General features: G+C 62.7%; 81 protein-coding genes and 3 tRNA genes (2 of these 84 running past the window's edge). 79 read left to right on the forward strand and 5 right to left on the reverse strand.

Annotated features, from left to right (window positions below; genetic code table 11):
* From DFO65_RS05980 to DFO65_RS06250, 63 genes are all read left to right on the forward strand, one after another.
* On the forward strand, positions 1 to 414 hold the end of the coding sequence (locus DFO65_RS05980; RefSeq protein WP_113903494.1) for a YqaJ viral recombinase family protein. The gene continues 429 nt to the left of window position 1, outside the view; 414 of the gene's 843 nt are visible here — the last part of the coding sequence; its start codon lies off the left edge, out of view; its stop codon occupies positions 412 to 414.
* Positions 414 to 839, forward strand: a complete 426-nt coding sequence (locus tag DFO65_RS17440; protein ID WP_113903495.1) for an HNH endonuclease signature motif containing protein — start codon at positions 414 to 416, stop codon at positions 837 to 839. Before DFO65_RS05980 ends, DFO65_RS17440 begins: the two co-directional genes overlap by 1 nt.
* Positions 840 to 855: 16 nt before the next feature.
* Positions 856 to 1350, forward strand: a complete 495-nt coding sequence (locus tag DFO65_RS05990) for a hypothetical protein (protein ID WP_113903496.1) — start codon at positions 856 to 858, stop codon at positions 1348 to 1350.
* A 1-nt stretch (position 1351) separates the two neighbouring features.
* Positions 1352 to 1702: a hypothetical protein gene (locus DFO65_RS05995; protein ID WP_113903497.1), complete on the forward strand. Its 351-nt coding sequence runs from the start codon at positions 1352 to 1354 to the stop codon at positions 1700 to 1702.
* Positions 1703 to 1759: 57 nt separating this feature from the next.
* Positions 1760 to 2029, forward strand: a complete 270-nt coding sequence (locus DFO65_RS06000; RefSeq protein ID WP_113903498.1) for a hypothetical protein — start codon at positions 1760 to 1762, stop codon at positions 2027 to 2029.
* Positions 2030 to 2544: 515 nt separating this feature from the next.
* Positions 2545 to 2814, forward strand: coding sequence for a hypothetical protein (locus tag DFO65_RS06005; protein ID WP_113903499.1), 270 nt, complete (start codon positions 2545 to 2547; stop codon positions 2812 to 2814).
* Entirely contained in the window at positions 2811 to 3374 is a 564-nt protein-coding gene (locus DFO65_RS06010) for an NUMOD4 motif-containing HNH endonuclease (RefSeq protein WP_113903500.1), read from the forward strand. The genes DFO65_RS06005 and DFO65_RS06010 overlap by 4 nt, the downstream gene beginning before the upstream one ends.
* Before the next feature lie 11 nt (positions 3375 to 3385).
* The gene (locus DFO65_RS06015) at positions 3386 to 4378 is read left to right on the forward strand and encodes a DNA cytosine methyltransferase (protein WP_220151243.1); all 993 of its coding nucleotides are present in this window, start codon (positions 3386 to 3388) and stop codon (positions 4376 to 4378) included.
* Complete coding sequence (locus DFO65_RS06020; protein ID WP_113903502.1) at positions 4375 to 5136, forward strand: DNA-methyltransferase; 762 nt, start codon at positions 4375 to 4377, stop codon at positions 5134 to 5136. Before DFO65_RS06015 ends, DFO65_RS06020 begins: the two co-directional genes overlap by 4 nt.
* Positions 5137 to 5189: 53 nt before the next feature.
* Complete coding sequence (locus tag DFO65_RS06025) at positions 5190 to 5555, forward strand: hypothetical protein (RefSeq protein ID WP_113903503.1); 366 nt, start codon at positions 5190 to 5192, stop codon at positions 5553 to 5555.
* Positions 5552 to 5779, forward strand: coding sequence for a hypothetical protein (locus DFO65_RS17055; protein ID WP_181778633.1), 228 nt, complete (start codon positions 5552 to 5554; stop codon positions 5777 to 5779). The genes DFO65_RS06025 and DFO65_RS17055 overlap by 4 nt, the downstream gene beginning before the upstream one ends.
* Positions 5776 to 6225: a RusA family crossover junction endodeoxyribonuclease gene (locus DFO65_RS06030; protein WP_181778634.1), complete on the forward strand. Its 450-nt coding sequence runs from the start codon at positions 5776 to 5778 to the stop codon at positions 6223 to 6225. Before DFO65_RS17055 ends, DFO65_RS06030 begins: the two co-directional genes overlap by 4 nt.
* Positions 6222 to 6476, forward strand: a complete 255-nt coding sequence (locus DFO65_RS06035; protein WP_113903505.1) for a glutaredoxin family protein — start codon at positions 6222 to 6224, stop codon at positions 6474 to 6476. Before DFO65_RS06030 ends, DFO65_RS06035 begins: the two co-directional genes overlap by 4 nt.
* Entirely contained in the window at positions 6473 to 6631 is a 159-nt protein-coding gene (locus DFO65_RS17060; RefSeq protein WP_181778635.1) for a hypothetical protein, read from the forward strand. The genes DFO65_RS06035 and DFO65_RS17060 overlap by 4 nt, the downstream gene beginning before the upstream one ends.
* A gap of 2 nt (positions 6632 to 6633) precedes the next feature.
* A complete protein-coding gene (locus DFO65_RS17065; protein WP_181778636.1) occupies positions 6634 to 6810 on the forward strand; it encodes a hypothetical protein in 177 nt (58 codons plus the stop codon).
* Between the two features lie 378 nt (positions 6811 to 7188).
* Complete coding sequence (locus DFO65_RS16910) at positions 7189 to 7929, forward strand: hypothetical protein (protein WP_147233266.1); 741 nt, start codon at positions 7189 to 7191, stop codon at positions 7927 to 7929.
* Complete coding sequence (locus DFO65_RS06045) at positions 7893 to 9134, forward strand: replicative DNA helicase (protein WP_113903507.1); 1242 nt, start codon at positions 7893 to 7895, stop codon at positions 9132 to 9134. The genes DFO65_RS16910 and DFO65_RS06045 overlap by 37 nt, the downstream gene beginning before the upstream one ends.
* Before the next feature lie 8 nt (positions 9135 to 9142).
* Positions 9143 to 9364, forward strand: coding sequence for a hypothetical protein (locus DFO65_RS06050; RefSeq protein ID WP_113903508.1), 222 nt, complete (start codon positions 9143 to 9145; stop codon positions 9362 to 9364).
* Positions 9348 to 10148 carry a ribonuclease H-like domain-containing protein gene (locus tag DFO65_RS06055; protein WP_147233268.1) on the forward strand — a complete coding sequence of 267 codons (801 nt, stop codon included), beginning with the start codon at positions 9348 to 9350 and terminating at the stop codon, positions 10146 to 10148. The genes DFO65_RS06050 and DFO65_RS06055 overlap by 17 nt, the downstream gene beginning before the upstream one ends.
* Positions 10149 to 10186: 38 nt before the next feature.
* Positions 10187 to 10642, forward strand: a complete 456-nt coding sequence (locus tag DFO65_RS06060; protein ID WP_181778637.1) for a single-stranded DNA-binding protein — start codon at positions 10187 to 10189, stop codon at positions 10640 to 10642.
* Positions 10642 to 10857, forward strand: a complete 216-nt coding sequence (locus DFO65_RS17445) for an FDXHR family putative zinc-binding protein (protein ID WP_428844217.1) — start codon at positions 10642 to 10644, stop codon at positions 10855 to 10857. Before DFO65_RS06060 ends, DFO65_RS17445 begins: the two co-directional genes overlap by 1 nt.
* A 110-nt stretch (positions 10858 to 10967) precedes the next feature.
* Positions 10968 to 11189, forward strand: coding sequence for a hypothetical protein (locus DFO65_RS06065; protein ID WP_113903511.1), 222 nt, complete (start codon positions 10968 to 10970; stop codon positions 11187 to 11189).
* Positions 11186 to 11317, forward strand: coding sequence for a hypothetical protein (locus tag DFO65_RS17375; RefSeq protein WP_281268750.1), 132 nt, complete (start codon positions 11186 to 11188; stop codon positions 11315 to 11317). The genes DFO65_RS06065 and DFO65_RS17375 overlap by 4 nt, the downstream gene beginning before the upstream one ends.
* Entirely contained in the window at positions 11310 to 11717 is a 408-nt protein-coding gene (locus DFO65_RS06070) for a hypothetical protein (RefSeq protein WP_113903512.1), read from the forward strand. Before DFO65_RS17375 ends, DFO65_RS06070 begins: the two co-directional genes overlap by 8 nt.
* Positions 11714 to 11917 (forward strand): hypothetical protein, encoded by a 204-nt coding sequence (locus DFO65_RS06075; protein ID WP_113903513.1) that lies wholly within the window; start codon positions 11714 to 11716, stop codon positions 11915 to 11917. The genes DFO65_RS06070 and DFO65_RS06075 overlap by 4 nt, the downstream gene beginning before the upstream one ends.
* Entirely contained in the window at positions 11914 to 12114 is a 201-nt protein-coding gene (locus tag DFO65_RS06080) for a hypothetical protein (RefSeq protein ID WP_113903514.1), read from the forward strand. Before DFO65_RS06075 ends, DFO65_RS06080 begins: the two co-directional genes overlap by 4 nt.
* On the forward strand, positions 12111 to 12509 hold the full coding sequence (locus DFO65_RS17150) for a hypothetical protein (RefSeq protein WP_220151244.1): 399 nt from the start codon (positions 12111 to 12113) through the stop codon (positions 12507 to 12509). The genes DFO65_RS06080 and DFO65_RS17150 overlap by 4 nt, the downstream gene beginning before the upstream one ends.
* Entirely contained in the window at positions 12506 to 12901 is a 396-nt protein-coding gene (locus DFO65_RS06090) for a hypothetical protein (RefSeq protein ID WP_113903515.1), read from the forward strand. The genes DFO65_RS17150 and DFO65_RS06090 overlap by 4 nt, the downstream gene beginning before the upstream one ends.
* 132 nt (positions 12902 to 13033) lie before the next feature.
* On the forward strand, positions 13034 to 13276 hold the full coding sequence (locus DFO65_RS06095) for a DUF7446 family protein (protein WP_113903516.1): 243 nt from the start codon (positions 13034 to 13036) through the stop codon (positions 13274 to 13276).
* The gene (locus tag DFO65_RS16915; RefSeq protein WP_147233270.1) at positions 13263 to 13706 is read left to right on the forward strand and encodes a hypothetical protein; all 444 of its coding nucleotides are present in this window, start codon (positions 13263 to 13265) and stop codon (positions 13704 to 13706) included. Before DFO65_RS06095 ends, DFO65_RS16915 begins: the two co-directional genes overlap by 14 nt.
* Positions 13699 to 14046, forward strand: a complete 348-nt coding sequence (locus DFO65_RS06105) for a hypothetical protein (RefSeq protein ID WP_113903518.1) — start codon at positions 13699 to 13701, stop codon at positions 14044 to 14046. The genes DFO65_RS16915 and DFO65_RS06105 overlap by 8 nt, the downstream gene beginning before the upstream one ends.
* A complete protein-coding gene (locus tag DFO65_RS06110) occupies positions 14039 to 14302 on the forward strand; it encodes a hypothetical protein (RefSeq protein WP_113903519.1) in 264 nt (87 codons plus the stop codon). Before DFO65_RS06105 ends, DFO65_RS06110 begins: the two co-directional genes overlap by 8 nt.
* Positions 14295 to 14525 (forward strand): hypothetical protein, encoded by a 231-nt coding sequence (locus DFO65_RS06115; protein ID WP_113903520.1) that lies wholly within the window; start codon positions 14295 to 14297, stop codon positions 14523 to 14525. The genes DFO65_RS06110 and DFO65_RS06115 overlap by 8 nt, the downstream gene beginning before the upstream one ends.
* Positions 14518 to 14730 (forward strand): hypothetical protein, encoded by a 213-nt coding sequence (locus DFO65_RS16920; RefSeq protein WP_147233272.1) that lies wholly within the window; start codon positions 14518 to 14520, stop codon positions 14728 to 14730. The genes DFO65_RS06115 and DFO65_RS16920 overlap by 8 nt, the downstream gene beginning before the upstream one ends.
* Positions 14727 to 15029, forward strand: a complete 303-nt coding sequence (locus DFO65_RS06120) for a hypothetical protein (RefSeq protein WP_113903521.1) — start codon at positions 14727 to 14729, stop codon at positions 15027 to 15029. Before DFO65_RS16920 ends, DFO65_RS06120 begins: the two co-directional genes overlap by 4 nt.
* Complete coding sequence (locus DFO65_RS06125) at positions 15026 to 15427, forward strand: hypothetical protein (protein ID WP_113903522.1); 402 nt, start codon at positions 15026 to 15028, stop codon at positions 15425 to 15427. The genes DFO65_RS06120 and DFO65_RS06125 overlap by 4 nt, the downstream gene beginning before the upstream one ends.
* Entirely contained in the window at positions 15424 to 15603 is a 180-nt protein-coding gene (locus DFO65_RS06130; RefSeq protein WP_113903523.1) for a hypothetical protein, read from the forward strand. The genes DFO65_RS06125 and DFO65_RS06130 overlap by 4 nt, the downstream gene beginning before the upstream one ends.
* Before the next feature lie 622 nt (positions 15604 to 16225).
* Positions 16226 to 16351 carry a hypothetical protein gene (locus DFO65_RS17380; protein ID WP_281268751.1) on the forward strand — a complete coding sequence of 42 codons (126 nt, stop codon included), beginning with the start codon at positions 16226 to 16228 and terminating at the stop codon, positions 16349 to 16351.
* A complete protein-coding gene (locus tag DFO65_RS06145) occupies positions 16351 to 16632 on the forward strand; it encodes a hypothetical protein (RefSeq protein WP_113903526.1) in 282 nt (93 codons plus the stop codon). The genes DFO65_RS17380 and DFO65_RS06145 overlap by 1 nt, the downstream gene beginning before the upstream one ends.
* A complete protein-coding gene (locus DFO65_RS06150; protein WP_113903527.1) occupies positions 16625 to 16879 on the forward strand; it encodes a hypothetical protein in 255 nt (84 codons plus the stop codon). Before DFO65_RS06145 ends, DFO65_RS06150 begins: the two co-directional genes overlap by 8 nt.
* Entirely contained in the window at positions 16876 to 17550 is a 675-nt protein-coding gene (locus DFO65_RS06155; RefSeq protein WP_147233274.1) for a hypothetical protein, read from the forward strand. Before DFO65_RS06150 ends, DFO65_RS06155 begins: the two co-directional genes overlap by 4 nt.
* 231 nt (positions 17551 to 17781) lie before the next feature.
* Positions 17782 to 17845 (forward strand) — tRNA-OTHER (locus DFO65_RS17070).
* A 55-nt stretch (positions 17846 to 17900) separates the two neighbouring features.
* A tRNA-Trp gene (locus tag DFO65_RS06160) sits at positions 17901 to 17976 on the forward strand.
* 1 nt (position 17977) lies between these two features.
* A tRNA-Gln gene (locus tag DFO65_RS06165) sits at positions 17978 to 18052 on the forward strand.
* Between the two features lie 16 nt (positions 18053 to 18068).
* Complete coding sequence (locus DFO65_RS06170) at positions 18069 to 18251, forward strand: hypothetical protein (RefSeq protein WP_113903529.1); 183 nt, start codon at positions 18069 to 18071, stop codon at positions 18249 to 18251.
* A complete protein-coding gene (locus DFO65_RS06175; RefSeq protein ID WP_113903530.1) occupies positions 18248 to 18463 on the forward strand; it encodes a hypothetical protein in 216 nt (71 codons plus the stop codon). The genes DFO65_RS06170 and DFO65_RS06175 overlap by 4 nt, the downstream gene beginning before the upstream one ends.
* A 355-nt stretch (positions 18464 to 18818) precedes the next feature.
* Positions 18819 to 19037 carry a hypothetical protein gene (locus DFO65_RS06180; protein ID WP_113903531.1) on the forward strand — a complete coding sequence of 73 codons (219 nt, stop codon included), beginning with the start codon at positions 18819 to 18821 and terminating at the stop codon, positions 19035 to 19037.
* Positions 19038 to 19777: 740 nt separating this feature from the next.
* Positions 19778 to 20194 carry a hypothetical protein gene (locus DFO65_RS06185; RefSeq protein WP_113903532.1) on the forward strand — a complete coding sequence of 139 codons (417 nt, stop codon included), beginning with the start codon at positions 19778 to 19780 and terminating at the stop codon, positions 20192 to 20194.
* The gene (locus DFO65_RS06190) at positions 20142 to 21668 is read left to right on the forward strand and encodes a hypothetical protein (protein WP_147233276.1); all 1527 of its coding nucleotides are present in this window, start codon (positions 20142 to 20144) and stop codon (positions 21666 to 21668) included. Before DFO65_RS06185 ends, DFO65_RS06190 begins: the two co-directional genes overlap by 53 nt.
* A gap of 8 nt (positions 21669 to 21676) precedes the next feature.
* Positions 21677 to 23071, forward strand: coding sequence for a phage portal protein (locus tag DFO65_RS06195; protein WP_113903534.1), 1395 nt, complete (start codon positions 21677 to 21679; stop codon positions 23069 to 23071).
* 152 nt (positions 23072 to 23223) lie between these two features.
* Positions 23224 to 23841 (forward strand): VG15 protein, encoded by a 618-nt coding sequence (locus DFO65_RS06200; protein ID WP_113903535.1) that lies wholly within the window; start codon positions 23224 to 23226, stop codon positions 23839 to 23841.
* 101 nt (positions 23842 to 23942) lie between these two features.
* The gene (locus DFO65_RS17075; protein WP_181778638.1) at positions 23943 to 24110 is read left to right on the forward strand and encodes a hypothetical protein; all 168 of its coding nucleotides are present in this window, start codon (positions 23943 to 23945) and stop codon (positions 24108 to 24110) included.
* Positions 24110 to 24619: a DUF4355 domain-containing protein gene (locus tag DFO65_RS06205; protein ID WP_113903536.1), complete on the forward strand. Its 510-nt coding sequence runs from the start codon at positions 24110 to 24112 to the stop codon at positions 24617 to 24619. Before DFO65_RS17075 ends, DFO65_RS06205 begins: the two co-directional genes overlap by 1 nt.
* 9 nt (positions 24620 to 24628) lie before the next feature.
* On the forward strand, positions 24629 to 24973 hold the full coding sequence (locus DFO65_RS06210) for a hypothetical protein (protein ID WP_113903537.1): 345 nt from the start codon (positions 24629 to 24631) through the stop codon (positions 24971 to 24973).
* 16 nt (positions 24974 to 24989) lie between these two features.
* Complete coding sequence (locus DFO65_RS06215) at positions 24990 to 25970, forward strand: major capsid protein (protein ID WP_113903538.1); 981 nt, start codon at positions 24990 to 24992, stop codon at positions 25968 to 25970.
* A 140-nt stretch (positions 25971 to 26110) separates the two neighbouring features.
* The gene (locus DFO65_RS06220; protein ID WP_113903539.1) at positions 26111 to 26512 is read left to right on the forward strand and encodes a hypothetical protein; all 402 of its coding nucleotides are present in this window, start codon (positions 26111 to 26113) and stop codon (positions 26510 to 26512) included.
* Entirely contained in the window at positions 26509 to 26838 is a 330-nt protein-coding gene (locus DFO65_RS06225; protein WP_147233278.1) for a hypothetical protein, read from the forward strand. The genes DFO65_RS06220 and DFO65_RS06225 overlap by 4 nt, the downstream gene beginning before the upstream one ends.
* Positions 26838 to 27164 (forward strand): hypothetical protein, encoded by a 327-nt coding sequence (locus DFO65_RS16925; RefSeq protein WP_147233280.1) that lies wholly within the window; start codon positions 26838 to 26840, stop codon positions 27162 to 27164. Before DFO65_RS06225 ends, DFO65_RS16925 begins: the two co-directional genes overlap by 1 nt.
* 26 nt (positions 27165 to 27190) lie before the next feature.
* A complete protein-coding gene (locus DFO65_RS06230) occupies positions 27191 to 27526 on the forward strand; it encodes a beta-ketoacyl-[acyl-carrier-protein] synthase family protein (protein ID WP_147233282.1) in 336 nt (111 codons plus the stop codon).
* A gap of 60 nt (positions 27527 to 27586) precedes the next feature.
* A complete protein-coding gene (locus DFO65_RS06235; protein WP_113903542.1) occupies positions 27587 to 28255 on the forward strand; it encodes a hypothetical protein in 669 nt (222 codons plus the stop codon).
* Positions 28256 to 28326: 71 nt separating this feature from the next.
* The gene (locus DFO65_RS06240; protein WP_113903543.1) at positions 28327 to 28527 is read left to right on the forward strand and encodes a hypothetical protein; all 201 of its coding nucleotides are present in this window, start codon (positions 28327 to 28329) and stop codon (positions 28525 to 28527) included.
* Between the two features lie 18 nt (positions 28528 to 28545).
* Entirely contained in the window at positions 28546 to 28875 is a 330-nt protein-coding gene (locus DFO65_RS06245) for a hypothetical protein (RefSeq protein ID WP_113903544.1), read from the forward strand.
* Between the two features lie 71 nt (positions 28876 to 28946).
* Positions 28947 to 29336, forward strand: coding sequence for a hypothetical protein (locus DFO65_RS06250; protein ID WP_113903545.1), 390 nt, complete (start codon positions 28947 to 28949; stop codon positions 29334 to 29336).
* A gap of 34 nt (positions 29337 to 29370) precedes the next feature.
* Here DFO65_RS06250 and DFO65_RS06255 read toward each other — a convergent pair whose 3' ends face one another.
* Positions 29371 to 29610 (reverse strand): NINE protein, encoded by a 240-nt coding sequence (locus DFO65_RS06255; protein WP_113903546.1) that lies wholly within the window; start codon positions 29608 to 29610, stop codon positions 29371 to 29373.
* A 181-nt stretch (positions 29611 to 29791) separates the two neighbouring features.
* On the opposite strand from DFO65_RS06255, the gene DFO65_RS06260 reads away from it, so the two are divergent.
* From DFO65_RS06260 to DFO65_RS06315, 11 genes are all read left to right on the forward strand, one after another.
* Positions 29792 to 33457 (forward strand): aggregation-promoting factor C-terminal-like domain-containing protein, encoded by a 3666-nt coding sequence (locus tag DFO65_RS06260; protein WP_113903547.1) that lies wholly within the window; start codon positions 29792 to 29794, stop codon positions 33455 to 33457.
* Positions 33447 to 34328 carry a hypothetical protein gene (locus DFO65_RS06265; protein WP_113903548.1) on the forward strand — a complete coding sequence of 294 codons (882 nt, stop codon included), beginning with the start codon at positions 33447 to 33449 and terminating at the stop codon, positions 34326 to 34328. Before DFO65_RS06260 ends, DFO65_RS06265 begins: the two co-directional genes overlap by 11 nt.
* A 9-nt stretch (positions 34329 to 34337) precedes the next feature.
* Positions 34338 to 35360 carry a hypothetical protein gene (locus DFO65_RS06270; RefSeq protein WP_147233283.1) on the forward strand — a complete coding sequence of 341 codons (1023 nt, stop codon included), beginning with the start codon at positions 34338 to 34340 and terminating at the stop codon, positions 35358 to 35360.
* A complete protein-coding gene (locus tag DFO65_RS06275; protein WP_113903550.1) occupies positions 35360 to 36475 on the forward strand; it encodes a hypothetical protein in 1116 nt (371 codons plus the stop codon). The genes DFO65_RS06270 and DFO65_RS06275 overlap by 1 nt, the downstream gene beginning before the upstream one ends.
* Positions 36476 to 36484: 9 nt before the next feature.
* Positions 36485 to 40381, forward strand: a complete 3897-nt coding sequence (locus DFO65_RS06280) for a hypothetical protein (protein ID WP_113903551.1) — start codon at positions 36485 to 36487, stop codon at positions 40379 to 40381.
* 8 nt (positions 40382 to 40389) lie between these two features.
* On the forward strand, positions 40390 to 41124 hold the full coding sequence (locus tag DFO65_RS06285; protein WP_181778639.1) for a glycerophosphodiester phosphodiesterase: 735 nt from the start codon (positions 40390 to 40392) through the stop codon (positions 41122 to 41124).
* 67 nt (positions 41125 to 41191) lie between these two features.
* The gene (locus tag DFO65_RS06290; RefSeq protein ID WP_113903553.1) at positions 41192 to 41629 is read left to right on the forward strand and encodes a hypothetical protein; all 438 of its coding nucleotides are present in this window, start codon (positions 41192 to 41194) and stop codon (positions 41627 to 41629) included.
* Entirely contained in the window at positions 41622 to 41996 is a 375-nt protein-coding gene (locus DFO65_RS06295; protein WP_113903554.1) for a hypothetical protein, read from the forward strand. Before DFO65_RS06290 ends, DFO65_RS06295 begins: the two co-directional genes overlap by 8 nt.
* Before the next feature lie 35 nt (positions 41997 to 42031).
* On the forward strand, positions 42032 to 43060 hold the full coding sequence (locus DFO65_RS06300) for a peptidoglycan recognition protein family protein (RefSeq protein WP_113903555.1): 1029 nt from the start codon (positions 42032 to 42034) through the stop codon (positions 43058 to 43060).
* The gene (locus tag DFO65_RS06305) at positions 43060 to 43410 is read left to right on the forward strand and encodes a holin (RefSeq protein WP_113903556.1); all 351 of its coding nucleotides are present in this window, start codon (positions 43060 to 43062) and stop codon (positions 43408 to 43410) included. The genes DFO65_RS06300 and DFO65_RS06305 overlap by 1 nt, the downstream gene beginning before the upstream one ends.
* A gap of 340 nt (positions 43411 to 43750) precedes the next feature.
* Positions 43751 to 44071, forward strand: a complete 321-nt coding sequence (locus tag DFO65_RS06315; protein ID WP_113903558.1) for a hypothetical protein — start codon at positions 43751 to 43753, stop codon at positions 44069 to 44071.
* A gap of 45 nt (positions 44072 to 44116) precedes the next feature.
* Here DFO65_RS06315 and DFO65_RS06320 read toward each other — a convergent pair whose 3' ends face one another.
* The 4 genes from DFO65_RS06320 to DFO65_RS06330 form a co-directional block, all read right to left on the reverse strand.
* Positions 44117 to 44689 (reverse strand): helix-turn-helix domain-containing protein, encoded by a 573-nt coding sequence (locus tag DFO65_RS06320; RefSeq protein WP_181778640.1) that lies wholly within the window; start codon positions 44687 to 44689, stop codon positions 44117 to 44119.
* Positions 44686 to 45033 carry a hypothetical protein gene (locus DFO65_RS17080; RefSeq protein ID WP_181778641.1) on the reverse strand — a complete coding sequence of 116 codons (348 nt, stop codon included), beginning with the start codon at positions 45031 to 45033 and terminating at the stop codon, positions 44686 to 44688. Before DFO65_RS17080 ends, DFO65_RS06320 begins: the two co-directional genes overlap by 4 nt.
* Before the next feature lie 12 nt (positions 45034 to 45045).
* A complete protein-coding gene (locus DFO65_RS06325; protein ID WP_181778642.1) occupies positions 45046 to 45378 on the reverse strand; it encodes a GNAT family N-acetyltransferase in 333 nt (110 codons plus the stop codon).
* Between the two features lie 98 nt (positions 45379 to 45476).
* Complete coding sequence (locus DFO65_RS06330) at positions 45477 to 45806, reverse strand: hypothetical protein (RefSeq protein WP_113903561.1); 330 nt, start codon at positions 45804 to 45806, stop codon at positions 45477 to 45479.
* Positions 45807 to 46257: 451 nt separating this feature from the next.
* Here DFO65_RS06330 and DFO65_RS06335 point away from each other — a divergent pair, with 451 nt between their 5' ends.
* The 5 genes from DFO65_RS06335 to ettA form a co-directional block, all read left to right on the forward strand.
* Entirely contained in the window at positions 46258 to 47934 is a 1677-nt protein-coding gene (locus DFO65_RS06335) for a dynamin family protein (RefSeq protein WP_245940502.1), read from the forward strand.
* Positions 47931 to 49517 carry a GTPase gene (locus tag DFO65_RS06340; RefSeq protein ID WP_113903563.1) on the forward strand — a complete coding sequence of 529 codons (1587 nt, stop codon included), beginning with the start codon at positions 47931 to 47933 and terminating at the stop codon, positions 49515 to 49517. Before DFO65_RS06335 ends, DFO65_RS06340 begins: the two co-directional genes overlap by 4 nt.
* A gap of 178 nt (positions 49518 to 49695) precedes the next feature.
* Positions 49696 to 50340, forward strand: coding sequence for a single-stranded DNA-binding protein (locus tag DFO65_RS06345; protein WP_113903564.1), 645 nt, complete (start codon positions 49696 to 49698; stop codon positions 50338 to 50340).
* 119 nt (positions 50341 to 50459) lie between these two features.
* Positions 50460 to 51080, forward strand: coding sequence for a DUF6993 domain-containing protein (locus DFO65_RS06350; RefSeq protein ID WP_113903565.1), 621 nt, complete (start codon positions 50460 to 50462; stop codon positions 51078 to 51080).
* 141 nt (positions 51081 to 51221) lie between these two features.
* Positions 51222 to 52341: the 5' portion of an energy-dependent translational throttle protein EttA gene (gene ettA, locus DFO65_RS06355; RefSeq protein ID WP_113903566.1), read on the forward strand. Its footprint extends 563 nt past the window's final position; the window shows 1120 of its 1683 coding nt (coding positions 1–1120); its start codon is at positions 51222 to 51224; the stop codon falls past the right edge of the window.

Raw genomic sequence — 52341 nt, forward strand, 5'->3', positions numbered from 1 at the left:
ATTCTCGCCGTCGAATACCACCGCTCCTACGAGCCGTTCGAAACAGTGTTCGAGTACATGATACGCCGTGATGACGAGCTGATCGCGGATCTCGTCAACGTCGCAGATTTGTTCCTGGCGGGTGCGTCGTGGGTGTTGGATCAACGCCTCCGCGAAGTGGCCGCGATCCGTGCCGAACTCACCGCAGTGAAGGAACGCCTCGAGGATGCGGAGAACATGATCCGCAAAGAGGTGGGCGACCACACCCGGTTCGCTTACGCCTCCGACGTTGGGTCCATCAAGTTCGGTCCGGTGAAGGACCGGGAAACGTTCGACTCGAAACGGTGGCTCGCGGACCACCCTGACGGCAAAGGCACGTACGTGAAGCTGTCACCCCAACCCCCACGACTGACGATCAACACGAAGGAAGAATGATGGGCAACTACAAAGGACCGCTCGATCGTCTTCTTGCGAAGACTCGTCGGGTTGATAGCGGGTGTCTTGAGTTCACTGGAGCACGAAGCTCCCAGGGGTACGGATTCGTCCGCATAAACGGGAAGAATCTGTATGCCCACCGGGTGAGCTATCAGCTGCAGGTTGGTCCGATTCCGGACGGCATGGTTATTGACCACTTGTGTCGGAACACGTCGTGCGTGGAGCCGACACACCTGGAGTCCGTCACTCCACAAGAAAACACTCTACGGGGCGTGAGCATCCAGGCAAACAACGCAAGAAAAACTCACTGCCTCAGGGGGCACCCCTTCGAGGGCGACAATCTGCGCATCGACACCACGGGCCGACGAATCTGCCGAACCTGCAAACGAGAAACTCAACGACGGCTAAGGAGTAGAAATGGGTAGCCAATACAAAGGACCGATGGACTACATCGACGTCAGTACTCGCATCGTTGAATTCCGAGAGAAATACCCGGACGGTCGGTTGCGGCAGAAGGATGTGCAGTTCATCGACTTCGCCGGGAAATCGTGGGTGGTGTTCACCGCTGAGGCATGGCGTGATGCCGACGACCCTGCACCCGCTCACGGCACCGCATGGGAGCCTGTTCCCGGCCCAACGCAGTTCACCCGTGACAGTGAGCTGCAGAACGCGGAAACCGCCGCATGGGGTCGCGCAATGGTCGCTGCTCTCGCCGTTGACACGCGGAAGGGAATCGCATCATCGGAGGAAGTGCGGAACCGTCAGAAGCCGGAAGGACCGCCGCCCCGCAACTGGCAGGCGGAAGCTCTCGCATTGCAGAACGCTGGCAACGTCGAAGGGTTGAAAGCACTCGCTACGCAAGCGGCCAACCTGAAACTCGACACGGTGGTCAACGGCATTAACGGCATGATCCAGGCCATGACCGCGGAGAGCTGACGTGGAGCTTACGCCCGTCAAAATCGAGCAACACATTCTCGGATTGTCGAACCGGATCGCGAACTCCGCAGCTGTCTGCAACGACCGTTACCTCGAGTTCCTCACTGCCGATCGTGAGTACGACCGGGCCTACGCTCAGGCGTTCATGAGTCATGACGGAGCGCAGGGGGAGAAACGGTACGCCGCCGAACTCGCCACCACAGAGGAACGGGAACGCCGGGATGTTGCGGACGCCGCACACCGGTACGCAGACCGGCTCTCTAAAGCACTGCAGTCGGAGCTGCTGGCGTATCAGTCACTCAACAAATCCCTGCTCGCCCAATACCAGGTGGCGGGAACCGGAGAACGGTAACCACACACGAAACCACGGGTCGCCTACGGGCGGCCCTTTCGCATTTCAGGAGAAAACATGAGCACTATCCCACCCACCCCTGTTGTCGTCGTCGAACCACAGACCAGCCTCAAGGAAAACTTCTACCACTTCTGCGTGCTGCTCGTCGCCAGCATCCCTGTCACGTTGGCGTTCGCGGCGATCGCCTGGTGGCTCGGTCCGCTGATCTTCGAGGATGCGTACACGTTCTCGTTCTGGCAGACGTTCGCGCTGATCTTCTTTCTGCGGTGCATCGTCCCTCGCCCCATGTCTTTCCGGTACCAGCGTGGCCCGTGGGTGAAGCGGTGACCATCCCCGCCCCCATGCTTCGTCAGCTTGTCCTCCGCGACAACCTCACATGCCAATGGTGCGGCATCGAATACCCGGCCTTGCGCGGTTACCCGATCGTCCCGCACCACCGCCGTAACCGCGGAGCCGGGGGAGGGGTGCACCAGTTAGCCGAACTCGTGCTCGTGTGCAGTTCGCATAACGGGGAGTTCGAGGACGGGCTCAGGGACGAACCCCTCGAACGAGGATTCCGCATCCCCCGCAACAACATCGTCAGCGCCGAGAATGTGCCACTCATCGACTACACAGGCACACCGTGGCTGCTCACCAACCGTGGCACCAGGATCAGAGGAGATAGTGATGTGCCCCCGACCCAAATTCCAGATCAAACGTCATGGACCCCATGAGTGGAGGGTGTACCTCCTGCTGTGCGACGGGAGAGTGCATGTGACCACTGAGTCCACCGTGGATGCGGCGTTGACGGTCGCGTTGGACGAGATCGCGGCACGGAGACACAGGCCGATGGAGGTGACGGGGTGAGCTTCATCCGCATCACCACCTACCACCCGGACGGCCGCATAGTCACGGGCGTCACTCAACAGGTGCACATCAGCGCACAGGAGGCGTTCGACCGGAGACTGGCGCGACTGAGGGTCGCACCGCAGGGGTTCGACGCCAACCGCGGGGACCTCACGATCCACCTCCACGCCACTGCCGTCGTCGAATACGAGCAGATGCTCGAGTACGCCGAGACCCTCGACGGGCTCGACAACCACCAACCAGCACTGCCGATGGAGGCGAAATGACCGAAGAATGGAAGCCAATTCCAGGCTGGGAGGGCGTCTACGAAGCGAGCTCGCTGGGCCGCATCAAGAGCCTCGCCCGCATCGTCCTCCGCGGCGGTCGTCCGATGAAGGTGGCCGAGAAGATTCTCAAGCCGAGTATCCACCACACTGGCTACCGGCGTGTGATCCTCACCCGCGGCGGGGGACGATCCGAACGCTTGGTGCACTCCGTGATCGCAGAGACTTTCCACGGCCCGCGACCTGAAGGTTTGGAAGTCCGGCACCGCAACGGTGACAAGTCCGACAACTCCGCGGCGAACCTCGCCTACGGCACATCCGCGGAGAACAAGCAGGACATCCTCGACCACGGGCGACACCCGCTCAAGAACCGCACCCACTGCCCAGCTGGGCATGAGCTCGTCGGCGACAACCTGGTTGCATGGGAGCTCGAGCGCGGGCACCGGAAGTGCCGTGCCTGTGCGTGCGCTCACTCGAAGGTGCACCATCACCGTGAGCTCGCCCCGCATTTCCAGGCGATCGCGGACGGCTACTACCAGGAGTTCGCAGGGGTGGCGGCGTGAGTGAGTTGACTGTGACTGACCTGTTCTCCGGCTTCGGTGGGTCGAGTGTCGGCCTCGAGCATGCTGGCTACAAGACCGTGATCGCTGCGAACCACAACCCGCAGGCGGTCAAGAACCACCAGCTCAACCACCCGGACACTGAGCACCGGATCGCCAACCTCAGCGAGACCGATTTCCGCACGTTCCCGAGGACGAACCTCTGCTGGGCCTCCCCGTCGTGTGTCTGGCATACGCCGGCCGGTGGGCGGAAGAAGCTTCCCATCGTCGACGAGCTCCGACGCGAGGATGTTGGGGCAGTGGACAGGGCTACGGCGTTCGCTGTCGTCCAGGCAGCCGAGGTGCACGCCTACGAAGCGGTCATCGTTGAGAACGTCCCGGAGTTCCGCGATTGGGTGCTGTATCAGCCGTGGATTGGGATGATGCGCGTGCTGGGATACCGAGTTCAGGAGACCGTCATCGACGCCTACGACGTTGGCGCGGCTCAGTATCGGCGCCGTCTGTTCCTGGTGTTCACCGAGCATGGGGCTGTTGATCTGTCCCTGCCGGCCGCACCGCGGGTTCACGCCGATTCGATCCTCGAGCTCGGCGGGGAGAAGCGGGTCACGCGGCCCATGTACATCACCCCGCAACTCGAGCAGATCACCGAGGACGACGTGAGACACCTGGTGATGTACCGGAAGAATGCTCGAGCGCATCGCGCGGACAGTCGGCCGCTGGCGACGATCACCACGTCCGGCACGCATCACGGCGTGGCATACCGCAGCCGCGGCGAATTCTTCTACCGGATGCTCAGCGCTCGTGAGCTCGCCCGCGGGCAGGGGTTCCCCGACGACTTCCAATTCGCTGGGACCGTCTCGGAGATCAAGCGCGGCATCGGAAACGCGGTCGCCGTCCCGGTCGCCCGATTCCTGGGGGAGAGAGTCGCACAGGTCCAGGGATGGGTCACCCCACCCGCCGCTCGTGACCTTGTGGCCGCGTGCGCCGAAACACTGGGGGCGGCGTGAGCATCTACTACCAGGACGACAACGTGACCCTGTACCACGGGGACTGCGCCGAGGTGTTGCCCACCCTGGAGCCGGTGGAACACATCATCACAGACCCCCCCTACTCGGAGCACGTTCATTCGAGCGCCAGGTCGCGGAGGATGCAGGCGGCCAACGACAGGGGCGGACGCTACGGAGCCGACATTCGACGAAACGTCGACCTCGGGTTCGACCATCTCGACCCGAGCCTTCGGGCCGCGTGTGCGGCCGAGTTCGCGAGGATCGCTACACGGTGGGTGCTTGTGTTCTCTGACGTGGAATCCGACCACCTGTGGCGCGATGATCTGACCGCCGCCGGACTGGATTACGTGCGCACGGGCGCATGGATCAAGATCGGCTCGACGCCCCAGTTCTCTGGCGACCGACCAGCTACCGGCTTCGAGGCAATCACCATCGCGCATCCGAAGGGGCGCAAACGGTGGAACGGCGGCGGGAAGCACGCCGTGTGGACGTTCCCGATCGTCCTCGACCGCGGGCGAACCGGTGGGGTCAGACTGCACACCACACAGAAGCCACAGGAACTCATGCACGAGCTCGTCGCCCAGTTCACCGACGAGGGCGAGACCATTCTGGACCCATTCGCCGGGAGCGGCACGACCCTTGCGGCGGCTCGAATGGTGGGGCGAAAATCCATCGGCATTGAGGCGAATGAACGGTACTGCGAGATCATCGCCCGCCGCCTCGACCAGGGCGTCCTCGACCTGGGAGGGATCGCATGACCGCCTGCAAACTCGACGGTTGCGCGAAACCCGCCCACGCCCGTGGTTGGTGCATGAACCACTACAGCCAGTGGAACCGGGGCCAGACACCCACCCTGAACCCTCGCAACACCGTCCCCGCGAGCAAGGTTCGACCGCACCTGTTGGAGTTGCGGAAACTCCGCAAGTGGCGGGCGTTGGCGGAAATGATTGGGTGCTCGGAGCGGACTCTGATGACCCTGGCACGGCCTGACTCCAAACAGGTTGGGGTGAAGATCGCGGAGGCGATTCTCACTGAGGCGGGGATTGATTTGGATGTTTTGGATGAGGAACCGCAGCCGAAAATCTCGTGGCCGGAAGTCGCAGAGTACGCGAAAACCCCGGAGGGGCAGGAATTTATTGAGCAGTGCCGGACACTACGAACGGAGGAAGCAGCGTGAGCACCGAACTGGATGTGAGACCCACACCTACAGACCATGATGACGACGACAGCTACCTGCACACATGCTGCCCGCTGACGAACGGGCGATGGGCGTTGTGCGGGAGGAACGTTGCCGCCGAACCATGGGTGGATGACTGTGACGTGACGGATGAGGAATGTCCCGCGTGCGACGAGTTCTACGAGACAGACTTCTGTGCCCACTGTGCGATGGGGGCCGAATGACTGAGTACCTGCTCGACATCTGGGTTCCCGGCAGACCTGTCCCGCAAGGGTCACTGTCCCGCAACCGCGCCGGGGTCACCTATCAGAAGAAGTCCCTTGTGGATTGGCGGAACCTCATCAACCAAGCCGCTGCGGATTACACGGGCACATGGTTCGGGGAGTGGGCACCACTGGATGAACCTGTGGAGGTGATCGGCCGGTTCTACCTGCCCCGACCGAAGTCCGCGACCCGAGTTCACCCCACCGTGAGCCCGGATGTGGACAAGCTCGCGCGCGGTTTGTTGGATGCTCTCGCACCGAAGAGAAACCGGAAGATCGCAGACGGATCGTTCCTCGCGGACGATTCCCGTGTGATCCGACTCGACGTGACGAAAACATACGCACACGGCCTCCCCGGCGACGGTGAGGTTCCTGGTGTGCGCGTGAAAGTGAGGAAGTACGAATGATCACCGTGTACCAATCCCCGGGCTGCTCTGGCTGCCGGATGACGAAGATGGTCCTCGACCAGAAAGAGGTCACCTACGACACCGTTGACCTGACCCACAACGAAGGCGCGCTCCGTGCCGTGAAGTTCCTCGGCTACCAGAAAGCGCCTGTTGTCTGCGTCACCTACCCGGATGGGTCGAACGACCACTGGTATGGGTTCCGCCCGGACAAAATCCAGGAATACATCGACAAGACGAAGGGCGCAGCATGAGCATCGGATTGAAAATCAACGACCCCGCTCTCAATGAGCGGATCAGGAACACGCCACAGGAGCGACATCAAGCTTCGTTGGCGATCGTGTCCGCACTCCCGCGGGAGGACGCGCGGATGATGCTGGAAATGCTCGGGCTGACGGGAAGGGAGTAGCAATGGCACAGGTTGCAACAAAGGTCGAGCTGCTTCATGAGGTGGGCACTAGGTTCACTATTGGCGAGCTTCGGGACTTCATTGACCGCCTCGAGGCGGCCGAAAGCGACGACGACCTCGCGGTCTCAATTTCCCCTGCGGTGGATTCGATCGTCATCACAGGCTATGTGGAGGGGTAGTGAGCACTAGAAGCGTCAGGCCTCACGAGCATGCTTACTACAGCGCAGGCCGGTGGCTCCTGAATCAGCTCTATGTCATCGGCTGGCCGGATCTGGAAATCATCAAGGTAGGAACAACTTCAGTGGGGAGGCGGCGATACGGTCCGTTCCTTGCTCGGGGTGGAGAAATGCTCAGCCTCGCCTCGTATCCAAGCTGTGAGCACTTGGATGAGGAATCTCGCCTGCAGTCTGAAATGAGGGCGCGGTGGCCGCCCGCATTCTCATCGAAGGTAGACGCATCCTCGGCGCTCGGCGGTCACGGTGGCGGGTACCTCGAATGCTTCCGCGTGCCGCTGTCCGATTGGCCGGAAGTGGTTGGGCTGCTGAGGGGAGTCAAGAATGGCGAAACTTAAGGGCCATCTGTTTGCTCGGCTGGCTCTAGATTACTTCGACCACCCTAAGATTGCCGCACTTTCAGACTCGGCGATCGTCGCACATCTGGAGATGATCGTCTACTCCCGCAGGTATCTCACGGACGGCCTGATTCCGATGCGGGTGGCAATGCGCTACCCAGTGCCGACAGTAGACGAGTTGTGCTCGAATGATCCGTCGAATCCATCAGTGACGCGAAACGATGACGGTTCACTCATCCTTCATGATTACGGGGATTTCCAGGAGCTCAAAAGCGATGTTGAGGATCGTCGCAGGTCAGGAAGGGATGCCGCCGAGAAGAGATGGTCGGGCAATGCGGGTGGCAATGCTAAGAGGAATGCCCCCGGCAATGCCCCGAGGAATACAGAGACAGAGACAGAGACAGAGACAGAGATACCCCCTATATCCCCCAAGGGGGACAAGATGGAAGGTTTCGCCGAGTTCTGGGAAGTGTACCCACGGAAGGTCGCCAGGAAGGCGGCAATGGCAAAGTTCCCTAAATGCGTGAAGGAGGCTGGAGGCGTGCAGAAGCTCATCGACGCAGCCGAAGCCTACGCGCAGAGCGTGGAGGGGAGGCCGATTGAGAAGATCGCCCATCCCACCACCTGGCTCAACCAGGGCAGGTGGGACGACGAACTCACACTCAACCTCGACGATGAAAGGAGTTCAGGATGGAGCGATCCACTTCCGAGAGCGAACGCGCACTGATCGGGTCCGTGCTCCTGTCGGGCGGCAAAGCCCTGGATGAGGTGTCCCTCGATCCGGAGGACTTCTACGAACCTCGCCATGAGAGTGTGTGGCGGATCTTCCTGGACATGCGCCGTCGTGGGGAGGCGATCGACACCGTGACCGTTAACCAGCGGGTGCAGTCGATCCCAGACCTGCGAGGGCAAGTGACTCCCGCAGAGTTGTACAGCTACACGCGGGACACCCCCACCACCGCGGCTGCTCCCGCGTACGCGAGGCATGTGGCCGAGTTGGCTACTCGCCGGCGTATCCGTATGGAGGCGTTGGCGATCGCAGACATGGCCGTGGAGGCCGAGTCGGTGGGGGAGTTGGTGGATCAGGCTCGAGCACGGATCGAGCAGGCTGCGAGGGTGAACGTGTCTGCGGTGAAGCCGATCGGGGCGACGATCATGCAGACGGTGCAGAACCTCCGCAAACCGATCATTTACACCCCAACACCGTGGACGAACCTCAACCATTTCATCGGCGGGTGGAGGCCAAGCAGCCTCTACGTCGTCGGCGCCCGCCCCGGTGGGGGGAAGTCCATCATGGGTGCGCAGGCCGCGATCAGCCTCACCGACTCAGGGGCGGTGGCGTTATGCAGTCTCGAAATGTCTGAGGAGGATCTGCAGTTGCGGATCATCTCGCAGAAATCGGGGGTGGACATGACTTCACTCTTGAACCGGTGCACCACGAACCTTGAAATCGAGAAGGCGACCACTGCGGCGCAGAACCTTCTCAATGCGCCGTTGTTCATCAACGATCGGGCGGCAATGACGTTGAACGATGTGCGGTCGTTCGTTCGGTCGGTGGCCCGTCAGCAGAAGCTCGGCGGGGTGGTGGTGGACTACCTGCAACTCATGGAGGCGACGAGTAAGAAAGAGCGACACCTCGCGGTGGGGGAGCTGTCCCGCGGGTTGAAGCTCATGGCGAAGGAACTCCACGTTCCCGTGATCGCCTTGTCGCAGCTCAACCGGGGATCGGCCGATCGCCCGGATAAGAAGCCGACTCTCTCGGACCTCCGGGAGTCTGGGTCGATCGAGCAGGACGCGGATGCTGTGATCCTCCTGCACCGGGAACACCACGAGTCGGACGAACTGCATGTCAACGTCGCGAAGAACCGCCAAGGCCCGCCGGGATCACTCATCCTCGGCTGGCGTGGCCATAACTCGATGCTCACCGATTAGGAGACCAAATGGCATTGAAGGGTAAACCAAACCAGGCGCGAACCGGTGTCCTTGAGCGTTGGCTCGACAGTCTGTCGGATGACGACCGGGCGGAAGCGGAATCGTACCTGCGGGATGAGCACCATTACGGGCCGGTGAGCCTGATGAAGGCTTTCCGGCAGGACGGGTACAACGGATCTGAGGGGCCGATCAGGAGATGGCGGGAGGAGAACCGTGGCGTTGAAGGGTAAACCGCGGCCACGTATTCAACCCGACATGCGGGAGCGGGTGCGCGTGCTCACGCTGGATATCGAGACTCGCCCTCATGAGGCGTACGTTTTCGGCCTGTGGAAGCAGGACATTGGTATCGCGAAGCTGATGGAGCGCGGGCATGTGATGTGTTTCGTCGCGAAATGGTACGGGGAGAAGGAAGTCATCTTCCGCTCCGACCACCATGACGGGCATGAGGCGATGATCCGCGCCGCCTGGGATCTGCTCAACGAGGCGGACCTCATCGTCACGTACAACGGCATCTCGTTCGACATGCCTCACTTGAACCGGGAGTTCGCGCTGCTGGGACTCTCACCACCATCCCCGTACAAGGACATTGACCTGATTCGGGTGGTCAGGAAGCAGTTCAACTTCTCCTCGAATTCTCTCGCGAACGTCGTGGAGGAACTCGGCATCGGCTCGAAGATGGACACTGGCGGGTTCGAGCTCTGGCGCGGGTGCATGAACGACGACCCGAAAGCGTGGGCGAAGATGAAACGCTACAACGTTCGGGACGTGGCAATCACGGAACGCCTCTACGACCGTCTCCGGCCCTGGATCAAGGGCCACCCGCATTTGGGCATGTTCAGCGGCGACGAATGGTCATGCCCGAACTGCGGCAATCAGGACATTTCCACGAACCGTCAGGGCGAGGCGCACACGTTCGTCCAACGGTACAAACAATTCCAGTGCCCGAAGTGTGGCACATGGATTCGATCGAATCGCCGGTTGCAGAACCCGGTGCAGACACGGCACTCACGCTAACCCCCGGACGGGGGTTCTTTCATTTCAGGAGAAAACACATGGCAGACATCACCATCGTCGGAACGATCACCGAACCGGCGTTGCGTTTCACGCAGTCCGGCAAAGCAGTCCTCGGCTTTAGCCTTGCGGAGAACCATTCGAAGAAAGATCAGAACGGGCAGTGGCAGGACGACGGCACCACCTGGCGGAAGGTCAGCGTGTGGGACCGGAAAGCCGAAGCCCTCGCGGAGGTGCTGCAGAAGGGCGACCGGGTGATCGTGGTCGGGACGGAGCGGATGCGGGAGTTTGAGGCGAAGGACGGTTCGAAGGGCCAGTCGCTCGAGCTCAACGCCCGTGAGGTTGGGAAGGTGCCGAAACTGCAGAAGCAGGACCAGGGCGGCGGGTATCGGCAGGGCGGCTATACGGGGCAGGAGCATCAGCCGCAGGGTGGTTGGGCGCAGAACCCGCAAACCGATCCGTGGGCCAGTGGTCCGAGCGGGGAGCCCCCGTTCTGATGGCCCGGTGCGCGGAATGCGGCAAGTCCTGGGGAGGGCGCAAGCCGGAGCATTGCACCGTCTGCCACGAAACGTTCTCGGGCACGACCGCTGGGGACAGGCATCGTCGCGGAGAGTACCCGAATCGCTCATGCTCCACGGATGGATTGGTGCACAACCCGGATCGGGACGTGTGGCAACTGCCCGGAACGTGGGCGGAACGCGAACACAGCTAGAAAATGAGGCGATTACGAGCCCCGGACGACCTATGACTCGCCCGGGGTTCTTTTCGCCCCGTGTTCAACATTCCTGAACGCGCCCAGATTTTGAACGGAAGAAGGAGATCATGAAGGACACAAAACCTCTCGAGGGCAACCCGTTCGCGGACTATGCCACCCACCAGGGCTGCGCCGCGTCAGCCACCCTCGCCCTCGCATTCGAGCAACGGACGGCGAATTTGATCGCAGTGACGAACCTGCGCCTCTCGGCGGGACTGGCTGGCGCGACCATCGACGCAGAGACGGACGCCCTGTACAACGCCCGCCTCGGCCTGACGGAGGAATCATGAGCGACTTCATCCTCATCGTCATCGTCGCTTTGGCGGTCATCGCGTCGGTCTGGGCACTCGTGATCAACATTCAGAACGGGCGAGAGCTCAAGAAGCAGCTTCGGAGATGGGAGAACCGAGATGACTGACGACCTGACCGCCTGGTTGGCGGAACGCCGGGAGAAGCACCACGGAGGCTGGACGGGGCAGTGGTCGGCGGTCCTAGACGGCGACGATATGACACTGCACGCTGACGGTGCAGTCCCGTTCGATCTGGTTCGAAGCAAGGGAGGGGTGCACGAGTACCGAGGCGCAATCGAAGACCTTGCCGCCATCGTCGATGCCCAGTGTGTCGCGTCGGCCACCCTCGCTCTCGCATTCGAGCAACGGAGAGCCGCGGAGGAAGCTCGCACGGCGAACCTGATCGCGTACGTGGAGACGCTGCGTGATCCGGTCATCGTCACTGGCCTCAGTGAGGCGACGGTCAAAACCATCGGCCGCACTGCGAACACGATCCGCCCCCGCCTCGGCCTGACGGAGGAATCATGACCACGAAGCTCACCACCAGCCCATCCACCGACGACCCGACCGTCATCATCGTGACCGCCGACAACGGCACGCACGTCGACGAGATTGGGCGCATCATCAACCACAACGGGGAGCGGGGCTTCCAGCCGGCGATCTTCTCCTCCTGGGGGTTGCGGGCCGATGTGCTCCGCCGCCTCGCCGACCTCGTGGAGGAATCATGAGTGACGCGGAGAAGATCATCGGCCGCCTTGAAGCCAAGTACGCGTGCCCCCGCGACTGCGAAGGCGCTGTGGAGATGACGACCGGAACCATCGACGGCGAGAGCGAACTCATGTACCGGTGCGATTCTTGCCCTGGCGCGTGGGACCAGGCTGGCAAGCCGTTGTATCGGCTCAGCGATCACGAGAAGGAATCATGACCAACGCCCGCAGTGAGGCCCGGACCGTTATCGAACACCGGTTCATCGTCCCTTGCGAGGAACCGCATGGTGGCGATTGGCAGGACTTCGGGGTCGCTCAGGCATGGGCCCAGACGAAGGCGGAAGAGCTTGGCCTGGACACGTCCTACGCGGACTGGTCCCGCATCCACGTCGAGGATGACCAGATCGTCATCGTCGTCACCGAACGGAAGTGCCCGAGCTTCGTGACCTCGTGCCGGTCCGCCGACTGCCCTGGCGAAGTCCGCCCAACCGTCGAACCGGCCCATTTCGCGGGTGGCATGGTGATAGGTGATCGGCTCGCCTATCAGTGCCGGACATGCGGTCGCATGTGGGACGCGGGCGGTCAGCCGATTGATGAAAGGCCCGCATCATGACTGACGACCTCACCGCCTGGTTGGCGGAACGCAAGCGGGTTCACGCCGCGGCGACGGACGGGCCGTGGCACGCGATGGAGTTCGAGGACGCGCCCGGAGACTGGGGTGTCCCGATCATCGACGGCGGAGAGCCGGGGTCGATGAAGGCCCACGTGACCGCCTACGCCATGACGTTCGGGAACGTCCCGCAGACGAAGAAGGACGCCGAGTCCATCGTCGATGCCCACAACACCCTCCCGCGCTTGCTCGCCGCCGTCGAAGCGGTGCTTGGACTGCACACTCCCGAAGAGTACGCGCAAGGCCCGGACTACTGCTACGAGTGTGAGCACCGTTGGCCGTGCGCAACCGTAGAGGCGATCCGTGCCGCCCTGCTGGAAGGGGGCGAGTCGTGAACTGCAAGCACTGCGGCGTGACGATCAAGCGCCACAACGCCAAGTACACGAACGGGTGGACGCACGATGGCGAGACGGTCGGAGTCTGGTGTCAACGGACCATGGCCGCACCGGAGGAAGGGGGCGAGGGGGATGAGTAAGTTCGGAATCCAGGCTGGCATCCTCCGTCCCGTCATCAGTGTGGGGCAGCTCAACAAGGACCGCACGGTCTTCACTCAGAAGGCCGACATGACCGATGAGGTCCTCCTGTCCGTCGCGGAGTACGCGATCAAGCACTTTGGCGGTGCGCTTGAGGCGACCTACGCCGGGGAGTCGGGGTCGAAACTCACGCTGAGGATTACGGCGAAGGAGGAGGTGTCTGATGTCGACGACTGACAGGTGCTCGTGCCCGGATAGTTTCCGGGATGACCGACCGGGGATAGACCCTACCTGCCCCGCCCATGGTGACGTTGACGCGATCCTCGCCTCGGGACGGTACGTGGACCGGCGGGGAGTCCACTGGAAGGCACTCGCGGCGGGCCAGACGTGGGGTCGAGTCAATGAATCCGGATTCGCTATCGGCGGCGTCATGCTCACCCCCGACCAGATGCGCTTGCTCATCGAACGGGATCGGCACCGGGACGAGTGCCCGGGACTGAACCGTTGCTGGAATCACCCAGTCCCGAAGGTCGCGCAGTCTCGGCTACTTAAGGACTGGATGGCGGTCTACGCGGCAAATGCCCCCGAACGGGACACCTGGTACCCCACCCTCGCGGAGGCGTTCGCCGCCGCCGAGAAACTAGTGAAAGGACAAGACAATGGCTGAGAGTTACAGCGAACTGAAAAATGATGTCGTCAATGACATCGGGGCAACCAGTGCAGACATTCGCTTCGGTGTCCAGTGGGCGCTCGAATATCTCGACGAGCACCCTGCCGAGGCGCCTCCGCTGAGGGTCACGAAAAGTGAACTCTCGGCTGCGCTCAGCGGCTACGGCGAGGACTTCGGTGAGGCAGGAGTGGCGTACCGCCTCGGCATCGAGGTCGTCGTAGCCGGACCATACGTCGTCCGCCTCAACGACGGGGCGCTGTTCAATCGGGAAGCGTTCGACAGCGACTGGACTGTGACCGCGATCGTGACCGCACCGGGAGGTGACGACGGTGAGTGAGCACCTGACCGAGCGAGATTTGATCGTCGGGTTCGTCCTCCACATGGTCGATCAGGAGGGGCCGGAGTACCACGACGCCGCCATGCAGGACGCCAAGCGCATCCTCGCCCAGGTCCGCGCCGAGGCAAGGGCAGAAATCGTCAACAGCATCCGGTCAACCATCATCAAGGACGCGCTACCGGCGCTCGACTCGGCTCTCCTCCGCCTCGCACACGAACGCGCCGACCAGATCGAGAAGGAGGCTGGCCGTGGATGAGGACTACGTGCCGACAGAGCAGGACTTCATCGACGGCAATGTGACCAGCCCGGAGGAGGCTCGCCGCGGTCTCGCCCGAATCAAGGCGGACTCCCTGCGGGAAGCTGCGGATGCGCTCCCGGAACCGGTCGGCCTGCACTGCAACTCTGAGTGCCACGCGGCGGACAAGCTGGCGCTGAGAATCCGTGCTGACGGGATCGAGAAAGGGGATCGCCGTGGATGAGAAGCAACTGCGCCGCCGAATCGAGTGCGTGATGATCAACGCGCAGAGCAGACACGGCGGCGACGGAACGTATCGAGCCGCCGCCCAGGCCGTCATCGACGACCTCGGGCTGACGGTGCGATCAATCCAGATGTGGGCTGACACTCAGGGCCAGTCCGGAGTGTCGCGGTTCCAGGTCGTCGGACGAGTGGAGGAGCAGGGATGAACTGGGACGAGAAGGCACAGGCGGAAGGCACACGCCGGCACCTGCCAATCGACAGACCGATCATGGTCAACGAGCTCTGCGCCGCGCAGGGAATCGTGGATGGTGCCCGTTGGCAACGCGAGCAGCTGAGCACCGACGAGGCCGTGGAGAGGCTTGCCCGCGGAATGTACAACGCGGACATGCGCCAGTCGTTCGAGGGGGACTGGATTCCCGACTTCGCCAGCAGCGACAACCGGCAACGGGATGAATACCTTGCCCGCGCCCGTGCCGGGATTGATGCACTGCTGGGGGAATCGTGAACGAGCGCACCGTCACATACGAGATCGATATGCAACCCATACTCGATGCGGCCAAGGCGATGACGGACGCAATGCGGTCCTTCCGCACTCCCGCCGGGCTGTTGCAGTGGTTCGAACCGCAAGCCACATGCAGGACGTGCAACGGAAGCTACCGTGTGAAGCTGCTCGAGTTTGATGTGCGCAGGATCTGCCCCGACTGCATGGCAGCATTCCAACGCATCGCAGACTACTGGGATGGTCGCGGGGAAGAGGTCGCCAAGCTCATCAGTGCGATGGAGGACTCGCCGCCGACCGACTGGCCGCGATTCCACCTATGGCTTGATCGGAAAGCTGCGCTCTGTGGCATCCGTTACGGCCGTCCCTGGCAGGAGCACGTGCGAGACCGGAGGGTGCTGTGACAGATCGCCCCGAATGGGTGCCCGATTGGGTGCCCGATGAGAACCTCGACTGGTACATCAACCACACGTTGCGTGCTCCGTGGGACGAGCTGCGGTTCTATCTCGACCGCCTGTTCGACCCGGTGTGCGTGCGCATCTACCGGGTGATGGACTGGCTGGCGAGGAGACTCCCATGATTCCGTGCGGTCGTGGTGTGTGCGCCGCCGAGGATGGTCACGACGGAACATGCGCGGAAGCCTCAGGGTGGGCTTACGAACCCCCGGACGAGGAGACGTTGGTGATGATGCTGGACGCGGCACGCCGGGACGGGTGGAGAGCCCACGACAGACACATGCGGCTACTGCGGGGAGACGTGACGTGAACCGGTGGGAGTACGCATGGTTCCAGTACCACCTACGGCGCCGTAGACGACGAGAGTACCAACCATCGAAACCCCACCCCGTAGATATCCCGTTGCAAGCAATAGCTCACGGGATCGCGTGGGTGATCAACCATCGAAGCCGCCTCCGGGTGGCTTTTCTCATGAGGAGCAGGAAATGACTGCACTAGTCCCAGGCTGGTCGTACACCACCGACCAGGTGAAAGTGATGCTCAACGAAGCGTACCGGGCGGGGTTCGTTGACGGGAAGGAAGCGGAACGGCGTCATCGGGAGGTGACCCGTGAGCGCATTGCAAGAAGTGGCGGACTTCGCTGAGTCGCAACGGGAGAGACTATGCCACGCAATCACAGCGACCATCGACCACCTCCACTCCGACGAGGGTTGCAACCGCCCCGCTGAGGAGTGTGTGGCGTGGGAGATGGAACACGCACTGCGGATGGTCGACTACTACGCGGTCACGCTCGGCACACCGTGGCATGTCGCGGTGAAGTTCATGGCGGACTCGTATGAGCGGGCACTCGCGAAACTGGAAGGAGAGATCTGATGCCTGACTACAGCGTTCGACCGACCGCCGCACCCGGGAAGCTCGAGCACCGCACTCTGGTCGCCGCAGCTGATTGGTTCATGAATCACATCGGCGGTTGGCGACCCATCCGCGACATGCCCCTCACCACTGTGGGGTGTCTCGTGGATATCCTCGACCGCCGCCGAATCCACACTGGCCTGACCGTGCAGGGAATCTCCCACCACGGGGGCCTGGTGTACATCTACACGCGGTTCGGGGTTCTCGCATCCGACGACATGAAATGGAGGCCACATGAGTGATTATGTTCCGAGCATCCGAGTGGTGCGGTCCATGTACAACCTGGGAAGCCAGAAACTCCTCACCGATAACGGCTACTACCGGACGACAGAGAACCTGTCGGAGGAGTTTAATCGGTTTCTCGCCCACATTCGAGCCAAAGCGTGGGAAGAGGGCAAAGCAACAGCATTGAACTACGCCGTTCGCGACGACAACGGCGTGACGCTCAGCCTGAACCACCCCAACCCCTACCGATCGGAGGCCGAGTGACCGACCCCGCCCACATCCGCCGCCTGTGCGACAGCATCCACGATGCTCTCGCCCTCGCGGAGCACCCGCCCTCATCCAGCGGCACACCATCCGGCGGAGTGGGACAATCCAGGCCACCCATACCCACAACCATCCTGAGCGCGAAGGAGGATCTGAAAGCGAAACTCGTGTCGTGGGCGCGGATGATCGGGGAGGATGGAGAGTTCGTCATCGACTGTGATGACGACACACTGTCCATCGCTGCGTGGGTGTACACCAAAGCGGACTGGTTGGCCGACCATCCCGCCGCCGACGACTTCGTTGACGAGATCGACGAATGCGTGCGGGCACTACGGAGACCATACGCGAGCAAGGAAGAGAGGTTCCTCGTCACCGTTATGGCGGGTGTTCGCGTCTACGCCTACCCGTGGGAGAGAACGGTTCTGCTGCCGGACGGAACCGTGGGGGACACGTACCAGCTTCGGCAGGAGCTGTACCAGCGAACGCGTAAGGAGATCCTTCCCGCCGCGAACGTGTCTGCCGTGCTCGACAAGATCTTCGGCATGGAAGTATCGGCGGATGCGATTAGGAAGGCGGCGAAGCGGGGGACACTCGAGAAGCGTCCGGAGGGGTTCTTGGTCGAACGTGTGATCGAACGATTCGGATTGGAACCGAAACATGTTGCAATCTGATTCGTGTCCTGCTACTCTGTGATAAGTGGGTCTTTTTTGGCTCACAGCAACAACATTGCTCCCAGTCGTCCTAACGGATTGGCTGGGTTTTTTCGTGCCCGGACCTGTTGGCGCAGGTTCGGGATCAGGACGACGCGCCTAACCCGCGTCACCCCTGAGTCAACCGAGCACCGGGCGATTCGCTACCGCAGGATGCAAGGTTCCAGTTTCCGGGTCTGGTCAAAACCGGGTGCCGACGTGAGGTTAATTGGCAACCTCCCTGCGGGGTATGCGGGTTCGACTCCCGTCGTCGGCACGGATGCTCACGCATTCCAGCCCACCTCGTCGGGCTGACCAAATAGGCGGGGCATATCGTCGTAGCTCAACTGGGAGAGCAACGGTCTCCAAAACCGTAGGTTCCGGGTTCGAATCCCGGCGGCGGTGCCAATCCCCTGTGGTCCAACAGGCAAGACGCTCGGCTCTGGACCGAGAAATGCGCGTTCGAATCGTGCTGGGGGAGCCAAAAGAATCGAGGCCCAATGATGCGCAGCAAGCAGATGCATCTGGAAATCAACACCGACAGCATCGAAGTTGATGACTGCCCGACGTGCGGGGAGCATCGTCTGGCCCGGTTCGAGGTTGTGGCCATGAACATCGACGGGGTGGGCACACTCACCCAACTCACCCGCTGCTACTCGTGCAATCCGATTGAGGGGTCATGACCACATACAACATCGCCGGCAACGAGGTGGAGCTCAACCTCGAGGACGGCGACTGCCTCATGGGCGTCATCGTCATCGGCCTCGTGAAACGATTGGAGGGTGACGGTGAGGGGATCGTCATGAACGCCTCCGATGGTCTGGGCTGGATAACGCAGCGGGGCATGCTCGACACCGCACAGGAGTACGTCGGGATCGCCGATGAGCAGGACTGAACGCCGCGACAAGTATGACCACCCCATCCGTGATGGGGAGTGGAACCGTCGATGCTACGAACGCCACTGCGACTACTGCGGGACGGGAATCTTCCGACGCGCACACCACAGGGCCGAACGCCGGCGGGAACGGAATCTCATCGAGGAACAGCGCGACTGATTCCGCACACACCACAGACGGTTAGTGCCGAACCGCACCTACCGAGTACCACTAATCCCGCAATATCAGGGCATCCCGCCCACCCATGATCGTTCCATCACCGCCGCTCCCGAAAGGTTGAGCGCGAGTGGAACGCTTGGCCCGCCTTGCCGACTCCTTCCGACAAGGCGGGCCTCGACCACTTAGGAGAACGTCGTGGACATCAACATCGGCAACCTTGACCTGACAATGGATCTCGCCGAGGACCAACACCCCGTCGACGCCATAGTCATCGTCCGCACCGAAAGAGTCCACGACAACGGACACATGAGCGAGGGCGTCCTCTACACCACCACAGGAACCGGGATGACCACCCTGCTCGGCATGATGAACATGGCGGAACGCTACCTCACCGCAGGGCTCGAGATCGAGTAATGCCATGGACCCGTTCGATGGGGGATACCGAGACATGTACTGCAAGCTCGGCCTCCACACCCTCACACCCTGCACCTACTGCGGGTACACCACACCCACACCACCAAGCACCACCCCCGCAGTGGACACCACGTCGTTCATGGACGGGTTGAGTGATCGGGGGTAGACGTGCCCACGCTGCGCAATGGCCACAGTTACGTCCAACGCCGTGACGCACTAAAGAGAGTAGCCCGCAAGAAGGACCTCCCCTGCCACCTATGCGGCAACCCCATTGACTACACACTTCCATACACAGACCGCATGAGCTTCACCGCCGACCACGAAGACGCAGTAGCGGCAGGCGGAAGCATGACAGGACCACTCAAGCCCGCACACAGGTCATGCAACAGCAGGAGAGGGAAGAAGAGCCTCGACGAATACCGAGCAGGCATGATCCAACGACCAGGAGTGAGCACAGCATGGTAACAATCCCCGAAGGGTACATCATCGCCCGCACACACCCGCCACGAGGCATCGAAAGCGCAGCACTCCACCGAGCCGTCGCGCACATCATCCGGTTCATCCGTGGCTCAAGCGAAGGCGGGCTGACGCAACGGGACGTGATGCTCGCGAACTGACCCCACCCCGTCGCCCCTCCCCGCCCGGTCGCTCCGTCGCCGTGCCGCATTGACGTGTTTTTTCCACACGGTCTAAACCTTCGTCTAGACCGAAGTCTCGGCTCTATCGTCTAGGAGGTGCTCATGGTTCGCGAGCTGCTTCCGTGTGGCACTTTCGCCGCTTACCTCCGGCATCGGAAGGCCGGCGAGGATGCGTGTGAGCCGTGCAAGCAGGCAATGAGGGATCAGAAGTCGTCCCGCGATCGGAAGAAGAAGCTCGAGGCGGGGGAGGCTCGGTTGAAGCTGGTCCCGGCTGGCACTGATCCGAGTCCTGCTTCTGGCCCTGAGACTGATCCGCTGACTGTCGCTCGAGAGAACCTCGGGATCATCGAGGCCACTTTGAAGAACCCGTTGACTCCTGCTGGGTCTATTGCTCCGTTGACTAAACGTCGCGAGGAGCTGGTGGAGCGGATTCGCAAACTGGACGGCAAGACGGAGGTGAGCGTTCTTGACCAGCTCGCCGAACGTCGGAAGAACCGGATCGCAGGTTCCGCGAATTGAACATGTCCCTCTCTGGCACACGTCGGCGGGGGATGATGCGATCGATCTCGCCGCTGCCGTTGGCCTGATCATGCACCCCTGGCAGGAGCGTGTCCTCCGGGGGGCTTTGGGTGAGCGTAAAGACGGTAAGTGGTCGGCGTCTCGTGTCGGTTTGGTGGTGCCTCGGCAGAACGGGAAGAACGCGATCCTGGAGGCTCGTGAGCTCGCTGGACTGTTCCTGTTCGGTGAGGAACTGATCACTCACACAGCCCACCAGTTTCGCACCTCGAAGAACTCGATGACTTCGTTGATGAACCGGATGAAATCTTGCCCGGACCTGATGAAACTCGTCGAAGGGTATGAGGGGCCGGATCAGTCGATTCGCGATATTGACGGTTTCAAGGTTGGCAACAACCCCGGCATCTATTTGCGGAACGGTCGTTCTATCCAGTACGCGACTCGCTCCGGTGATGCTGGGCGCGGGTTCTCCGGTGACGTGGTGATTTACGACGAGGCGTATGCGCTGACTGCCGCCGAAATGGGTGCTTTGAAGCCGACGATGGCCGCGAAGTCCATGCATGGAAACCCGCAGGAGTGGTACACGTCCTCTGCCGGGAAAGTGACTTCCGAGTATCTCCTTTCGCTACGAGACCAGGGCAAGGCGGCCGAAGCCGAGAGACTGGCGTATTTCGAATGGTCCGCCGACGATGATGCTGAAATCGGTGACGTGGATTCCTGGTATGAGGCGAATCCGTCGCTCGGGATTCTCATCACCGAGGAGTTCGTTCGGGAAGAGCTCGAGGATCTTGGGAAAACCGCGGACGGTGAGGAAGAGTTCCGCCGCGAACGTCAAGGCATCTGGTCGAAGGTTGAAGGGGAAGTGGTTTTCCCCAACTGGCATGCGTGCGCCGATGAGGTCATGGTGCAAGCCCGCGTTAATGGGGAGCTCATTGACCAGTCGTTCACGACAGTCACGTTCGCTGTAGACATTCCCCCCGATCGCAGTTCAGCGTCCATTGTCGCTTGCGGCACTCGCCCGGATAACACCTTCTTTGTGGAGGTTGTTGACCGCCGCGATGGGACCGAGTGGGTGGCTGAGACCATCCGGGCGATGGTTGAACGGCAGGCCGCGAAAGGGTCTCGAGCGGGCGTGTTCGCCCTCGGTTCCGGTGCAGCTCAAGCCCTAGTTGAAGAGTTTCGCCGCCACCGCGTTCGCGTGGTTTTCGTGGGCGACCGAGAATATGCGGCCGCGTGCGGCACACTGTTCGATCTGACCGAGCAGAGCCTTGTGGCTCACTCGTCGCAGCCGGAATTGAACGCTGCGGTGGATGCGGCGAAGAAGAAGTTCCTCGGGGACAACCTGTGGAAGCTGACTCGTCAGTCCACCGTGTCCGATATTTCCCCGCTGGTGGCCACGGTCCTTGCCGCTCTTGGTGCTCAGAAGCGCCGTCCGACTGAGAAGAAGCCTCGCCGACGCGGGTCTGTGTTCGCCTAGGAGGTGTCATGGTTTCCCTGAAAGAGGACGACCGTAAGGTTGTTGAGACTCTCTGGCGAAGAATCGCTGACCGGAAAGCACGTAATGAGCTCCGCTCGGAGTATGTGGAGGGTGAGCGGGTTCTGACGAAGATGGGGTTCTCCATTCCCCCGGGGATGGAGTCTCTGCAGCTGGCGGTGGGGTGGCCGCGCAAAACGTGTGAAGTGAAGTCGTCTCGGCTGGTCCCTGACGGGTTCTCGGCCAGGGTTGAAACACCCCTCATGGATGACCTCGATGACGTGTTCTTCTCAAATCAGGGGGAAGTCGTTGAGCGGCTGGCTATTGACGCGGCGGTGAAGCATGGCGTGTCGTTCGTGTTCACCACTCGAGGTGACGAGTCGGTTGGTGAGCCGGCTGAGCTTATGACTGTGCGAACGGCGCTAAGTGCCTCCGCGATCGTTGACCCTCGATCGAGGCAGACCAAGTATGCGGTTGAAATTCTGGACAACACGCGCCTGAACTTTTACAAACCTGGTTCAGTCGTGGAGTGCGAGCGAACCAGTGGGGATTGGCGCGTTCTCGCTGCGTATCCGACCGGCACGAAACGAGTCCTGTGCACCCCTTATGTTTACGGGTGGTCGGTGGAGAAGCCGTTCGGTAGTTCCGCTGTCACTCGACCTCTGATGGGGTTCACGGATGGGGCGGTGAGGGTTCTACTCCGGCAGGAAGTCTCGGCTGAGTTCTATTCCGCCCCGCGCCTTGCCGCGCTGGGGGCCGATGAGTCAGTGTTCATGGATCAGGACGGGAACATCCGTCCAGCATGGGCCGCGATCATGGGTTCCGTGTGGGCTGTCCCGGATGAAGAGGACGAGATCACTGGGGAGCGGAGCCGGGTTGAGCTTCACAGTCTCCCGCAAATGTCGATGCAACCACATTCGGATCAGTTGCGCACGATAGCGCAGATGGTGTCTGGGGAAACGACTATCCCCCTCTCGTATCTGGGTGTGATGCAGGATTCCAACCCCACCTCTGCTGAGGCTGTGGAGGCGCATGAGATTGATCTTGTGCGTGTCACACGGAACCAGTTCCCGTTCCTCGGGGCGGGGCGCGAACAGTTGGCGCTGGATGTTCTCACACTCCGCCACGGTGACCTTGACGAAGCGGCGCGGAAAGACCTGAGGGGCTTGAAAGCCCGATGGGTGGACCCCCGCTACAAGAGTGTGGTGGAGCAGTCGCAGTTCGTGGCACAGCAGGTCGGGTCGGGGAATTTCCAACCCGGCACTGAGGCCACTTTGGCGCAGCTGCCGATCACCGCCGAGGATGCTCGCCGCATTGCCGAGGAGAACCGCAGGGCTGCGGGCTCGAGCGTGATCGAACGGCTGGTCGGTCAGGCCGAAACCCCAGATACCCCCCCCCGAGAGTGACGTAGACGAGTTGGCGAAGAGGATCACGGCGTTCGGCACGTTGATCCGTGCCGGTGTGAAACCTGATTCGGCAGTGGAAGCCGCGGGCTTGCCGCCAATGGAGTTCTACCCAGGACAACCGGTGACGATTCGTGAGGCCGAGGAGGATTCGGGTGGCAACGAAAAGTGATGTCGTCCGTTTCCGCCTCGCACAGGAAGAGCTCGAACGGTTCCTGAAACGCGATATCAGGATTTTATGGTCTCGCGTCAAGGGTTCATCTCCTGACACGATCCGGGATGCGTTTCTCGAAGCAACGCCATCCCTTGTGGGGCGGTATGGGGGAGCTGCCGCCGTTGTTGGGGCCGAGTACTTTGAGGGGCTTACCGGGCTTAGTGCGGTTCTTGCTGAACCGATCCCGGACGAGGCGGTGCAGGCATCGGTGAGGTTCTTCGCCGGGGGATTGTACGACAACAACCCGAATGGTGCGCTGAACGGTTTCCTCACCTCGGGGTCGAGGCACATGCTCCAATACGGCCGCTCCACGGTGTACGAATCCACTCGATCCGCTCCCGGATGGGGTTATGCGCGGGTTCCTGAGGCTGGGGCGTGCAAGTGGTGTCTCATGCTGTCCTCTCGAGGTGCCGTGTATGCCACGGAACGTTCCGCGGGCGGTGAGGGCAACGACTTCCACGATGACTGCCGGTGCGACCCCACTGTCGCGAAATCCGATGACGACCTTCCGTATGACGTGAAGGGTCTGTACGAAACCTATCTCCGAGGCGAGTTGTAGCCTCCCCAATGTCTTTGCGCGGGTCTCCCGCCAATGCGGTTAACGCCCTCCGTTATGGGCGGTCTTATGCGCACCTGCCGCCTGCAGGGGAAAGGAAAGTCATGTCCGAGTCAAAATCATTAGCTGAGACCTACGCCGACTTCTACAAGGAGCTTCAGGATCAGGGGTTTTCTCCTGACGATGCGATCTGGTTCACCCGGAGGGCTTTCGAGGTGGAAGCGGGCGGCACCGACACGATCCTTGGTGCCCCTCGGATGGGAGGTCTGTAATGGGTGACTTGAACGTGGACGATACCGCAGTTGCGGGAGACAAAACGGAAGCGAAGCCGGAGTTCAAGCCGATCGAATCGCAGGACGACCTGAACCGAATCGTCCAGGAACGTCTGGCTCGGGAACGTGCCAAATACTCCGACTATGACGAAATCAAGGCTCGGGCCGCGAAACTCGATGAAATCGAGGCCGCTAATCAGTCGGACCTCGAGAAAGCGATCGCACGCGCCGAAGCCGCTGAGAAACGCGCCGAGGAAATCGAGAGAGCCAAGACCGAGGCAGAACGCGCTGTTCTGGTGGAGCGAATCGCATCCACCAAGGGCGTCCCGTCCCGGTATTTGACCGGCGACACCGAGGAAGAGCTCAAGAAGTCGGCTGACGAGTTCCTCTCGGACCTCGAAAAGCTTTCCCCTCGAGGCTATGTTCCCACCGCTGGCACCGGCGACCCCACTGCTTCCGCTGACGATATTCAGCTCGCGAAAGAAAGAGCTGCCAAGTACAAAATTTAGGAGAAATCCATGGTTGATCTTCAGCCTTACGATGGCACTCCTGTCACCGGTTCCAAGCTGTCCTGGCTCGGATCGCGTGAAGGTGTTGCTACCGCCCGAACTGGAACCCTGGCGGGGTTCACGGGCGTTGTCCGTTCCGGCACTCCCGTCGCCGAGGTTGCAGGCGAGTACGTCGCCTACGACTCCGCGACGAACACTCTCGCCGGTTTCGTCCTCCACGACACCGCGATCCGTGAGGGCCGTGACACCCCCACCGCGATTCTTGATCGTGGTCGTATCCGCGTCGACCGCCTCCCGGTCGCTTTCACCCCGCCTACCGACAAGGGTCGGTTCGCGTTCGTCTCGGACTCCTGAAAGGTAGGTGCAGAAAATGGCTCTTTGGGATGACATTATCAAGCCCGCGACACTGACCGTGTTCGCCCGCGAGATCGTCGACCGCTACGACGGCGACGGGCTCCTTGCCGACATTTTCCCGAACGTCGGCGTCGATGACGTTGTGTTCGAATGGAACCAGGGTGAGCGCCTCAATGAGGTCGCTGAGTACCGCGCCTTCGACACTGAAACGCCGATCGGCGACCAGGCGGGGGAGGGAACTCGCATTGCGAAGCTCGCCCCGGTTGGCCTGAAGAAACTGTTTGGTGAGTATGAGCAGATCCGCAAGTCTGCTCGCAACTCTCCTGAGACCGTTCAGGCCGCTGCGGAGCGGAAGGCCGCTGAGGTGGCGAAGGCGACCGTGAACCGCGTTGCACTCCTCCGCGGTGAAGCGCTCGCCACCGGCCGTCTCGCGATCAACGAGAACGAGTTCAAGCAGACGGTCGACTTCGGGCGACGTGCCGATTTCACTGTCACTGCCGCGAACCCGTGGGGAGGCGCGAGCCCCGATCCTCTGAGCGACATTGAGCAGTGGGTGACCGCATACTCTGACGCGAACGGGGAAGCCCCTGATCGTCTGATCATGTCGCGGAAGGCCGCTGTCGCACTGACGAAGGCGATCTATGCGGGCCTGACCAATCCTGGTCCCGTGTTCACGCAGTCGAACGCCAGCGAAATCCTCGTCGGCAATGGGTTCCCTCCGATCACCGTCAACGATCGACAGTTCGCTGGCCGCCGTCTGATCCCGGATAACGTGGCAGTCCTCGCGTCGACCAACGGTGCGGGTGCTACCCCGTGGGGTACGACCGTTGAGGCGACCGATCCTCGGTACAAGATGCCGGCGAACGTCGAGCTGCCGGGTCTCGTGGTTGGCGCTTACGACCAGGATGATCCGAACGTGAAGTGGATTCGGGCGAACGCGATCGCCCTGCCGATCCTCGGCAACCCGGATCTGACTCTCGCCGCGACCGTGCTCTGATATGCCGAAGATCAGGAACGACCTTGAGGGGTCGGTCATGGTCGCGGGGAAGATTCTGATGGCCGGTGACACCGTGCCTGCCGGGGTGAAGGTTGATTCTCGTCTCCTCGCCCCGGCACGCCACCGGAAGGGAGATCCTGATGGGCCAGTGGGTGACTCCAAGTGACGTGAAGGACCGTTGGGTTCTTCCCGGCGATTTCCCTGGCACTGACGCTCAGATCGAAACGAAAATCACAGACGCTGAGGATCTGGTGCTCACCGGATACCCGGATATTGGGGACCGCATCGCGGCAGGGAATCTCCGCGTGGAGACTGTGCGGCGCATTGTTGCTGGGGTGGTAATCCGTTTCTTCCGCAACCCGGAAGGGATACGCACCACCTCGTCCACGACCGGCCCGTTCGCCGTCGGGTCCACCATCACCCACGGTGGGGATGAGCCGGGGGAGCTGTATTTGTCGGACGCTGACCGGGTTGCACTGTCCGGGCGGACGATGACGAAGAAGGCTTTCACGATTTCCACGATCCCTAAGGGGTGGCCGTGAGATTTCAGCACTCCCTCACGGTCACCCGCATCCGGGGCGGTTATATCGGCAAGGACGGGACGCGCGTTCCTGAGACTAGGACCGATTTGACCGGATTCGCTTTCGCGCCCGGTGTTACGTCTGAGAACAACCAGTACCGCACTGATGTGCACACGAAAGGCGAACTGTTCGGCCCATTCGGGGTGGACTTTCGGGAAACCGATCGTGTGATCCTCCCCGATCCGTTCGGCGGCGAATGGACAGTCGTGGGTGACCCGCAGAACTGGCTTAACCCTTACACGGGGGAGAAGGCCGGTTCTGTCACTGAGCTGTCGAAAGGTGCGTGATGGGGAAACTCAAATACACCCCCAACCGCAACGGTGTCCGTGAGCTTGCACAGTCTGATGGTGTGGGCAACGCCTGCTATCAGGCGGGTAAAGCCGTGGAAGCAGCGGCTCGCGCAGTTCCGCTCCCGAGCGCATCAGCCCGGCAGGCCACATCGTACCGGAACTCATTCGGAACGGAACGGGCAGACGTGACCATGGCGACGACTGGTGAAAAGCGAGCGGGTGCGATAGTGTACAACGATCACCGTTTGGAACGCATTTTCGGCGGCAAATCGCGTGCCCTGTATTCCGCGATCCAGGCCATTGACGGGATGGAGATCACATGATTCACCCTAATGTGCGGAAAGCTCTCGTGGAGATCATCGAAAGTCTTCAGCCCGGCATCGCGTATTCCCGTCTGCAATCAGATTTTCAGGAGCATCTTCCCGCGATCCTCGTCAAAGCCGAGCAGAACGACGGCGACTATCTGGCGACTCACCGTGTCCAGCTCGAGTACTACCACCAGGACATGAATGACTGTGAGGATCTCGCCCGCACTATCGAGGCCCACCTCATGAACGCCCCTCACCAAACCAGTGTGGGGATGATCGACAGTGTGAGGCGTGAAACGAACCTGCGGGAAATCCCGTACACGGAGCAGGTGGTCATGTACACGTCCAGCGTGTTCGTTGACACTCGCTGCATCTGATCCGCAAATTCTTCTCAGGCACTCCTTTTCTGGGGTGCCTTTTCCTTTCAGGAGGCATCCATGGCCACTATGGCCGAGCTGAAAAACGGAGCGCACAATGCGTCTCTGATCCGCAAGATTCTCAACAGTGTGAGCTTCATTGCTCCGCTGACCACCACTCTCCCCGAGACCTACTTCACCACTGGTGGGGCTCTCGCCGCTGCGCCGGTCGGGTTCCTGCCGATGGGTATCGTCGGCAAGGACGACGGCTACAATTTCGCCGCCGACCAGGATTCGGAAGAGGTTGAGGGGCACGGTTACACGTCCCCGGTCCGCATCGACATCACTTCCGCTCAGCGGACGATGCAGGCGACGTTCCTCGAGACCCGGAAGGAAACCCTCGAGCAGGCGCTCGGCGTGGACCTGTCCGGCATCACTCCTGGCGCGAACGGTGAGATCGAGTTCATTGAGCCGGAACTGCCGGTGCAGAAGCATGTCCGCATGGTCAACATCGGTTCTGATGGGGCCGGCGACCAGGAGTGGTTCCTCATCAAAGAGTACCCGTACTGCAAGGTCACTGAGATTGGTGACATGTCGTGGTCCGCGTCGGACGCACTGCAGTACGAACTCACCTACACGGCGTTCCCTGACCCTGTTCTGGGGTACTCGGTGCGCAACTTCATCGGCGGTCCCGGCGCGATCAAGGCGCTCGAGGATATGGGCTTCCCTGCCTACACGCCGACTCCCTGATTGTCTGGGCCGTGCGTTTCGTCAGGTGTACGCACGGCCCGGACTCACCTCACACCTGGCTAGGAGATGTCATGCCAAAGACCCCCGAAGAGACACACGACAAGGGCACCCTTGTCGTCACCCCGACCGTCGCTGAGAACCGGTCGGCTCAGCCGGAGAAGGTTCATTCGTCCAGGCGATTCGTCTTGCGGAAGGGCGATCACACCATCACCACCACGATCCCGTCTGAGGCTTACCAGCTGCAGGCGCACGGGTACACCGAAGAGAAGTAACGAAAGGAAACACCTGACATGGCAAAGAACGACTCCGTTCAGATCGATTTCAGCCTCGACAAGCTCGACCTCCCCGAGGAGGCGCGGCCGTATCGGTTCCCATTCCGGGGGAAGAACTTCGAGACCGTGGATCTCGCGGAACTCTCCTTCGACGCGATGGAGAAGGCGATGACCGCCTACCATCAGACGGACTCTCCTCGCCCCGTCATTGATCTTCTCCTGGGCGACCAGGCGAAGGATTTTTGGGCGAAGAAACCTTCTGTCTGGCAGGTGAAGGCGATCGGTGACAAGCTCGTCCCGGTGATGACTGCGCTTGTCGGTGAGCCGGGGGAATCCGACGACTCCTAAACCAGTGCGGAAGATTCCGCGCCGAGATTAGGGCGGACTTCCAGCAGGTTTACGGAGTCGATCTGCACCAGATGTGGCGCACCCGCCAGGGGGTCCGAATCCTTGACCTCCTGGACGGGCTGCCCCGCAACTCCCGTTACCGTAAAGCGGTCCTCAACGATCCCGAGGTTGCGAAAGCGATCGTCGACCGGGAGGAAGAGGCCGAGAAGAACGGTGACCCGACCCCGGAGTTCGAGTGGGAGATCGACGAGTACAGTCCCGTCATCATCGCTGTGCAACGCCTCGAACGGCTATTGGATGAGCTCGCGGTTCGCGCCGATCAGCAGTTGCGGGGGAAGAAGTCGAAACGGAAACCTCGACCTCTCCCGAAGCTCCGCTCGGCGATCGAGGCTGAGCGCGCATCGAGGCGGAACGCTCGGGCGAATTCCATCATCGAACGCTTCACGCCGTGGGCGTCATAAGGAAAGCGGCCAGCATCATTGCTGGCCGCTTTTCTCAGGAGATCCCGACTGCGCGTTGAGCGTTGATCTGTTTCGTCTCGCCCTGGATGGTGAAGCACGAATACAGGGTGCCGACTCCCAGGAATCCGACGGTCAGTAGGAACAAAACTCCCTTGCCGATCTTGCCGATATAGAAGTACTGCAACCCTGCGATCGCGACGAAACCAACGAGGGCGAGAACCAGGGCAATCCCCCCGTCTTTCGGCGGTAGGGCCGGGCCATAGCCATTTGACATTTCAAGCTCCTTACTAGCTTTGCGGACTCTCCAAGAGTAGTCCCCTTTACCCCGAAGCGGGTCACGAACATGTAACACCCCCGGACGCCGAGAGCGACCGGGGGTGAGCCGCCAGTAAGGGACGGCGATCACAACCTTATACGTCCGGCGACCTGACGCGCCACTGCTGCCGGGAGGTTCCATGGCTATTGGTAAAGCGTACGTCGAGATCATCCCGGACCTCAGAGGCATCCACAAGGAAACGAAGAAGGGCCTGCAGGGCGTCGAATCCGAGTTCGACCAGACTGGGAAGAGGTCTGGCGGGCGGTTCTCCAAGGGGCTCGGGGCTGTAGCCAAGGCTGGTGCGGTTGGTGCCGCGGTTGGTATTGGTGCCGCATTCGGAACGGCCCTCACTAAAGGTTTCGGCCGCCTCGAGGCTATTGACACTGCGGAGGCCAAGCTTCGCGGCCTCGGCCATTCTGCGGAATCCATTGCCTCCCTGATGGACTCGGCCACGAAGGCTGTCAAGGGGACGGCGTTCGGCCTGGATGAGGCGGCTGGTGTCGCGGCGATCCTCTCCGGTGCTGGCGTGAAAGCCGGTCAGCAGATGACCGACTCCCTGACGCTCGTCGCGGATGCGGCGTTCATCGGTGGTTCGACCCTTGACGAAATGGGCGCGATTTTCGGCAAGGTCGCCGCGAAGGGGAAGCTCGACGGCGAAGTTATGGCGCAGCTTCTCGAGCGTCAGATCGGCATCCTCCCCGCCCTCGCAGACCACTACAACGTGTCCCGCGAAGAGGCCTCGAAAATGGTCTCCGAGGGGAAGGTCTCGTTCCAGGATTTCGCGACCGTCATGGAGGATCTGGTCGGAGGTGCCGCTCAGCGCTCCGGGGAGACATTCTCCGGGGCAATGAGCAACCTTGGTGCGGCCATGGGTCGTCTCGGCGGAACCCTGCTGTCTCCGTTTATGGATGGAGCGAAGGGCGGTATCGGTCAACTGACCGCGCTCCTTGATTCCATTGAGCTCGCTCTCCGGCCGGTCATGGCCGCTTTTGGTGATTGGCTGAACGGCATTGACTGGGCGGCCGTCGGTGCCGTGTTCAAACCCCTCGTCGATGGGTTCATGGCGATGGCTCCTGCAGCGGGCGAGTTGTGGTCTAATCTCTCCCCGCTGGGCGCGGCCTTCAAGATCCTGCAGCCGTCACTTCCCATTCTTGCGCAGGCGTTTGGGCAGATCGCAGGCACCATCGGCGGGGCGCTGTCGACTGCACTCCAAGCGATCATGCCTCTTTGGGGGCAGATCCTTAACGTCCTCGGGCAAGCGTTCTTCAACGTTCTGGGCGCGGTGATTCCGCTGGTTGTGATGCTGGCGCAGATGCTCGGGCCGATCCTCTCTGTCGTGCTGCAGACCATGGCGCCCATCATTCAGGTTGTCATCCAGGTTTTCACTAGCCTGTTCACCGCTCTCATACCGATCACGAACATCGTGATGGGCCTCGTCATGTCTCTGCTTCCGCCGCTGATGGGCCTGTTCATGGCTCTGGCTCCGATCATCCGACTGGTCGGAACGATCGTGGCGTTCCTCGCACAGATCGTGGGTACGATCCTGGTGACGGCGATCAATTTCTTGATGCCGATCATTCGGGTTCTCATCAACGTCCTGTCCGTGATCCTGGTGACGGCAATCAAGATCGTGACCGCCGTGATCACGGGCCTCGTGTGGTTCGTGCAGAACATTCTCGCCCCCGCGTTCGTGTGGTTGTGGCAGAACGTTCTCGTCCCGGTATGGAACGGCATCAAAATCGCAGTTGCTGCTGTGGTGGCGTGGTTCCAAACCTATGTTGCGCCAGTCATCCAGGCCGTCATCAACGCGCTGGGAACGATTTTCAGCTGGCTGTACCGCAACATCATCCTGCCCGTGTTTACCGGCATCAGGATTGCGATAGCAGTCTTCTGGTCGATCGCCTCCGCGATTTTCCGTGCCGTGGTGACGTTCGTGCGCACAGTCCTCGCGCCTGTGTTCAACTTCCTTTGGCAGATCGTGAAGATCGCGTTCCAGTTCATCAAGAGCGCGATCCAAGTGTTCTGGGCGATTGCGAAGATCATTTTCCAGGCGATTGTCACGTTCGTCCGCGATGTTCTCGCGCCCATTTTCACATGGTTGTATAACACGATCATCAAACCGGTCTGGGAGGGCATTAAAACCGCGATCAACACGGCGTGGACGTTCATCAAAACGTACATCCTCGCTCCTATGATCGCGTACGTTCGGGATACTCTTGCACCAATTTTCACATGGTTCAAAGACACGATCATCACGCCAGCGTGGAATGGTATCAAATCCGCGATTGACACGGTGTGGACGTTCATTCGTGACAAGATTTTCACGCCACTCAAGGACGCGATCAAGAACACTGTCCCGAAAGCGTTTGAATCTGGTACTGACGCGATCGGTAAAGCGTGGGACAAACTCAAAGAGGTTGCACGTAAACCGGTTGAGTTCGTCATCAACAAGATCATCAACGACGGAATCATTGGCGGCTGGAACACGATCGCCAAGAAGTTCGGCGCGGACGAGGTTGACAAAATCAAACTCGGTTTCGCATCGGGCGGCAAGGTGTGGGGACCGGGGACGGAAACCTCCGACTCGATTCCTGCACGACTGTCCCGCAACGAGCATGTGTGGACTGCGAAAGAGGTCCGCGCTGCTGGCGGTCATGGTGCTATTTACGCCATGCGCCGTGCCGCCTTGCGGGGCAGCCTTGTCCCCGGTTTCGCGTCTGGCGGCACCCTGTCGGATGCTGCCCGCTGGTGGCAGGCCAAGGGCGCAAGGATCACAGAATTCGGGGCGTGGGGTCAGAGAGTTGGGCGACATTCGCCCAACTCGCTCCATTACTCGGGTCAGGCGTTCGACGCTAATTATGGTCCGGGTGGAGAGAACGCCACTGAGAAAAGGTTCTTCGATAAGTGGATGCCGGAATTCCGGTCCCTGTTCAAGGGAATCGGAGTTATCTGGCGAGCTGCCGGGCATTTTAATCACGCGCATTTCGACACTTCCGGTGGAGGAAAAGTCGGATCTGGTGGCGGTGGCGAGGGCGGTTTGTCCCTCGATTTCATCACTCAACCGTTCAAGGATCTTATCGAGAAAGTTGCGGCGGGCGTTGGTGATTCCCCGTTCGGTGGCCTCATCGGGTCCGGCGCGAAGAAGATCATCGAAATGCCCATCAAATGGATCACGGACAACATTTCGAAGTTCGTTGACTGGGCTGGGGATGTCGCCGACTTCACCACCGAATATGTGGGCAAGGGAATTGCCCGCGGCAAGGGCATGGCGTGGGCAACCTCGAAGGGCTGGCCGCTTGACGGTGCACGGTGGAAGGCTCTCGATTTCATCGTTGGTCACGAATCCTCGTGGAATCCGAAAGCGAAAAATCCTCGATCCACGGCTAGTGGTTTGGGCCAGTTCATCAATGCGACATCTCGCCAGTACCTTGGTTCGGCCCCCATGTCGAAGTTCGGCGTGTGGGACCAGCTCGACGCGATCGTGAAATACACCGACGATCGTTACGGGGGTCTCGGTAAAGCGATGGCGTTCTGGCAGTCCCACCGTTACTACAAGGACGGCGGTGCAGTGAACCCGACCCTGTACGACACGGGCGGATGGTTGCAGCCGGGACTCACCACTGTCCTCAACGCGACCGGGAAGCCGGAGGCGGTGTTCACGCAGGACCAGCTTTCGATGCTGTCTGGTGGGGGTGCGCCGATCTTCCACTTCCACATCGATGGCCGTCAGTCCGACGACAAGATCATCTCCGATCTGCGGTACGAGATGAACCGCCAATTCTCGGGAGGCAAGTATGGCCGGTGAGGTTTTCTGGGCCGAGATGAACGGGTACAGGTTCTCCGTCAATGACGATTTCTTCGCCCGGAAACTTGACCTCGGGACGCTGGATTGGCGGACGCAGGACGTGGACCGTCCGGGCGGTGATGGCAGGATTTTCGGTCGCGATTACGCGAACCCGGGAACCGTGATCATCACCGCCCATTCCACCGCCGGCACAGCGGCTGAGGCTCGCGAGAACCTGCGGGGCTTGGCTGCCGCGTGGCGGTGGTCTGAGCATCGTGACGATCCGGGCGCGTACACGTACCTGAAACTGGTCCTCGAGGGCGTTGAGGGCGTGATCTACGGTCGCCCGAGAAAGTTCACGCCTGAGCTCGGCACTGCCGGGTACAGGGCGGGGGGTCAGGGCGCAACCCTCGAGTTCGTCCCTCTGACGGATCTCATTTTCGACCTGAACGGCTTCTCGAACAACATCCACATCTCAATCCTACCCAACCAATCACTGGGGCTCGAGTTCCCTGCCATTGCCCCGTTCTTCTTCGAGGGGGAGCAGACGCAACGGCAGGGGCAGATCGTCAACGACTCCCTCGTCCCCGTCCCGTTCCGGGTCGCGTTTCACGGCCCGGTGATCGACCCGGCTGTGACTTCGACTGTCGGCGGGTGGGAGATCGGTCTCGAAACCACGATCCCCTACGACCAGACGATCATCGTGGACACTCTCGCGAACACTGTCACTCGGGAATCCGATGGTGCGTCGTTTGCGGACACCCTCACTTACCAATCTGACCTTTCGGCCCGACTCGCTCCTGGTGCTCAGGAGGTCGTGTTTTCGGGCAGGGATTCGACCAACACCGCATCCGTGGATGTGTCGTGGTCGGATGCCGTCAACGGCTTCTAGGAGGCACACATGGCAGTTGATCCAGTTCCTTGGGCCGTTCACGGCGCGAAACATTCGGCTGATGTTGCACGGCAGTCCCTCCATGATTCAGTGACCGGCGCCGCGGGTGTGAGTCATCCTGATTCTCTCCTGGTGCAGGCTACCCCCACACCGTCTGGTCAGGTGCGTGTCGCTCCCGGTGGGGCTCTCATTGAGAACGTCTACACGGGCGGCGCGGGGCAAACTTATTCGTTCCGCAATGCGACGGAGACTCTGGTGTCCGTTCCGGCATCGGATTCGACTGGCGCGAAAACCTGGTACATCGTCGCGCAGATCGAAGATCCACAGTTCGGTGGGCCAACTCCGGCGGACAAACTCGCCGGCCCTTACTCGTTTCTGCGGTGCATCTCGAGCACTCTCGTCACGAAGCCGACAGAGTACCTGGCGAAGGTCGTCGTCCCGGCATCTACGGCGACGATTACTGGGGCAATGATCACGGACATGCGCAAGCTCGCGCAGCCGCAACGCAAACCCCGCACCCTCGCCCGCCCTCGTGTCGCGGCCGATGGCACGGCCGCCAACGCTCTCCTTGCCCGTGAGCCTCGGGGTGAGTATTTCCCCGGCGGTGGCGGGTACAACAACGGCGGCACGGTCCTTGTCCCAGAGTGGGCGCGGAGTGTCATCATCGATGCCCGGTGGATGAGCGTGCGTTACGACGGCGCGAAGCGCGGTTGGGGTTCGTTTTGGGTTGAGTACGGCGACGAGTGGCGTGCAGGAACGTGGCCGGGGTCACAGGACTACGAGTACGCGACTCAGAAGTTCATGTGGGACCAGCCGGAGAACTCCGCAACCATGCGCACCAATTGGATGCTCATGGACGTTGGGGCAATCCCGGCGAAGTACCGCGGCAAGACAATTCAGTTCATCTTCAAGGGTGCGAACTCGTCTAGCACCTCCGCGCAAACCTCGACGGCCTCAATGGATTCCATGAGTGGGCTCGGGATGAAGCTCGAGTTTACGCAGGAACCCGCCAACTGGCAGGGCTTTAACTGATGAAACGCGGCTGGAAACACCACCTGTTTCAGGCGGTCGGTGACGGGCAGATCACCCCTGTTGCCTGGGATATCCCGATCACTGGTGCGACGGTCACTCGTGACCTGTCTGGCCCGTCCGTGTTTGGTGGGTCGTTGCAGCCGGAGATCCCCCGCTTGATGCGGGACGGGGAAACTCTGATTGCCAACTGGAAGTCGGTCATCGTCTCCGAACGCGACGGGGTTATTCAGGGTGTGTCGATCGTCCGGGATTCCCCGGTCGATGAGCAGGTGATGACCATCGACGGTATCGGCTTCGCCGGCTACCCGACAGGGCTGCCGTTCGTGGACGAGTTCAAAGGCATCCGGGTTGATCCGATTGACATGGTGCGCAAAATCTGGGACCACCTGCAATCCCGACCCCAAGGGGATTTGGGTGTGGCGGTGGATGACACTACTTCCTCGGCCACGATCGGCACTGAGGAACGCGACGTGTCGTTCGAAACATCGGAGGGTGAGTCGGTGGAGTTCGAGGCGGGACCGTATGTGCTCGCCTGGTGGAAAACCGACGACTGCGGGAAAGAGATCGACGACCTCGCAGAGTACACGCCGTTCGACTACCGGATGGAACATGCCTGGGCGGACGACCGGAACTCGTTCACGTCGTTCCTGCGCATCGGCACCCCAAAAATCGGTGTCCGCCGTAAAGCGAGATTCGTTGTCGGCGTGAACGTTATCAGTCACCCGAACATTGACCGCGCGGGTGAGGACTACGCGAACGAGGTGTTGTGTCTCGGCTCAGGGGAGTCGTCCAAGATGCGCAAAGGCACCGCCACTCGAGTCACCGACCGTCTGCGTCGTGCCGTGGTGATCGCGGATAAATCGAAACGCTCCAACTCGGCTGCGGAGAAGCTCGCCGCATCCGAACTCAAATACCGCATGGGCGACCCCGACATCACGGAAATCACTGTCATTGATCACGGTCTCGCAAGGTTCGGGACGTGGGAACTCGGGGATGAAGTGCTCGTCACCATCCCTGCCGGTTGGTTGGGGCGGCAGGACATGTGGTGCCGCATCGTCACCGAGCGGTGGGACTGCGACAAGGACCAGATGAGTCTGACCCTGCAAAAAGTCTAGGAGGACTGTATGTCTGCTGCTGAGCGTGAACTGAAACGACTGGCGAAAGAGCTCGCGAATCTCAAGCGTGAGGTTGTTTCTCGTCGCGGTCCGCAGCTGGACTACACATCCGTCGAGGACGGCGGGAACGTCACGTTCAAGAACCCTGACGGTAGTGTTGCGGCGATTGTCGGTGGGCAGGATGACGGCTCGAACACGATCAACGTCATCTCTGGCCCCACTCCTGCCACGCCGACGACTCCCGAGGTATCCATGGATCATGGCGCCCTCATTGTCCGCTGGGACGGTGGGTTCGTTGATGCCCTGGTGGCGAACGCTGATTGGTCGCGCACCGAGATCCACGCATCGACAGACCCGGCGTTCATTCCGTCGCGGGCGACTGCTCGCGGGTCCGTGGTCGCGGCTTCCGGTGGCGAGGTCACCATCGGTGTCGAGAAGGGCCCCTGGACTGTCTGCCTGGTGGCGTGGTCGCAGGCGGGGAAAATGTCTGCCCCGTCCGACCCTGTCACGGTGGAGGTTCCGGGGTATGGGGATATTGTGCTCGCGGAGATCGATGCCGCGCAAACCCGGATCGACAACGCCCGCGCCATGCTGGTGGAGGGTCAGGAAACCCTCGGCGAGAAGTTGGATGCGGCGGATGCGGAACTGTCGTCTCTGCGCACCACCCTGACCGAACTGGACTCCACAACCCTCCCGGCGCTCCGGCAGGATTTGGATGCGGCCGAGGGGCGACTGGTCACGGCTGAGGGCAAGATCACTGCCGCCGAGCAGGAACTCGATGGAATCCCCGGTCAGATCAGCACCGCCCGTCAGCAGGCTATCGACGCGGCCATGTCGGAGATCGACACGGTGGAAGCGTCTCTCATCACCTCGATCGACAAGAAGCTCACATGGTCCCTGTCCGACCCGCCAGTGGTGTTCACTGGTCCGCTGGATGCGACGTGGGTGAAAGTGTCCTCGTTCGGTTCGGGTGGGCGGAAGATCGGTGAGTGGCGGTGGAACGGCAACGTGTGGGTGAAGCACACCACGGACGGGTCGGTCCTCGTCAACGTGGATGCCGCGAGCATCAACACCGGGTTCCTCGATGTGGCGAACCGTATCCGAGCTGGGGCGATCGCCGCTGACAAGGTGCTCGTCGGTGCGGGGCGCAACATCATCCCCTGGGCGCAAGTCCTCTCCGGGGCGGGTGTCGCACCACACTCGAATGACTCGTCGTTCGGTGCCGGAACACTTACCATCGGTGCCCCGGACTCCACTCGTGGCGTCCCCAACCACCTGCTGCACAACCGCACCACCGCTGACCCTGGCGTTGAGCGGTTCATCCTCCGACTGGCCCCCGCACCGTTCACGGGGGGAGTGTCGGACCGGTTCGCAGTTTCCGGGGGCACGTGGACGTTCCGGGTGCGCGGGTACACGGACGTGGCGAACCTCGATGCGAAGCTCGCCCTGGTCTGGTACAAAGCCGACACCACGTATGGCGGTGAGGTCCGAACACCCGCTATCCGTCTCACCGCCCAGCCTCAAACTCTGAGCATCAGCATCACCTTGCCTGATGATGCGGCGTACATCATCCCTCGCATGCGAACCAATCAGCCGGGGGAAACGCACTGGGTGGGTGCTGAACTCGCCCTCGCTGTCGGAGGCACGTTCATAGAGCCGGAGGGCATCCAGACTCCGCATCTGGCCGCTGACGTGATGAACGTGTCCAACCTCAAAGCGGGTGTCGCCGCGATCGCTGAGGCTGTGGTGCAGAAGATTGCCGCGTCCACTGCCTCGATCCAGCAGGCGGATATCAAGAACCTGTTCGTCACCGGCACGTCGTCCTTGAGCACGGTGGTAGCTGAGCAGATCGCCGCCGACACCGCGCAGTTCATCGAACTCGAGGTCGGCAACCTGGTCGCGGGTACGGGCACAATGGACCAGGCGACGATCCAGAAGCTCTTCACCGACGTGGTGGTGGCTAGCATGGCTATGGCCGAGCAGTTCATCGGCTCCAACGCGATCCTCGACGAGTCCGTGACCGCCCCGAAGATCGTCGCGTCCGAGGAACTGTGGGCGAAACTCGGGCAGTTCGTGCTCGTGCGGGCTGAGCAGATCGCGGCGGATGCGATTGACGGCAAAGTCATCACCGCGCCCACCATCCAGACGGGTCGGACCGGTGCACGTATCGTCCTCGACCCCGGCGGTTTCAAGTCGCACCGCTCCGACGATTCGTTGCGCGCATTCTTCCCCACCGACAGCGACCAAGCGTTCGTCGATGCCGATTTCACCGCTCGGTCCCTGACCGCGATCGGTGACGTGTCCCTACGGTCCGCCACCACTGTCGAATCCGGTGGTGGGTCGCTCACCATCGGGTCGGGCGTCACCGATCCGGCCTCACCCGCCTCGATCTCGCCGTGGTACGAGCAGGTCCACCCACCCGCCCTCGGTCAGGATGAGACCCCGTACGGTCTCGCCTGGGCGGATGGGAAGTTCTGGCGGTACGTGGACGTGTCCGGTACTGACGCGGGTGACCGAGTGGAGGGTATCGACCCGGCCACGGGCAATGTGACCGCGACTATCCCAATGACGAATAGATACTGGGCGTCGTTCGGGCTCACCGCGATCGGCACCCGACTCTACCTCCTGGGCCAGAAATCCGAGGGCGACAGCAACTGGTCGACCGGCCTACGCTACAAGGCATTCGTCCGCATCTACGAGACGACCGGCGCCTACGTTGGGGAGTGGGAGTACACGCAGATCGGATGGTCCGACACCAACCGCCTCGTGTACCGTCCCGGCATCGGCACAGACGGCACCAACATCATCATCGCGCAGTGCGACGACCTCGGTGCGCTCAGGTGGAGGAAATTCAATCCCACCACTGGTGCGCTCATCAGCGAGCACTCCAACAGCAGTGACCGCACCAAATCCGACATTGCGGGCATCTACCTGGGGGCCGCCGACTGGGGCACCACGTATGCCGTGGTCGGGAAGAAGTCGAATCAGAAGCTCGAGGTGTTCAACCCGGACGGGACGTGGGCGGGCGCGGACCTTACCGTCTCAGCACTCGGTTCCATTCAGGGGCTGTGCTGGGACGGGGCGAGGTTCTGGACCATCGACGATTCGGGGGTCATCACCCGCTACGAGTCTGCGCAGCACGGCAACAAAACCAACCCCTGGTGGCTCAGCTACACGTACACGGATGGGTCGGGGCATGAGACTCGGGTGGGACCGGTCGCGGAGTTCCAGTGGCCGCGCCGGTCGGGTCTGATGGTGTCGATCCCGGATGCCCCGCAGGGGGCGACTGGGGCACGCATCTACTGGGGCCAGTCCGCCACGGAGCCGACGCCCTCCGCGCTGCACCAGGTGGAAGTGGCGTTGAACACGAAGTACCGTCTGGCGCCCAGCGCGGCGGCGTTCGCCATGACCACCCCAGCCCCGCCAGCCGAGAACACGTTCCCCGCCGCGACGCCCGCCGAGGTGAAATCGACGTTCGGCGGGTTCGTGGTCCGCGGCGACGGGTCCGGAACATGGGGTCCGCTGACGTTCAACCCGGACGGGACCATGACGTCATCGGCGGTTCCAGCCTGGGTTCCTATCACCTCTTTCGCCAGCGGTTTCACGGCGGCGGCGTTCGGTTTCGCGCCCGCCTACCGGGTGTGGCCGGACGGAAAGGTAGAGTGGCGTGGAGCGATCACGGGCAACATCACCGGATTCTCGGCGGACCTGTTCACACTGCCCGCAGCCACGATTCCCGCCCAGGCGTGCCAGGATAGGGTGACGACGAACGCAGTCAACGGGATCGACGCGGTGACGAGGTGCGAGTTCCGCCCCGAGGCCGCACCGACCCAATTTCGTGTGTACAGAGGGAGCGGCGACAGGACATGGGTATCACTCGACAGGTGCGGTTACTACAAGTTGTAGGAGTGCTCATGTCCCTTATCCTCGCCACCGTCGCGGGAATCGCATGCGCCCCGAAACCCAGCGGCCCCGTCGTTGACGCCGAGTACCCCATCCTCGCCGCCCACCGGGGTGGGTCGCACGTATGGCCGCAGAACACCATGACTGCGTTCCGTGCCGCGCTCGCCGCCCGCCCCGGTGTCGCGTTGGAGACGGACGTGCGGGCACTCAAGGATGGGACGCTCGTGCTCGCTCACTACGACACCGTGGACCAGATCAGCGCGAACGGCGAGACGGGCCGCGTCGCCGACATGACCCCGGCACAATGGTCAGCTCTCAGGATCAAGAGCCCCACCGGAGGTACCTCCGCACCCGCCGCGACCCTCAACGACCTCCTCACTGAGTACGGGGGCACGGACACGGTGCTCGTCATCGAGGTGAAAGACCCCGCGCTCGTCAACGCGTTCATCGAAGCCGTGTGGCCGCACCGTCAGCAGGTGATCGCACAGTCGTTCGACCCTGCCACAGTGAAGCGGCTCGTGAAATCCGGCCTCCACGTGCTGCAGCTCGGGGACTACTCCACCGTGCAGCTCATCCCCGGCATCCACTCCGTGGGCGTGCAGACTCTCAACATCACCCCCGACCTCATCAGCAGAGCGCACGAACAGGGCGCGAAAGTGTGGGCGTGGGGTAATGAGGTCACCACCGCGCAGTACGCGGCGCACGACCGTGGCCTCGACGGTTACATGGTCAACGACCCGCGCTGAACCCACCCACTTACTAGGGGTTGCCTTCCAAGGTAACCCCTCCTAGTCGTACCCTCAGGAGGCCCCAATGCCTGACCGACTCATCCGCTGGGCCACCCACGGCCGCGCTTCCCCCGGACCGAAACAGGTGTTCGTGTTCACCCTCGGCCTGTATACGGCACTGCGGGGTCTCATCCTCATGGGCATGGACACCCTCCGCCCCGGCTTGGGTTTCATCACCGACGTGCTGCCCCTCCACTGGTGGGGGTGGGCATGGCTGGCGGTGGGACTCTACGCGATCGGCGGGGCAGTCACCCGACACTACGTCATCCCACTCATCCCCATCGCCGTCATGTCAGCACTCTGGGCCACCTCCTACACCGTGTCCTGGGGTGCGCAAGGCTTCGCGGGCCTCGGCTGGTACGCCGCGGCCGGATACCTCGTGCAGGCCGTCGCCTGCCTGGTGGTGGTCCGACTGATCGACCCACCGGAGGTGGGACTGACCGGAGGGGGTGAGGATGATTGATTGGCTCCCCACCATAATCGTCGGTCTCCTCGGCGTCGGCGCCACCTACCTGGGTGTGGTCCTCACCCGCCGCTCCAACCGCGACACGAACCGGGTGCAGCAGGACCAGCTCAAGCTGCAGTCCAGGGACAACCTCATCGACGACTACCAGGAGCAGCTGGCTCGGACAGACGCGAAGATCAGCGCACTCGAGGCCAGGGTCGCCGCGCAGGACGCGAAGATCGAATCCCAGGGGGAGCAGATCCGCAAGCTGCAGGTCAGCGATTGGGCGCTCCGCAGGTATGTGTACCGCCTCATCGACTTCATCCGGGCACACGGTCTCGAACCGCCAGAGCCGCCCGAACCCGTCTCACTCGACGCCCCGTAGCCCGGGGCTTTTCTCATGCCTCAATTGGAGGACCAATGGCCATGATGCCTGGAGCCGTCGACCGGCGGCTCGCCAACCAATCCCGACAGGGCCGCATGCGTGACTACCAGGGCGTGTGTCTTCACACGATGGTGGGGACGCTGCGCGGCACCGACTCGATGTTCCGCAGCGGCGGGACCGTGGGCACCGAGTCCCACTTCGGTGTCGGCGCGGACGGCACCATCTACCAGTGGGTGGACACTGCCTACAGCGCGGACGCGAACTACCGAGGGTCCGCCTACGTCATCTCGATTGAGACCGAGGACCACGGGCCGGCGTTCGGGAAGTGGAACACGTCCGGGGACAACGTGCCCGAGTGGACACCGGCACAGATCCGAGCAATGGCGCGGATCATCGCCTGGGCGCACAAGGAACACGGCATCCCGATCCGGCAGATGAAGTCCGTCACCGAACGCGGTGTCGGCTATCACGCGATGGGTGTTCCCCGGAACGGCCTGCCCAGTAAGTACATGGGCACCAAATACCAGTGGTCGAAGTACGCGGGGAAAGTCTGCCCCGGCCGCAAACGAATCGCGCAGATCCCCGCCGTCGTGCGCCTCGCCGCCGGCGGAACCGCACCAGCCGAAACCACCACAGAGGAAGGAATCCTCGGCATGACCGACAGGATCGACCAAACCTACACGAAACGGCAGGGAGTCAAGGGCGACTGGTCCGCCCGACACCTGCGCACCGAAGACAAGACCGGCCACTACACCATCGCCGATGGACCCTGCGATTTCGGTGCGACCATCAAGTTCGACGTCGTGGACCTCAAGCCCGGAGAAACCGCGTACGTGTTCCTCGCCGAGTGCATGTACAAGAAGGGCAAGCCCACCACCGTGTCCCGTGAGCTCGCGATCGTGACAGCACGCGAGAACGGTCCGTACTCCATGACGGGACTGTGGAACCTGTACGACCAGTACAAGGGCCAGTCTCCACGCGCGCGCCTGGTCGTGAAAACCAGGGCCAAGAACATGGGCGTCGAGAACGTCGTCGTCTCGGGACTCAAGAGCAAGGGGAAGTGATGAGCACCTACGCAACGAAGGAATTCTGGGTCGCCACCGGGGAGCGGGCACTCAAGACTGCCGCGCAGACCGCGATCGCCCTGATCGGCACCGACCAGACGGGCATCCTCACCCTCGACTGGGGGCAGATTGTCTCGGTCACTGCGACCGCCGTGGTCCTGTCGGTCCTCACGTCTCTCGTCGGTGGTGCGGCGGGCTCCGGCCCATCGTTCACCAAGGCTGAGGTGACCGTCAACCAGACGGAGGCTCCACCGTCGATCGTCGGTGAGGAAGCGTTCTTCGATGACCAGGACGAGGTTCTGGAAACCGACGATACCCCGCCGCCCGCCGGGTACGAGCCCCGGCACTGAGAACTGGCCCCCGTCGCATCCGTGCGGCGGGGGCCTTTTGTGGTAGAAGGTTTGCCTAACTCAGGCTGAGCAAAGCTGTGCAATAATGAGCTAGCAAGGCGTTCAAGGGAGACTGCATGGGTTACTGGAAGAGACATCAGAAGCCCGACCTTGAGGACGTTCTGCAGCAGTTCCATGACGCTGGGTGGTCGATCGAGGATCCGCCAAAGTACTACACAGTCAAGTGTCCATGCGGATACCACATGCGACAAATTCACCTAACCCCCAGCAACAGGCACTATGCTAATCAAGCACTCAAGTGGATGAACCGACAAGAGTGCATGCAACCCCAGGAGCAGAGATGAGACTCATCGGTATAGGCATGAAGATCCATGTCGATGGAGACGCTCGTGCCCAGCTGCGCGAGCAATTCGACGCGGTGATGGAGGAATTGCTGTTCCTTGAAGCGCGCGACAAGATCATCATGGACCCGGCGGTGTCAGTGGACCTGGCGGCGGGGGACATGGAGATAGAGGTTGCCGTACATGCGGAGACCGCAGAAGAGGGTGAGCGCATCGCTCGGCGCGAGATCGAGCGGGCGCTTGAGGATGCGGGAAAGCAATCATCCCACATGCACTACGTCAACAGCGGGAACCACAGCGAGCTTCTCGAGCCAGCCTGACCGCACCCCCAGACACTGCCCCCACCCTCGCGGTGGGGGCTTTTCTCATGCCCCCTTGATCCCGAACGGGTCGTCGGGGCGTCGTTTGTAGGCGCGGATGAAGTTGTCGACGGCGGCGTAAGTGCGCCCGAGGAGCTCGGCGCGTTGCGCAATGGTGAGATCGGTCCGCGTGTATGCGACCTCAGCGTCGGCACCAGTCCACTCCTGCCCGTGGTGTGTGGCTGTGGCACGGGTGCGGTCGTTGCGATCCCGCAGGTAGATGCGCATCGCCTCCGCACACTTATCACACGGGCAGCCCTGCTGGTATCCGAGAGTCGTCCCGTGCTCCGCGGTGACCGGGCGTGACAGTCGCCGTTCCCGCTCGGCGCGCTTGTACTCACGGAACGCCGGCCCACACACCTCGCAGCGGCAGCCGCGGGTGATGAACGCCCCTGGTCGACCGTGAGGCCACTCTCTGTGCGGGTGCGGCACACCCCACTGTTTGAGCCAGCGTTCCAGCGTGCTCGACGCAATCCCTAGGTCGGCGGCGATCGCTCGGATCGTTTCCCCGGCCTCGCGCCGTGCCGTGACCTCGGCTCGCATTGCCTCCCGCTCCTCTTTCGTCCAGAACCGCTTCATCGCCCCTTCCCGAGGGCTTTGCGGATTGTGTCCCTGGCAACCCCAGATTCGTTGGCCATGGCGTTCTCGGACATGCCGAGGATGGACGAGCCGATCACCGCGCCCCGCAGTTCGTCCATTGCGGCGCGTTCGGCGGCTTTCGCGGCCTGCCATGCCTGGGACAAGCCGACGAGGGTATCGTCTCCGAGGATGACCTGCGCGGCCCCGGAGAACGCCCGCTCCCGGTCGTCGGTGGAGTCGGGGTAGGTTTCAGTCACCTTGTCGGCGGCGCGGACGAGTTGGTCGCGCTGGTCCTCGGTGACCTCAGTGTCGCCGAGCCATGCGGTGAGCTCGTGGGGTTCCATGATCATGTCCTTTCAGGCGGCGTCGCTGCAGACGCAGTAGTCGATGTGGCACTCGGTGGCTTCCTCGCCGCCCATCGCCTGAGCGAAAGCATCACCCTCGGGGGTGCGGTGCGCGGGGAGGTCGTGAAGGAGGTTGTCGAGTCGAGCGTCGGCGGCTTCGTAGAGGGCGCGGGCGATACCTTCACCGCGCCGGTCTTCGTTGACCGTGATGTTGCTGATCGTCTCGGTGTCGATGGTGACGTAGAGCTCACCGATCCGCTCGCCGTTCTCGACGGCGAACCAGCGGTGGTAGTCGCCGACCTCGGTGTAGTAGGGGCCGGTGGTGTATTCGATGCTGTAGATCATGGTCTCGTCCTTCCCGAGTTCCTGTTGTTGTGTACTACTATACACTGGCTGTGTAGATCTGCACAACATGCGCGGGGAAATTCTTTCGCGGGACTGGGTCAGTTGTGGACGAAATCTTCGGCGGCGTTGTAGTGGCCACAGGAGTAGCAGCGACCCTCGGCACCGTAGGCGTGCGTGTGAGCGCGGCGGTTCTTCTTGGGGTAGGCGGCCGAGTAACGGACTCCGTTCTCCCACTCGCGGACACCGGAGAGAGCGGGGCCGATCGCGACCATCTTGGTCTCACCGTCGGCTTTGGTGACCTCGACCTCGCCGCCCTTGGTGATGATGTCGGCGGGGCCGACGACCATCCACGGGGAGTCGATGTTCTGCCGGGTGAAAACGCACTTGCCGGCGGCGACCTGAGCTTTGATTGCGGTGAGGTTTGCCATTGTCTTGCCTTCCCTAGTTCCTGGTGTATGTGTACTACTCTACACCCACTGTAGAGATCTACACAATACCCGATTGGGACAAAACATCAGACGACCCGATACCGTATCTGCCCGTATCCTCCGTATATACGTTTACGATACGCTTTGCCCCGAGTTCGGCACCCCGCTAGAACACTAATCGAACACGCCGAACTCAGCGTTTGTCCAGGTCATGAGGGTTGCTGAACGTCTGCGTAGACTGTAGAAACCACGTCGGAATCGAACGAAATGCGAAGCGGTAGGTCGCGGGTTCGAGCCCCGCCGGGGGCGCTCGCATGCCCGCGGCCGGGAACCGGTCGCTGCCGAATCGCTGTCATCGAGCACGGCTTTTGCGCGTGCCACGGCGTGGCAATTGGTGTGTCGCTGTGAAAACGGACAGAGTGGATGCGTGATGATAGACAGGAAGAGTGCGGTGACGCCGCCCGTGGGTCAGGCCCTGAGCGACATAGCGAAGCGGGTGACCGAGACCCGGTTCACCTTGGAGACGGAGGACTCCCCGGAGGGGCACCGGCTTCATCGTCAGCTCTCCTCGGAGCTCACCGATTACCTCCTGCCGCGACTCGGCCGGACCAGGCCCCCATTCCTCATCGCCGTCGGCGGCTCGACGGGTGCGGGGAAGTCGACGCTGGTCAACTCCCTCGTCGGGCGCGCGATCAGCCCGGCCGGAGTGCGACGCCCGACGACGGGCAATCCCATCGTCGTCCACAACCCGGCCGACGCGGCGTTCTTCGCCTCCCCGCACTTCCTCGGCGACCTCCCGCGCAGCACCGAACCCGGCACCGAGGGCCCGGCGGTCATCCTCGTCCCCGAGGAGCGGATGCCGTCCGGCACGGCCATCCTCGACTGCCCCGACATCGACTCGGTGGCCGAGTCCAACCGCTTCCTCGCCCGGCGCATCCTCATGGCAGCCGACCTGTGGCTGTTCGTGACCACCGCGAACCGCTACGCCGACGCCGCCCCCTGGGCGCTCCTGCGGGACGCGGCCGACCGTCGGACCTCGGTCGCGATCGTTCTCGACAGGGTTCCGCCCGAGGCGAACCGCGAGGTCCGACACCATCTCTCGAGCCTGCTCTCCGACGCGGGACTGAAGAGCTCTCCCATCTTCTCCGTCGCCGAGCTCGGTCTCGAGGACGGACTCCTGCCGCACTCGGCGATCTACCCCATCCGGTCCTGGATCGATGAGGTGAGCAGCGAGCCCGAGGCGCAGGAGCGGATCCGGCGTCGGACCCTCGACGGCTCGATCGCGGCGCTGTCGGCCCGGGTGGCGTCGCTCGCGGACTTCGCCGAGTCCCAGGAGAGCGCCTTGGAGGCGCTGCACCACCGCCTCGACGCGAACTTCCGCGCCGCCCACGACGGCCTGGTCGAGGTGTTCTCGGACGGCCGAGTCCTCCACGGAGAGGTCAATGCCCGGTGGCAGGACTTCGTCGGCACCGGACAGCTCTTCCGGGGTCTGGAGCCGACGATGGCGCGCATGCGCGATCGGATCTCTGCCGCGGTCACCGGCAAGCGCGACGCTGCCGCACCCCTGCACATCGCGATCCTCCGCAGCGCGGCCATCTCCCTGCGCGAACGTGCGGTGGCCGTCGTCGACGCCGTCAACACCGACTGGCAGCACCAGCCGGGCGGGGCCGCCCTCGTCGCCGCGCATCCCGAGCTGCGGGCCGTCTCCGCCGGTCTCGAGGACGCGGTCAAGTCCGCCGTCAGCGACTGGTCGCACGATGTCGAAGCGCTCGTCAGGGACATCGGCCAGGGCCGGAAGTCGAAGGCCCGAATCCTGTCGTTCGGGGTCGCCGGCGTGTGCGCGGTCCTCGAGTACGCGGCCTTCTGGGATCCCGCACGCTCGACCTCTTCCGGGCAGAACCCGCAGAGCGGCGCCCATGTCGCCCGCAGCCTCGCCGCGACGATCTTCGGCGATGAGGAGGCGGCCGCGCTCATCGCCTCGATCAGGGACCGGTTCCTCACCCGGGCGGCGGGCATCGTCGGCGGATGCCGACAGCCCTTTGACCATGCACTAGGACAATCTGCGATCCCGGCTCGACAGTCCGGCACCCTGCGTGCCGCCGGCGATCGCCTGGAGGTCGCACTGTGAACGACTCGACTCAGACCGAGATCCGACGCCTCGCGGACGGGATCCGACACTCGCTCTCCCTGGGCGAGGACAAGCTCGGCGCCGACACCCGCGCCGAGGCGAGCCGGCTGCTCGACCGAGCCGAGGACCGCCTGGGCCTGGGGGAGGACTTCACCGTCGTCGCGTTCGCCGGCTCGACCGGTTCCGGGAAGTCATCCCTCTTCAACGCCGTCGCGGGGCTCGAGATCGCTCGGGTCGGCGTGCGTCGGCCCACCACCGCCCGGCCCACGGCTTGTGTGTGGGGAGAGGGCGGAACGGACGTCCTCGACTGGCTCCATGTGCCCGAGCGGAGCCGAACCTGGCGCGAATCCGCACTCGACGGCGATGATCAGCGCCGGCTCCACGGGCTCATCCTCCTCGACCTGCCCGACCACGACTCCACCGCCGTCGAGCACCGCGTCGAGTCGGATCGGCTCGTGGGTCTCGTCGACGTCGTCTTCTGGGTCGTCGACCCGCAGAAGTACGCGGACTTCACCCTCCACTCGGAATACCTGACGAAGCTCGCCGAGAACAGCTCGAACATGGTCGTCGTGCTCAACCAGATCGACAAGCTCAGCCCGGAGGAGCAGACCGCCGCCGTCGAGCACCTGAGGCAGCTCCTCGTCGCCGACGGGCTCACGGACACCGAGGTGCGAACCGCCTCGGCGCTCACCCGCGAGGGGATCCCACAGATCCGCTCGATCCTCGCCGACACCCTCGACTCGAAGCAGGCGGCCGGCGTCCGGCTGCTCTCCGACATGCAGTCGATGGCCCGCCGGATCCAGGGGGAGCTGGGCGAGCCGGTGCCGGCGCCGAACGAACTGCCCGGGGCCTCGCGCCTCGTCGAGACGATGGCCGATGCCGCCGGCGTCGAGGCCGTCGTCCAGACCGTCCACGACGACTACATGCGCCGGGCCTATCGGAAGACCGGCTACCCGGTCCTCGCCTGGGCGCAGCGCAACGCTCCCGACCCGCTGGGCGCGAAGCACGGTCTCACTCGTGAGGAGCTCATCCGCGCTTCCGTTCCCGCCACCAGCCGGGCGCAGAGCTCCCACGTGCGACTCATGGCCCACGAACTCGTCACCGAATCGGTCTCCACCCTCCCGCTGCCGTGGCAGAAGGCCGTCGCCGAGGCGGAGAAGACGAGCACCGACGAGCTTGCCGAGACCCTCGACTCGGCCGTCACCGCTGTGGACATCCAGCGGCAGACTCCCGGTTGGTGGTCGCTGGCCCATGCGCTCCAGATCATGTTCTTCGTCGCGACGATCCTCGGGCTCCTGGGTCTCATCGCCCAGGCGGTCGTCGCGGTCGCGGCGCCGTCGGCGCTGCCCGGCTGGAGCTGGGCGGTGACCGGGGGACTGCTCGTCCTCGGGGTCGTCGGCTCGCTCGTGACCTCTCTGGTCGCGAAGACGGCGCGGATCAGGGGCGCGGACGCCGCGGCCCGGGACGTCGACTCGCGTCTGCGCGGCGCGGTCGGCCAGGTGGCCGAGAGCTCGTATCTCCAACCGGTCATCGCCGTCGTCGACGACCACCGTCAGGCCTACGAGAGGCTCCGCGTCCACTGAGGCGCACAGGTGCGCGCACTCGTGCCCGAATGCCCTGTGGACGGGCAGCCCCCGTCCACAGGGCACTCTGCTGTCCTCGACACCTCACCCTGGTCGGACGCTCAATGGGTATCGATCGCCGCTGGGCCGTCCGGCGCAGCGGCGGTGAGCCCACCGACGAGCACTCAGGGAGCAGACGATGTCGAACATTCCGATCAACCTCAGCGGCACATTGGCCGCAGACCCGCAGAGCAGGACTCTGCCCTCGGGGCGCGCGTGCGCCTCGTTCCGTCTCGCCGTCAACCACTGGCGGCTGGAGCGATCGACCGGGGAGTTCCTCGATGACGGGACCTCATGGTTCGCCGTCGACTGCTACGGGCAGCTCGCGAGCAACGTGTCGATGTCCCTGCGGCAGGGAATGATGGTCATGGTGCAGGGCGGGCTGCGGATCAGGGAGTGGTCGACCGAGGAGAGATCCGGGCGCACCCCGACGATCGTCGCCGAGCACATCGGACCCGACCTCCGCTACGGGACCGCGAACTATCAGAAGTCGAGCGGTCAGAGGCCGACCACTGCGTCCTCCCAGACCTCCGGACAGCAGTCGGCCCAGCCGTCGGGCTGGGATGGTCTGGACGATCCGCCGGCCGCGGCGGGAACCTCCGCGGGGCTGCCGGCGCACATGGCCGAGGACTCCGAGCGCGATGACGAGGGGTTGTCGCCGGTCGTCGACGTCGGGGAGGCGTCTGCCGATCCCGTCGCCGACGCCGACTCGAGCGACTCTCCCGCGCGCTCCGAGGACGAGGAGATCGCCCGCACGACCGCTGCGGCTGCCGCCCCGTTCTGAGCTTGTGCCCGACGGCCCGGGTGTCGCCCCGGGCGTCGGCGGGACGACTGGCCTCGGCGGCGATGGGCGGATCGGCTAGAGTGTGACTGTTCATCGTTCCCCTCCCGCCGAGGTTGTCCATGCGTCTCATCCACCTGCCGGGTCTCGCCGCTCTGACGATCGCGCTGTCCGGCTGTTCGCTGCTGGGCTTCGGCGCCGACGACGTCCCGGAGCCTGTGCGGACCCCGCAGCCGCAGCAGGCCGAGGTCGACAAGGTGATCGCCGCCCTCGAGCCCCTCACCGGCGACGAGAAGGCGGAGGTGACGACGGAGGAGTTCTTCGACACCATGATCGATGCCGGCTACGAGCCCGAGCAGCTCGAGGCGACCCTCGACGCGTCGCCGCTGGGCAACGAGGTCCCCGCGAAGATGTTCGGGGTCAGGACCGACAAGGGCTGCGTCATCGGTGAGATCCGCAAGGGCAAGGCCAGTGCCGAGCTCATGAAGCCGACGGAGTCGACGGGCTCCTGCCTCTTCGGCGACGTCGATCGCCCGGAGGGAGTCGAGGCTCCCAAGGGCGAGGAGCGCTCGAAGGACGGCGACGACAACGGCGCCGGCCATCTTCCGGGCGAGGACATCAACGGCAGGACCGAGAGCCCCGCTCCCACCGAAGGAGGGTCGGGATCCGACAGCTCATCGGGCGGTTCGTCCGGGTCGGAGGGCGATTCGTCGGGCGAGGCGCCTTCCCTCGGCGGCGGCTGAGCCCCAGGCTCGTTCGAGCCCTGCCCGAATCGTCGCCAGGACTCGGCAGGCGAGACTCGGCGGGTGGTCGCCGAGGCTCGACGTTCCCGGCGCCGGATCAATTGGCACTCGAGTGCGCTCTGCCGGTAATCTGGGGCCACTATGGCCGAATTCATTTACACCATGCACAAGGCGCGGAAAGCGCACGGCGACAAAGTCATCCTCGATGACGTGTCGATGTCCTTCTACCCCGGCGCGAAGATCGGCATGGTCGGCCCGAACGGGGCCGGTAAGTCGACGATCCTCAAGATCATGGCGGGACTCGAACAGCCCTCCAACGGCGAAGCCCGCCTGAGTCCCGGCTACACCGTGGGCATCCTCCTGCAGGAGCCTCCGCTCAACGAGGAGAAGACCGTTCTCGGCAACGTCGAAGAGGGCGTGGGCGAGATCAAGGCGAAGGTCGACCGCTTCAATGCGATCTCCGAGGAGATGGCGAACCCCGACGCCGACTTCGACTCCTTCATGGAGGAGATGGGCAAGCTGCAGGAGGCCATCGATGCCGCCGACGCCTGGGACCTCGACTCCCAGCTCGAACAGGCCATGGACGCCCTGCGCTGCCCGCCCCCGGACGCCGACGTCAGCGTGCTCTCCGGCGGTGAGCGACGCCGCGTCGCCCTGTGCAAGCTGCTGCTCGAGAAGCCCGACCTGCTCCTGCTCGACGAGCCCACCAACCACCTCGACGCGGAATCGGTGCTGTGGCTCGAGCAGCACCTCAAGACCTATCCGGGCGCGGTCATCGCGATCACCCACGACAGGTACTTCCTCGACCACGTCGCCGAATGGATCGCCGAGATCGACCGCGGTCACCTCTACCCCTACGAGGGCAACTACTCGACCTACCTGGAGAAGAAGCAGGAACGCCTCCAGGTCCAGGGCAAGAAGGACGCGAAGCTCGCCAAGCGCCTCAAGGAGGAGCTCGAGTGGGTGCGGTCGAACCCCAAGGCCAAGCAGACGAAGTCGAAGGCCCGACTGGCCCGCTATGAGGAGATGGCCGCCGAGGCGGACAAGACCCGCAAGCTCGACTTCGAGGAGATCCAGATCCCTGCCGGCCCGCGCCTCGGCGACGTCGTCATCGAAGCCAAGGACCTGCGGAAGGGCTTCGACGACCGCCTGCTCATCGACGGGCTGAGCTTCTCCCTGCCCCGCAACGGCATCGTCGGCGTCATCGGACCCAACGGCGTGGGCAAGTCGACGCTGTTCAAGACGATCGTCGGACTCGAGG

Source organism: Brevibacterium sanguinis (assembly GCF_003315415.1).
GTDB classification, from domain to species: Bacteria; Actinomycetota; Actinomycetes; order Actinomycetales; family Brevibacteriaceae; genus Brevibacterium; species Brevibacterium celere_A.

Coding starts and splice junctions, on each gene's coding strand:
- DFO65_RS17440 (WP_113903495.1), top strand. CDS start 414: ATGGGCAACTACAAAGGACCGCTCGATCGTCTTCTTGCGAAGACTCGT.
- DFO65_RS05990 (WP_113903496.1), top strand. CDS start 856: ATGGACTACATCGACGTCAGTACTCGCATCGTTGAATTCCGAGAGAAA.
- DFO65_RS06000 (WP_113903498.1), top strand. CDS start 1,760: ATGAGCACTATCCCACCCACCCCTGTTGTCGTCGTCGAACCACAGACC.
- DFO65_RS06010 (WP_113903500.1), top strand. CDS start 2,811: ATGACCGAAGAATGGAAGCCAATTCCAGGCTGGGAGGGCGTCTACGAA.
- DFO65_RS06025 (WP_113903503.1), top strand. CDS start 5,190: ATGAACCACTACAGCCAGTGGAACCGGGGCCAGACACCCACCCTGAAC.
- DFO65_RS06030 (WP_181778634.1), top strand. CDS start 5,776: ATGACTGAGTACCTGCTCGACATCTGGGTTCCCGGCAGACCTGTCCCG.
- DFO65_RS06035 (WP_113903505.1), top strand. CDS start 6,222: ATGATCACCGTGTACCAATCCCCGGGCTGCTCTGGCTGCCGGATGACG.
- DFO65_RS17060 (WP_181778635.1), top strand. CDS start 6,473: ATGAGCATCGGATTGAAAATCAACGACCCCGCTCTCAATGAGCGGATC.
- DFO65_RS17065 (WP_181778636.1), top strand. CDS start 6,634: ATGGCACAGGTTGCAACAAAGGTCGAGCTGCTTCATGAGGTGGGCACT.
- DFO65_RS16910 (WP_147233266.1), top strand. CDS start 7,189: ATGGCGAAACTTAAGGGCCATCTGTTTGCTCGGCTGGCTCTAGATTAC.
- DFO65_RS06045 (WP_113903507.1), top strand. CDS start 7,893: ATGGAGCGATCCACTTCCGAGAGCGAACGCGCACTGATCGGGTCCGTG.
- DFO65_RS06050 (WP_113903508.1), top strand. CDS start 9,143: ATGGCATTGAAGGGTAAACCAAACCAGGCGCGAACCGGTGTCCTTGAG.
- DFO65_RS06060 (WP_181778637.1), top strand. CDS start 10,187: ATGGCAGACATCACCATCGTCGGAACGATCACCGAACCGGCGTTGCGT.
- DFO65_RS17445 (WP_428844217.1), top strand. CDS start 10,642: ATGGCCCGGTGCGCGGAATGCGGCAAGTCCTGGGGAGGGCGCAAGCCG.
- DFO65_RS06065 (WP_113903511.1), top strand. CDS start 10,968: ATGAAGGACACAAAACCTCTCGAGGGCAACCCGTTCGCGGACTATGCC.
- DFO65_RS17375 (WP_281268750.1), top strand. CDS start 11,186: ATGAGCGACTTCATCCTCATCGTCATCGTCGCTTTGGCGGTCATCGCG.
- DFO65_RS06070 (WP_113903512.1), top strand. CDS start 11,310: ATGACTGACGACCTGACCGCCTGGTTGGCGGAACGCCGGGAGAAGCAC.
- DFO65_RS06075 (WP_113903513.1), top strand. CDS start 11,714: ATGACCACGAAGCTCACCACCAGCCCATCCACCGACGACCCGACCGTC.
- DFO65_RS06080 (WP_113903514.1), top strand. CDS start 11,914: ATGAGTGACGCGGAGAAGATCATCGGCCGCCTTGAAGCCAAGTACGCG.
- DFO65_RS17150 (WP_220151244.1), top strand. CDS start 12,111: ATGACCAACGCCCGCAGTGAGGCCCGGACCGTTATCGAACACCGGTTC.
- DFO65_RS06090 (WP_113903515.1), top strand. CDS start 12,506: ATGACTGACGACCTCACCGCCTGGTTGGCGGAACGCAAGCGGGTTCAC.
- DFO65_RS06095 (WP_113903516.1), top strand. CDS start 13,034: ATGAGTAAGTTCGGAATCCAGGCTGGCATCCTCCGTCCCGTCATCAGT.
- DFO65_RS16915 (WP_147233270.1), top strand. CDS start 13,263: ATGTCGACGACTGACAGGTGCTCGTGCCCGGATAGTTTCCGGGATGAC.
- DFO65_RS06105 (WP_113903518.1), top strand. CDS start 13,699: ATGGCTGAGAGTTACAGCGAACTGAAAAATGATGTCGTCAATGACATC.
- DFO65_RS06120 (WP_113903521.1), top strand. CDS start 14,727: ATGAACTGGGACGAGAAGGCACAGGCGGAAGGCACACGCCGGCACCTG.
- DFO65_RS17380 (WP_281268751.1), top strand. CDS start 16,226: ATGGAACACGCACTGCGGATGGTCGACTACTACGCGGTCACGCTCGGC.
- DFO65_RS06145 (WP_113903526.1), top strand. CDS start 16,351: ATGCCTGACTACAGCGTTCGACCGACCGCCGCACCCGGGAAGCTCGAG.
- DFO65_RS06150 (WP_113903527.1), top strand. CDS start 16,625: ATGAGTGATTATGTTCCGAGCATCCGAGTGGTGCGGTCCATGTACAAC.
- DFO65_RS06170 (WP_113903529.1), top strand. CDS start 18,069: ATGATGCGCAGCAAGCAGATGCATCTGGAAATCAACACCGACAGCATC.
- DFO65_RS06175 (WP_113903530.1), top strand. CDS start 18,248: ATGACCACATACAACATCGCCGGCAACGAGGTGGAGCTCAACCTCGAG.
- DFO65_RS06185 (WP_113903532.1), top strand. CDS start 19,778: ATGGTTCGCGAGCTGCTTCCGTGTGGCACTTTCGCCGCTTACCTCCGG.
- DFO65_RS06195 (WP_113903534.1), top strand. CDS start 21,677: ATGGTTTCCCTGAAAGAGGACGACCGTAAGGTTGTTGAGACTCTCTGG.
- DFO65_RS17075 (WP_181778638.1), top strand. CDS start 23,943: ATGTCCGAGTCAAAATCATTAGCTGAGACCTACGCCGACTTCTACAAG.
- DFO65_RS06205 (WP_113903536.1), top strand. CDS start 24,110: ATGGGTGACTTGAACGTGGACGATACCGCAGTTGCGGGAGACAAAACG.
- DFO65_RS06210 (WP_113903537.1), top strand. CDS start 24,629: ATGGTTGATCTTCAGCCTTACGATGGCACTCCTGTCACCGGTTCCAAG.
- DFO65_RS06215 (WP_113903538.1), top strand. CDS start 24,990: ATGGCTCTTTGGGATGACATTATCAAGCCCGCGACACTGACCGTGTTC.
- DFO65_RS06220 (WP_113903539.1), top strand. CDS start 26,111: ATGGGCCAGTGGGTGACTCCAAGTGACGTGAAGGACCGTTGGGTTCTT.
- DFO65_RS16925 (WP_147233280.1), top strand. CDS start 26,838: ATGGGGAAACTCAAATACACCCCCAACCGCAACGGTGTCCGTGAGCTT.
- DFO65_RS06235 (WP_113903542.1), top strand. CDS start 27,587: ATGGCCACTATGGCCGAGCTGAAAAACGGAGCGCACAATGCGTCTCTG.
- DFO65_RS06240 (WP_113903543.1), top strand. CDS start 28,327: ATGCCAAAGACCCCCGAAGAGACACACGACAAGGGCACCCTTGTCGTC.
- DFO65_RS06245 (WP_113903544.1), top strand. CDS start 28,546: ATGGCAAAGAACGACTCCGTTCAGATCGATTTCAGCCTCGACAAGCTC.
- DFO65_RS06250 (WP_113903545.1), top strand. CDS start 28,947: ATGTGGCGCACCCGCCAGGGGGTCCGAATCCTTGACCTCCTGGACGGG.
- DFO65_RS06255 (WP_113903546.1), bottom strand. CDS start 29,610: ATGTCAAATGGCTATGGCCCGGCCCTACCGCCGAAAGACGGGGGGATT.
- DFO65_RS06260 (WP_113903547.1), top strand. CDS start 29,792: ATGGCTATTGGTAAAGCGTACGTCGAGATCATCCCGGACCTCAGAGGC.
- DFO65_RS06265 (WP_113903548.1), top strand. CDS start 33,447: ATGGCCGGTGAGGTTTTCTGGGCCGAGATGAACGGGTACAGGTTCTCC.
- DFO65_RS06270 (WP_147233283.1), top strand. CDS start 34,338: ATGGCAGTTGATCCAGTTCCTTGGGCCGTTCACGGCGCGAAACATTCG.
- DFO65_RS06275 (WP_113903550.1), top strand. CDS start 35,360: ATGAAACGCGGCTGGAAACACCACCTGTTTCAGGCGGTCGGTGACGGG.
- DFO65_RS06280 (WP_113903551.1), top strand. CDS start 36,485: ATGTCTGCTGCTGAGCGTGAACTGAAACGACTGGCGAAAGAGCTCGCG.
- DFO65_RS06285 (WP_181778639.1), top strand. CDS start 40,390: ATGTCCCTTATCCTCGCCACCGTCGCGGGAATCGCATGCGCCCCGAAA.
- DFO65_RS06290 (WP_113903553.1), top strand. CDS start 41,192: ATGCCTGACCGACTCATCCGCTGGGCCACCCACGGCCGCGCTTCCCCC.
- DFO65_RS06295 (WP_113903554.1), top strand. CDS start 41,622: ATGATTGATTGGCTCCCCACCATAATCGTCGGTCTCCTCGGCGTCGGC.
- DFO65_RS06300 (WP_113903555.1), top strand. CDS start 42,032: ATGGCCATGATGCCTGGAGCCGTCGACCGGCGGCTCGCCAACCAATCC.
- DFO65_RS06305 (WP_113903556.1), top strand. CDS start 43,060: ATGAGCACCTACGCAACGAAGGAATTCTGGGTCGCCACCGGGGAGCGG.
- DFO65_RS06315 (WP_113903558.1), top strand. CDS start 43,751: ATGAGACTCATCGGTATAGGCATGAAGATCCATGTCGATGGAGACGCT.
- DFO65_RS06320 (WP_181778640.1), bottom strand. CDS start 44,689: ATGAAGCGGTTCTGGACGAAAGAGGAGCGGGAGGCAATGCGAGCCGAG.
- DFO65_RS17080 (WP_181778641.1), bottom strand. CDS start 45,033: ATGGAACCCCACGAGCTCACCGCATGGCTCGGCGACACTGAGGTCACC.
- DFO65_RS06325 (WP_181778642.1), bottom strand. CDS start 45,378: ATGATCTACAGCATCGAATACACCACCGGCCCCTACTACACCGAGGTC.
- DFO65_RS06330 (WP_113903561.1), bottom strand. CDS start 45,806: ATGGCAAACCTCACCGCAATCAAAGCTCAGGTCGCCGCCGGCAAGTGC.
- DFO65_RS06345 (WP_113903564.1), top strand. CDS start 49,696: ATGTCGAACATTCCGATCAACCTCAGCGGCACATTGGCCGCAGACCCG.
- DFO65_RS06350 (WP_113903565.1), top strand. CDS start 50,460: ATGCGTCTCATCCACCTGCCGGGTCTCGCCGCTCTGACGATCGCGCTG.